Annotated in this window: 53 protein-coding genes (2 of these 53 running past the window's edge); 18 read left to right on the forward strand and 35 right to left on the reverse strand. The window is 60.5% G+C overall.

The window, feature by feature from the left end; all coding sequences use genetic code 11:
* On the forward strand, positions 1–368 hold the final stretch of the coding sequence (locus tag JS46_RS20875) for a DUF3748 domain-containing protein (protein WP_033755456.1). 886 nt of this gene lie to the left of the window's left edge; the window shows 368 of its 1,254 coding nt (coding positions 887–1,254); its start codon lies beyond the left edge, outside the window; the stop codon is at positions 366–368.
* Here the strand turns inward: JS46_RS20875 and JS46_RS20880 are convergent.
* Positions 352–717, reverse strand: coding sequence for a YceK/YidQ family lipoprotein (locus tag JS46_RS20880; RefSeq protein ID WP_033755458.1), 366 nt, complete (start codon positions 715–717; stop codon positions 352–354). The two genes, JS46_RS20875 and JS46_RS20880, sit on opposite strands and share 17 nt — an antisense overlap.
* 272 nt (positions 718–989) lie before the next feature.
* On the opposite strand from JS46_RS20880, the gene ibpA reads away from it, so the two are divergent.
* Positions 990–1,406: a small heat shock chaperone IbpA gene (gene ibpA, locus JS46_RS20885; protein ID WP_033755460.1), complete on the forward strand. Its 417-nt coding sequence runs from the start codon at positions 990–992 to the stop codon at positions 1,404–1,406.
* Between the two features lie 68 nt (positions 1,407–1,474).
* On the opposite strand, the gene JS46_RS20890 is transcribed toward ibpA, so the two are convergent.
* Genes JS46_RS20890 through JS46_RS20915 form a run of 6 tightly spaced genes read right to left on the reverse strand, consistent with a single transcriptional unit; the run spans position 1,475 to position 7,203 of the window.
* Positions 1,475–2,386 (reverse strand): EamA family transporter, encoded by a 912-nt coding sequence (locus JS46_RS20890; RefSeq protein WP_033755461.1) that lies wholly within the window; start codon positions 2,384–2,386, stop codon positions 1,475–1,477.
* Between the two features lie 16 nt (positions 2,387–2,402).
* Positions 2,403–2,903, reverse strand: coding sequence for a YbaK/EbsC family protein (locus JS46_RS20895; RefSeq protein WP_033755463.1), 501 nt, complete (start codon positions 2,901–2,903; stop codon positions 2,403–2,405).
* Between the two features lie 36 nt (positions 2,904–2,939).
* Positions 2,940–3,740 (reverse strand): hypothetical protein, encoded by an 801-nt coding sequence (locus tag JS46_RS20900; RefSeq protein WP_033755466.1) that lies wholly within the window; start codon positions 3,738–3,740, stop codon positions 2,940–2,942.
* A 5-nt stretch (positions 3,741–3,745) separates the two neighbouring features.
* Positions 3,746–4,444, reverse strand: coding sequence for a class II glutamine amidotransferase (locus tag JS46_RS20905; protein WP_033755469.1), 699 nt, complete (start codon positions 4,442–4,444; stop codon positions 3,746–3,748).
* Complete coding sequence (locus tag JS46_RS20910) at positions 4,441–5,718, reverse strand: acetyl-CoA carboxylase biotin carboxylase subunit family protein (RefSeq protein WP_033755472.1); 1,278 nt, start codon at positions 5,716–5,718, stop codon at positions 4,441–4,443. The genes JS46_RS20905 and JS46_RS20910 overlap by 4 nt, the downstream gene beginning before the upstream one ends.
* 18 nt (positions 5,719–5,736) lie before the next feature.
* On the reverse strand, positions 5,737–7,203 hold the full coding sequence (locus JS46_RS20915; RefSeq protein WP_033755474.1) for a hypothetical protein: 1,467 nt from the start codon (positions 7,201–7,203) through the stop codon (positions 5,737–5,739).
* Between the two features lie 237 nt (positions 7,204–7,440).
* Between JS46_RS20915 and JS46_RS20920 the strand changes: the two genes are divergently transcribed.
* Positions 7,441–8,895: a PLP-dependent aminotransferase family protein gene (locus JS46_RS20920; RefSeq protein ID WP_033755477.1), complete on the forward strand. Its 1,455-nt coding sequence runs from the start codon at positions 7,441–7,443 to the stop codon at positions 8,893–8,895.
* 42 nt (positions 8,896–8,937) lie between these two features.
* Here JS46_RS20920 and JS46_RS20925 read toward each other — a convergent pair whose 3' ends face one another.
* From JS46_RS20925 to JS46_RS20965, 9 genes are all read right to left on the reverse strand, one after another.
* Positions 8,938–10,185, reverse strand: a complete 1,248-nt coding sequence (locus JS46_RS20925) for a valine--pyruvate transaminase (RefSeq protein ID WP_033755478.1) — start codon at positions 10,183–10,185, stop codon at positions 8,938–8,940.
* 79 nt (positions 10,186–10,264) lie between these two features.
* Positions 10,265–11,236, reverse strand: a complete 972-nt coding sequence (gene ghrB, locus JS46_RS20930; protein WP_033755480.1) for a glyoxylate/hydroxypyruvate reductase GhrB — start codon at positions 11,234–11,236, stop codon at positions 10,265–10,267.
* Between the two features lie 72 nt (positions 11,237–11,308).
* Entirely contained in the window at positions 11,309–12,589 is a 1,281-nt protein-coding gene (locus tag JS46_RS20935; protein ID WP_033755482.1) for an MFS transporter, read from the reverse strand.
* 35 nt (positions 12,590–12,624) lie between these two features.
* Positions 12,625–13,578 (reverse strand): sugar kinase, encoded by a 954-nt coding sequence (locus tag JS46_RS20940; RefSeq protein WP_033755484.1) that lies wholly within the window; start codon positions 13,576–13,578, stop codon positions 12,625–12,627.
* Positions 13,579–13,587: 9 nt separating this feature from the next.
* A complete protein-coding gene (locus tag JS46_RS20945) occupies positions 13,588–14,337 on the reverse strand; it encodes a sugar phosphate isomerase/epimerase (RefSeq protein WP_033755487.1) in 750 nt (249 codons plus the stop codon).
* A 137-nt stretch (positions 14,338–14,474) separates the two neighbouring features.
* On the reverse strand, positions 14,475–15,500 hold the full coding sequence (locus tag JS46_RS20950; protein WP_033755491.1) for a LacI family DNA-binding transcriptional regulator: 1,026 nt from the start codon (positions 15,498–15,500) through the stop codon (positions 14,475–14,477).
* Between the two features lie 67 nt (positions 15,501–15,567).
* Positions 15,568–16,554 carry a LacI family DNA-binding transcriptional regulator gene (locus JS46_RS20955; protein ID WP_033755585.1) on the reverse strand — a complete coding sequence of 329 codons (987 nt, stop codon included), beginning with the start codon at positions 16,552–16,554 and terminating at the stop codon, positions 15,568–15,570.
* 161 nt (positions 16,555–16,715) lie between these two features.
* Positions 16,716–17,378: an OmpA family lipoprotein gene (locus JS46_RS20960; RefSeq protein WP_033755493.1), complete on the reverse strand. Its 663-nt coding sequence runs from the start codon at positions 17,376–17,378 to the stop codon at positions 16,716–16,718.
* 88 nt (positions 17,379–17,466) lie between these two features.
* Positions 17,467–18,048: a DNA-3-methyladenine glycosylase I gene (locus JS46_RS20965; RefSeq protein WP_033755495.1), complete on the reverse strand. Its 582-nt coding sequence runs from the start codon at positions 18,046–18,048 to the stop codon at positions 17,467–17,469.
* A gap of 140 nt (positions 18,049–18,188) precedes the next feature.
* Here JS46_RS20965 and JS46_RS20970 point away from each other — a divergent pair, with 140 nt between their 5' ends.
* From JS46_RS20970 to JS46_RS20990, 5 genes are all read left to right on the forward strand, one after another.
* Positions 18,189–18,878, forward strand: a complete 690-nt coding sequence (locus JS46_RS20970) for a hypothetical protein (protein ID WP_033755496.1) — start codon at positions 18,189–18,191, stop codon at positions 18,876–18,878.
* Between the two features lie 76 nt (positions 18,879–18,954).
* Positions 18,955–19,632, forward strand: coding sequence for a hypothetical protein (locus JS46_RS20975; RefSeq protein WP_033755498.1), 678 nt, complete (start codon positions 18,955–18,957; stop codon positions 19,630–19,632).
* Between the two features lie 103 nt (positions 19,633–19,735).
* Complete coding sequence (gene dnaT / locus JS46_RS20980; RefSeq protein WP_033755499.1) at positions 19,736–20,272, forward strand: primosomal protein DnaT; 537 nt, start codon at positions 19,736–19,738, stop codon at positions 20,270–20,272.
* On the forward strand, positions 20,272–21,012 hold the full coding sequence (gene dnaC / locus JS46_RS20985) for a DNA replication protein DnaC (protein WP_033755501.1): 741 nt from the start codon (positions 20,272–20,274) through the stop codon (positions 21,010–21,012). Before dnaT ends, dnaC begins: the two co-directional genes overlap by 1 nt.
* Before the next feature lie 220 nt (positions 21,013–21,232).
* Positions 21,233–22,309, forward strand: a complete 1,077-nt coding sequence (locus JS46_RS20990; protein WP_235213025.1) for an ROK family protein — start codon at positions 21,233–21,235, stop codon at positions 22,307–22,309.
* Between the two features lie 30 nt (positions 22,310–22,339).
* On the opposite strand, the gene xylR is transcribed toward JS46_RS20990, so the two are convergent.
* The 4 genes from xylR to xylF form a co-directional block, all read right to left on the reverse strand.
* Entirely contained in the window at positions 22,340–23,518 is a 1,179-nt protein-coding gene (xylR, locus tag JS46_RS20995) for a D-xylose utilization transcriptional activator XylR (protein WP_033755507.1), read from the reverse strand.
* A gap of 92 nt (positions 23,519–23,610) precedes the next feature.
* Positions 23,611–24,786 carry a xylose ABC transporter permease XylH gene (xylH, locus tag JS46_RS21000; RefSeq protein WP_033755509.1) on the reverse strand — a complete coding sequence of 392 codons (1,176 nt, stop codon included), beginning with the start codon at positions 24,784–24,786 and terminating at the stop codon, positions 23,611–23,613.
* Entirely contained in the window at positions 24,779–26,299 is a 1,521-nt protein-coding gene (locus tag JS46_RS21005; protein WP_033755512.1) for a xylose ABC transporter ATP-binding protein, read from the reverse strand. Before JS46_RS21005 ends, xylH begins: the two co-directional genes overlap by 8 nt.
* A 29-nt stretch (positions 26,300–26,328) precedes the next feature.
* On the reverse strand, positions 26,329–27,321 hold the full coding sequence (xylF, locus tag JS46_RS21010; RefSeq protein WP_033755515.1) for a D-xylose ABC transporter substrate-binding protein: 993 nt from the start codon (positions 27,319–27,321) through the stop codon (positions 26,329–26,331).
* 341 nt (positions 27,322–27,662) lie between these two features.
* On the opposite strand from xylF, the gene xylA reads away from it, so the two are divergent.
* From xylA to JS46_RS21030, 4 genes are all read left to right on the forward strand, one after another.
* Complete coding sequence (gene xylA / locus JS46_RS21015) at positions 27,663–28,985, forward strand: xylose isomerase (protein WP_033755517.1); 1,323 nt, start codon at positions 27,663–27,665, stop codon at positions 28,983–28,985.
* Positions 28,986–29,003: 18 nt separating this feature from the next.
* Entirely contained in the window at positions 29,004–30,446 is a 1,443-nt protein-coding gene (gene xylB, locus JS46_RS21020) for a xylulokinase (protein WP_033755519.1), read from the forward strand.
* A 99-nt stretch (positions 30,447–30,545) separates the two neighbouring features.
* Entirely contained in the window at positions 30,546–31,085 is a 540-nt protein-coding gene (locus tag JS46_RS21025) for an isochorismatase family protein (protein ID WP_033755522.1), read from the forward strand.
* A gap of 17 nt (positions 31,086–31,102) precedes the next feature.
* Positions 31,103–32,035 carry a GlxA family transcriptional regulator gene (locus JS46_RS21030; protein ID WP_033755524.1) on the forward strand — a complete coding sequence of 311 codons (933 nt, stop codon included), beginning with the start codon at positions 31,103–31,105 and terminating at the stop codon, positions 32,033–32,035.
* Here JS46_RS21030 and JS46_RS21035 read toward each other — a convergent pair.
* On the reverse strand, positions 32,020–33,015 hold the full coding sequence (locus tag JS46_RS21035) for an acyltransferase (protein ID WP_033755526.1): 996 nt from the start codon (positions 33,013–33,015) through the stop codon (positions 32,020–32,022). The genes JS46_RS21030 and JS46_RS21035 overlap by 16 nt on opposite strands.
* 192 nt (positions 33,016–33,207) lie before the next feature.
* Here JS46_RS21035 and glyQ point away from each other — a divergent pair, with 192 nt between their 5' ends.
* Positions 33,208–34,119 (forward strand): glycine--tRNA ligase subunit alpha, encoded by a 912-nt coding sequence (gene glyQ / locus JS46_RS21040; protein ID WP_033755527.1) that lies wholly within the window; start codon positions 33,208–33,210, stop codon positions 34,117–34,119.
* Positions 34,120–34,128: 9 nt separating this feature from the next.
* Positions 34,129–36,198 (forward strand): glycine--tRNA ligase subunit beta, encoded by a 2,070-nt coding sequence (glyS, locus tag JS46_RS21045; RefSeq protein WP_033755530.1) that lies wholly within the window; start codon positions 34,129–34,131, stop codon positions 36,196–36,198.
* A gap of 70 nt (positions 36,199–36,268) precedes the next feature.
* Here glyS and JS46_RS21050 read toward each other — a convergent pair whose 3' ends face one another.
* The 7 genes from JS46_RS21050 to fdnG form a co-directional block, all read right to left on the reverse strand.
* Positions 36,269–36,595: a DNA-binding transcriptional regulator gene (locus JS46_RS21050; RefSeq protein WP_033755533.1), complete on the reverse strand. Its 327-nt coding sequence runs from the start codon at positions 36,593–36,595 to the stop codon at positions 36,269–36,271.
* Positions 36,588–36,974: a type II toxin-antitoxin system RelE/ParE family toxin gene (locus JS46_RS21055; protein WP_033755535.1), complete on the reverse strand. Its 387-nt coding sequence runs from the start codon at positions 36,972–36,974 to the stop codon at positions 36,588–36,590. The genes JS46_RS21050 and JS46_RS21055 overlap by 8 nt, the downstream gene beginning before the upstream one ends.
* Before the next feature lie 107 nt (positions 36,975–37,081).
* On the reverse strand, positions 37,082–37,693 hold the full coding sequence (locus tag JS46_RS21060) for a glutathione S-transferase (protein WP_033755537.1): 612 nt from the start codon (positions 37,691–37,693) through the stop codon (positions 37,082–37,084).
* A gap of 28 nt (positions 37,694–37,721) precedes the next feature.
* Positions 37,722–38,648 carry a formate dehydrogenase accessory protein FdhE gene (gene fdhE, locus JS46_RS21065; RefSeq protein WP_033755540.1) on the reverse strand — a complete coding sequence of 309 codons (927 nt, stop codon included), beginning with the start codon at positions 38,646–38,648 and terminating at the stop codon, positions 37,722–37,724.
* Positions 38,648–39,289: a formate dehydrogenase cytochrome b556 subunit gene (gene fdoI, locus JS46_RS21070; protein WP_033755543.1), complete on the reverse strand. Its 642-nt coding sequence runs from the start codon at positions 39,287–39,289 to the stop codon at positions 38,648–38,650. Before fdoI ends, fdhE begins: the two co-directional genes overlap by 1 nt.
* The gene (gene fdxH, locus JS46_RS21075; RefSeq protein WP_033755545.1) at positions 39,286–40,170 is read right to left on the reverse strand and encodes a formate dehydrogenase subunit beta; all 885 of its coding nucleotides are present in this window, start codon (positions 40,168–40,170) and stop codon (positions 39,286–39,288) included. The genes fdoI and fdxH overlap by 4 nt, the downstream gene beginning before the upstream one ends.
* Positions 40,171–40,182: 12 nt before the next feature.
* The gene (gene fdnG / locus JS46_RS21080) at positions 40,183–43,233 is read right to left on the reverse strand and encodes a formate dehydrogenase-N subunit alpha (RefSeq protein ID WP_072010472.1); all 3,051 of its coding nucleotides are present in this window, start codon (positions 43,231–43,233) and stop codon (positions 40,183–40,185) included.
* A 456-nt stretch (positions 43,234–43,689) separates the two neighbouring features.
* On the opposite strand from fdnG, the gene fdhD reads away from it, so the two are divergent.
* From fdhD to JS46_RS21095, 3 genes are all read left to right on the forward strand, one after another.
* Entirely contained in the window at positions 43,690–44,454 is a 765-nt protein-coding gene (gene fdhD, locus JS46_RS21085; protein WP_051905662.1) for a formate dehydrogenase accessory sulfurtransferase FdhD, read from the forward strand.
* 184 nt (positions 44,455–44,638) lie between these two features.
* Complete coding sequence (gene sodA, locus JS46_RS21090; RefSeq protein ID WP_033755547.1) at positions 44,639–45,256, forward strand: superoxide dismutase [Mn]; 618 nt, start codon at positions 44,639–44,641, stop codon at positions 45,254–45,256.
* A gap of 183 nt (positions 45,257–45,439) precedes the next feature.
* A complete protein-coding gene (locus tag JS46_RS21095) occupies positions 45,440–46,402 on the forward strand; it encodes a VirK/YbjX family protein (protein ID WP_033755549.1) in 963 nt (320 codons plus the stop codon).
* A gap of 8 nt (positions 46,403–46,410) precedes the next feature.
* Here JS46_RS21095 and JS46_RS21100 read toward each other — a convergent pair whose 3' ends face one another.
* From JS46_RS21100 to argE, 7 genes are all read right to left on the reverse strand, one after another.
* On the reverse strand, positions 46,411–46,773 hold the full coding sequence (locus JS46_RS21100; protein ID WP_033755550.1) for a YibL family ribosome-associated protein: 363 nt from the start codon (positions 46,771–46,773) through the stop codon (positions 46,411–46,413).
* A gap of 87 nt (positions 46,774–46,860) precedes the next feature.
* Entirely contained in the window at positions 46,861–47,394 is a 534-nt protein-coding gene (locus JS46_RS21105) for an MltR family transcriptional regulator (RefSeq protein WP_033755552.1), read from the reverse strand.
* 82 nt (positions 47,395–47,476) lie between these two features.
* Positions 47,477–48,625 (reverse strand): mannitol-1-phosphate 5-dehydrogenase, encoded by a 1,149-nt coding sequence (gene mtlD / locus JS46_RS21110; protein WP_033755554.1) that lies wholly within the window; start codon positions 48,623–48,625, stop codon positions 47,477–47,479.
* 94 nt (positions 48,626–48,719) lie between these two features.
* A complete protein-coding gene (locus tag JS46_RS21115; RefSeq protein WP_033755556.1) occupies positions 48,720–50,654 on the reverse strand; it encodes a PTS mannitol transporter subunit IICBA in 1,935 nt (644 codons plus the stop codon).
* 447 nt (positions 50,655–51,101) lie between these two features.
* Positions 51,102–51,818 (reverse strand): DUF3053 domain-containing protein, encoded by a 717-nt coding sequence (locus tag JS46_RS21120; RefSeq protein ID WP_033755558.1) that lies wholly within the window; start codon positions 51,816–51,818, stop codon positions 51,102–51,104.
* 152 nt (positions 51,819–51,970) lie between these two features.
* Positions 51,971–54,622 (reverse strand): phosphoenolpyruvate carboxylase, encoded by a 2,652-nt coding sequence (gene ppc / locus JS46_RS21125; RefSeq protein ID WP_033755560.1) that lies wholly within the window; start codon positions 54,620–54,622, stop codon positions 51,971–51,973.
* A 285-nt stretch (positions 54,623–54,907) separates the two neighbouring features.
* Positions 54,908–56,056, reverse strand: coding sequence for an acetylornithine deacetylase (argE, locus tag JS46_RS21130; RefSeq protein WP_033755562.1), 1,149 nt, complete (start codon positions 56,054–56,056; stop codon positions 54,908–54,910).
* A 168-nt stretch (positions 56,057–56,224) separates the two neighbouring features.
* Between argE and argC the strand changes: the two genes are divergently transcribed.
* Positions 56,225–56,697, forward strand: the start of a protein-coding gene (gene argC / locus JS46_RS21135) for an N-acetyl-gamma-glutamyl-phosphate reductase (RefSeq protein WP_033755563.1). The gene runs 532 nt beyond the window's last position; the window shows 473 of its 1,005 coding nt (coding positions 1–473); it begins with the start codon at positions 56,225–56,227; its stop codon lies beyond the right edge, outside the window.

The following is a 56,697-nucleotide window of genomic DNA, read 5'->3' on the forward strand; positions in this document are numbered from 1 at the left end:
AGCAGCCGCGTCACTGGCTGCGCAGCGCGCCAGACGGCAGCGCCATCGCCTTTTTAATGGCGGACGAACAGGATGTGGTGCAGCTCTGGACGGTGTCGCCCAACGGCGGCGCGGTGCGTCAGGTCACGCGGCTGGCGCATTCGGTGCAGTCGGCGTTTAGCTGGCATCCGCAGGGCACGGCCGTCGCCTTTATCAGCGACAATCAGGTGATGCGCTGCGATATCGAGAGCGGCGTCTGTCAGCCGCTCACCGAACGCAGCGAACAGCCGCCGAGCGGCGACGCAGTCGTCTGGTCGCCGGACGGGCGGCTGATCGCCTTTATGCGAGAGGTCGACGGCTGGCGACAGCTCTTTACTGTGTCGGCGTAGCTAAAGGATAAGGCGCGGCCTGCGCCAGATTCTCCTGCGTGTGGTTTAGCTTTTCGCTCTGAAGAATGCGCTCACGCGGGGAGTCGATTGATTTGTCGTCGTCGCTGCGCGCGTAGTCCCACGGCAGCAGCAGCGTATCCAGTACGGCGGAAAAGGGCAGATCGATCAGCGCCAGCGGCTTAAGCGCCCAGCTGCTGTTATCGTCTACCAGGATATCGGCGCTGGCGCGCGTGCCCGGATAGTAGCCCTGATTCGGGCCGGTATGCGACATAACGCTGGAACATCCTGCAAGCGCAAAGGTGCAGCAGGCCAGTGCGCCTGCCAGAGGAAATGCCTTCAATAATTTCATCTTCATCATCCCTTCAACTGTGGCGACCGCCCCGGCTGAGTTAGCTTGTCCGCTTACGTCCTCACTCTACGGCGAGGTGCGCTATGTCAGACGAAAGGTCTCCTGAGTGTATGCCACTTCAGCTGATTGGCGAAAAAAATTGCGTTTCGCCTCTTGAAACCGGTCTGAGCATACCCATTTTTAAGCTACGGACGCGCTCGGACATCGGGGCGCCGCACAACCTGTCCATGGTGGAAGGTTGCCAAAACTTGCTGAATATCAGGAGTCATTCCATGCGTAATTTTGATCTTGCTCCACTTTATCGCTCTGCTATCGGTTTCGATCGCCTGTTTAACCTGCTGGAGTCCAACCAGAACCAGAGCAACGGCGGCTATCCTCCGTATAACGTCGAACTGGTTAGCGAAAACCACTATCGCATCACCATCGCGGTGGCGGGCTTTGCCCAGAACGAACTGGATATTACCGCTCACGATAACGTCCTGATCGTGCGTGGCGCGCATCCTGAAGAGCAGACCGAACGCAAATATCTCTACCAGGGTATTGCCGAACGCAACTTCGAGCGCAAATTCCAGCTGGCCGACCACATTGTGGTACGCGACGCGCGACTGGAAAATGGCCTGTTGAGCATCGATCTGGAACGCATCGTCCCTGAAGAGGCGAAACCGCGCCGGATTGAAATTCTGAACTAATCAGAATCAACGAGAAAAAAACGCCGCCTTCGCGGCGTTTTTTTATGTCTGAGCCGCACGCCGCACCGTTAAGGATGCGTGCGCATCGCCAGGCGCTGGCTCACCAGGCCGCCGAAGACATTCACCAGCAGGCCGAAGATAATCACCGCCGCGCCCAGCATCTGCTGCGACGAGAGGCGCTCCCCCAGCACCAGCGCGGCGCTGAGAATGCCGATCACCGGCACCAGCAGCGACAGCGGCGCGATGCGCCAGGTTTCATAGCGGCTAAGCAGGTTGCCCCAGATGGCGTAACCGACGATGGTAGCGATAAAGGCGAGATAGATCAGCGCCAGCACCGTTTGCAGCGAGATGTGCGTCAGGCTGAAAACAATCGCCTCTTCTCCTTCGAACAGCCAGGAACAGGCGAAGAAGGGCAGCACCGGCACCAGCGCGCTCCACACCACCAGCGACATCACCGGCACCTTGCGATTGCGCAGAATGATCTTGTTGGTGATATTGCCCAGCCCCCACGACAGCGCCGCCGCCAGCGTCAGCATCATGGTCGTCAGCGTAATGCCTGCGGCCGACTGGCCCTCCATGCCCGCCGTCGCCAGCATAAACATCCCTAGCGTCGCGATCAGCACGCCGGCGATATGGTTCCAGCGCAGCTTTTCCGCCAGCAGCAGCGCGCCCAGCAGCAGCGTGAAAAAGGCCTGCGCCTGCAGCACCAGCGAGGCGAGCCCGGCTGGCATGCCAAGCTTGATGGCGAGAAACAGAAAGGCGAACTGGCCAAAGCTGATGGTCATGCCGTAGACCACCAGCCAGCGCAGCGGAATAGCGGGGCGAGAGACAAAAAAGATCGCCGGAAACGCCACCAGGGAAAAGCGTAGGCCCGCCAGCAAAAAGGGCGGCATGCCCTGCAAGCCGAGCTTGATCACCACGAAATTAACGCCCCACGCCACCACGACGCAGAGCGCCAGCAACATATCTTTGACTGACATAACCTTTCCTCTGCCGTCAGGCGCTAACCGCCACGGGCGTGGCGATATCGGCATAACAGGCTTCGCCTACGATACGGCGATAGTCCTCTGCGTTAAGAGCGATCGATTTTTCCAGCGCGCCGGCGTTGAACCACAGCGTGCCGACGTCGCGCAGGCGCGCATCGACGCGCAGTGCCAACCGGTCATCAAAACTAAATGGCGGCACCGCGCCCATCACGCACTCGGTCAGCGACTGCGCCATCTCGGGCGCGGCGAAGCTCGACTTTTTGCCGCCGATAGCGCGCGCGGCGCTTTTAAAATTGATTTTGCAGTCGCCCGGCACGATCGCCAGCAGAAAGCGCGATTCGGCGCCGTCCGGCATCGCGACCTCCAGCACCATTGCCTTCGCCGCCTGGTTAAGCGCATTGCCGCGCAGCGCGCTGATGGCGTCGGTCTGGCCGATGGCCTCGTGTTCTACCACGCGATAGTCCGCGTCGTGCCGATCCAGCAGTTCGGTAATCTTTGCAAATGTCGTCATCTCTTCTCCTCGTCTTGCAAGGCTGCGCGCAGGGCGTCAGCTCCACGCAATCGCGTGTTTCATTTTTTTGTCGGTCAGGCCAAAAAAGAAGCCCATCGTGATGCGGGTATCGCCTTCGACCCGATCGATCTCGTGGTAAAAGGCGGGATTAAACAGGTAGATATCGCCGCTGCGCGGCGCGAACTCGCAGGTTTCGCTCTGCATCACCACGCCGCTCTGGTAGCCGAGCTCGCCTGGCGTTTTGAAACGCTCATCGTCGGGCGACCATTTTTTGTTGAAAATGCGCAGCCCGCCGCCCGCGTTGCACTCCTGCAGGCAGACCACGCAGCTCAGCTGATGCAGGATCTGCGTCACCGCCAGGCCGGTTCCGGCCGCGTCGCGGACGATATTGTCGTTGTGCAGCGGATTGGCGACGCCGTCGGCATGAAAACGCACGATGGAACCGGCGTAGTCGCCCAGCCCTGGTTCATGGGCGGTTTGCAAGCTCTCCAGCTTTAGCGCGTGGCGCACCCACTCATAGATCTGCAGGCGCAGCGCCGCGAGCGACGGCGGCAGCGATGACGCGATGTCGCGCCATTCGGTAAAGTAGTTTTCCGGCGCGGCGGTATGTTTCGCCAGGTAGGGACCGAGCGTGGTGAGCGCGCCGTTGGGATAGTGCGACACGCGGATCTGCTCGCGGCAGCGCTGCAAATCGGTCACCACCTCCTGGCGATCTTCATCGGTGAGGAAGTTGCGCAGCACCAGCAGCGGTACGCGCGCCGTGACGATATCGTCCAGCCAGGTGCGCTCTACATACATGTTGGGATTGATCACGCGTATCTGATTAAAAATGGCCATGATGTTTACTCCCCCAAAGGAATTTCGCGTAGTTCATGGTTAGCCATGCGTCGCCAGCTGGCGGCGTCGCCCAGGGTTGGAACAGGTTCAGACGAAATGTACGTGCAGCGCTCCTGCTGCAAAACGTGCAGCGTAAAGTAGTGCGGATAGGGCGTATCCTGCGGGTGCCACTGCCAGGCCCATGCCCGGTCGCGCGTGACAAAAATCGCGTTGCCCGCGCTGCCGCCCGGCTCGACCTGCGCCAGCTTGTCGCGCAGGTAGTCGCGCGTGAAGTCGGCTGGCGTGACGCGATCCACCAGATATTCCAGGTACTCCGCCGAGTCGAAGCGAGAGGCCGCCATGCCGAGACGGGCGTAGACCTTCGGCATAAAACCGTTGTGCATCATGTACCAGCGCGTGCCTGCGCTGTCGCGCAGCAGCGGATGGGCGAACTCCAGCCCCTGGTTTTTACTCAGCGTGGCGTGGCGTACATGCACCGCCAGAAAGCGACCTTTGATGCGTTCGACATCGATATCGGGCAGCGCGTCGGCAAAGGGACCACTGCCGCGCAGCGTGCGGATCTCGCCCGCCTCCAGCCACAAACATCCCCAGCCGTTCGGATGTTCTTTTATCGGGCCGTCATGGCAGGCGGTTTCCCCGCAGCTCATGGCGCGCGCCGCCTCCAGCACCTGCGCCGCGTCGAATTCGCCCTGCGCCAGAATCATTCTGCACACAATAAATTTCCTTCTGAGAGGCGAGATGCGGTGCGCACCACGCTGTTAAAAACGGCCAGAATGTCGTCGCGACCGCCAGCCGACAGGCGCAGCGTGCCGAGTATGCCCGCATGGCGCGTCAGATCGGCATAAAGCGACGAGCGCCGCGACACCTGTAAGCCGGCAAAGGTCAGCGGCGGCAGCAGCGCCCCCTGACGATGTTCGGCAATCCAGCTTTCCGCCTGGCGCAGCTGGGCTGGCTGGCGCAGACGCAGCTGGCCGACGGCACGCGACGGCGCGGCGAAGCGCAGCGCGGGCATTTCGCCGCCGGCTTCAAGCCGAAACGCGACGGCTACCCAGTCGATGCCGGTCGCTTCTTCGACCAGGCTGGGCACGCCCATGCCGGAAAGGCGAAAGCCCATTTCAAGAAAGTGCGGCACGCCATCTACCACGATAAAATCGATATGAAAGGCGCCGAGCCGGTAGCCGAAGGTTTCGCAGCAGAACTTCATCAGGCTGGCGAACGCGGGCGGCAGCGTCTCGGCGGCGACGGCGACGTGGCCGGATTCGTAAAAACTGACGCCGCCCTGGGCGTCGCGATGTTGTTCGATCACCTTCTGGCAGCAGGTCAGGGCGTGCGGATGACCCTCATGCACCACGCCCTGCAGCGAATATTCGTCGCCGTCCAGCCAGCTTTCGACGATAAACCCGCTAAAGCTGCGGCCGCCGTAGTTCATGGTCTCTTCCAGCATCTGCACCACGCCCGCCAGCCGTTCAGGCGCCTCCACCAGCCATATGCCCAGGCCGCCGCCGCTGTCCACCGGCTTGATCACGCAGGGATAGATCAGCGCCTGGTGGGCGTCGAGAATGCTGAGCGGCGAGGCGAAAAAACGAAACTCCGGCTGTGGAAAACGCGGCCAGGCTTTTTTCAGCGCCATCCGCTGGGCATATTTATCCAGCGGGATAAAGGTGCGCGGCGCATCGGGCCCAGCCAGTATTTCCCGCACCCGGCCGGCGCTGGCGTTGTAGGCTTCAAACCCGGCCAGCACCACGCGCGGATGCTCCAGCAGCCCGGCGTGCAGGCAGGCCTGCAGCACTTCCCAGGGATTTTCCGGCCGATCAAGGCGAACGATCAGGTCAAACGGCAGCGTCAGGCTGAGCGACTGGTAGTCGACGAAATCGCTCATCTCCGCCAGTACGGTAAAGTAGCCGTCGCGCTTCGCCACCTCGCAGTAGGGGTTCTGGCTGTCGCGCGTTGCGCCTATTTGCAGAAAAATTTTTCTCATCGCTTCGCCTTACCGGGATCAGCGCCCGGAGATCACTTCGGTCACGGTATCCTGCAGGACGCCGTGGTTTACCTGAATCACCGCCTTATGCGGATCGAAGCGCAGCACGCGCGACAGCGGATCGGCGCTTTTGCCCTCCAGCAGCGAACTCACCTGACGGCTTTGCCAGCAGTGGCGCAGCTGATCGATATCCAGCCCGGAAAGCTGACCGAGCTGCTGCGCCAGCGCCGCGTCGTCGCGCTCGCCGGCGAGCAGCTGTCGAATCGCCGCTTCATCCAGCCCGATCCGCTGCTGCGTCAGCCAGCTGTGCAGCTGGCTGCCCTGGGCGATAAAGGGCGAATAGATCATGCAAATCAGCTGGGTTTCGTCGAGGTCGAACGCCTCGACGGCGAAGCGCGCCGCGCGCTGGCGCTGCTGTTCGATAGCGGCTTCGTCCTGATAGCGCGTCGCCATCTCGGCGATCAGCTGAGGCGGAAAATCTTTTTGCTTCATCAGCCCCAGCGCAAAGCGGACATATTCGCGGATGCCTTCTACGTAGCTGCGCTGCAGCAGGGTTTCCGCGCGCAGGCCGCGAATGTGCGCCATCAGCGTCGGGTTGCCGCAGTCCGATTCGGAAAAGCTGAACATCAGCGGATCGAAGCGGAAACGCATAAAGTCGTTGAGCAGCGCCCAGTGCGCGCCGGCTTCGTAGGCGGTGTCCTGATAAATATTGAAGAACAGCGGATCGCGCGTCAGCTGATGCATGATGCGGCGTGCAGGCGTGACCGCCGCCTCGCCGTGGATAGCGGCCGTGTAGCGATGCGCCACGCCGTCGAGCGTCTGCAAAAAGCCGCGAAAGCCCCGATCTTTCTCCGCCGTCGGCGCGTCGAACAGGCGCGAAAGGTGCCGCGCCCAGGCGACATAGGCGGTCTGCTCCTGCGGCGAATCGCCGGTGATAATCATGTCCACGCCGCCGTTATAGTGCGCCGCCAGGCCGAACGAGTTAACCATGCTGAGGTTGCAGGCGTTGCAGAAGGTCGAGCGCGCGTCGGCGCGAAAGCGGTGGCCGTTCATCAGCACGTCGCTGCGGTTTTGCTGGCGCACCGACTCGGGCAGGGGAAGATGACGTTCGAAAGGGCGAATCTGCTGGCCGTCGACAATCAGGCTCTCTACGAAGGCGTCATGGTGAATAGCCAGCGCGCGGTAAACGCGGTCGATATTCTCCATCACGCTGTCGCTCATGGCGGCGTGGCGGTTGGTGCTGATGCGCAGCAGAAAGGTGTCGCCGCGCTGCCGCCAGATTAACCCCTGAATGTAACGCACATAGGCCACCATATAGCTGCTGTCTTTGCCGCCGCCGTAGGCGAGCAGAACGCGGTTGCGCGACAGCTGCTCGCTATCCGGCAGCGCGGCAAGCAGACGATGAGAGCACCGTTTAGCGGAATCGATGATTGCCGGCGTCAGATAGCCTTCGATTTCTCTCATCATGGCGGACAGATTATTCATTTTTCGCGTTTTCCTTTGGCTGATAAATTCGTTTAAATGCATGGAACCTACTGATTCCATGAAAAACAGGCCATTAAGCGGTGTAGCAATGAATGCCGGAACGAAGGCAGACGACAGGGCGCCGGACGCAAAAAGCGGAGCGGCCGCGCGTCATAAATAATTAAGAGATGCAGCCTAAAGTACTTTGAATGTACTCTCTTGAATACGCACAGATCAGTACGATATGGGGTGGAACAGATGCCCGGTGAAACGGACGAGCAGGAGAGTCAGAGCAGTCGTTACCGCCAGATAGCCGAACAGATTAAGCAGGCTATCCGCAGCGGATCGCTGCTGCCCGACAGCCGGTTGCCCTCGGTGCGCACGCTGGCGACCCAGTACAGCGTCAGCCTGACTACCGCGCTGAAAACGCTGCGTACGCTGGAGGATGAGCGCTTTGCGGTGGCGAAGCCGAAATCGGGCTTTTTCGTCGCGCCGCGTCTGGCGCATAAAGAGGCGACGCCGACGCCACTGGCGCAGCCGCGGCTGGTGGCGCCGCTGGATGAACAGACGGAGATGCACCTGGCGATCCTCGGCTCGGAGTGTCGCGTTCGTCTTGACCTGGCGAACGGCGACAGCTCGCTCTATCCGGTGAAAAAGATCGGGCTGCTGATGCGTCAGATGGGATACAGCAAACCGGCGCTGTTGGGCAACACCGTTAAAGGCACCGGCTATCTGCCGCTGAAGCATGAAATCGCGCGTCGGGCGGTGGAGTATGGCTGCACTATCAGCGCCGACGATATTCTCATCACCAACGGCTGCATTGAGGCGGTGTCGCTGTCGCTGCGCGCCACGCTCAGGCCCGGCGACGTGGTGGCGGTGGAGTCGCCCTGCTACTTCGTGCTGCTGCAGATGCTGCATAATCTCAACCTGCGCGTGATTGAGGTCGACGCCGGGCCGGAAGGCTATGTCGACGTCGAAAAGCTCACCGCGCTGTTCCGCCGCAGAGCGGTACAGGCCTTTCTCACCATCGGCAACGTCAACAATCCCCTCGGCAAATCGATCCCCAACGAACAGAAGGCCTATATTGCCCGCCAGGCCGATGAGAATGACGTGGTGATCGTCGAAGACGATATTTTCGGCGATACCGCGTTCGGCGAGCGGCGGCCTTTTCCAATGCGCGCCTTTAGCCCCAACGCCATTCTGTGCAGCGGCTTTTCTAAAACCGTTGCGCCCGGCATCCGCATCGGCTGGGTGCACAGCGTCAACTACATGCGCAAGATCGCGTCGCTGAAATACACCTCGACCATGGGCACCTCGACGCTGTCGCAGGCGGCGATCGCCGAGCTGCTGCGCAGCGGCGGCTATGACGCCCATCTGCGTAAGCTGCGGCGCGAGCTGGCCGGACAGATTCAGCAGATGCGTCAGTCGCTGCTGCGCGAGTTTCCGCCGGGCACGCGCGTCTCGGAGCCGGAAGGCGGTTATGTGCTGTGGGTCGAGATGCCGCACCGGGCGCTCAACGTGCGCGCGCTGTTTCTCAAAGCGCGCAACGCCGGCATCGGCATCGCGCCGGGCCATATTTTCGCCACCGACGATCGCTACGACCACTGTTTTCGGCTTAACGCCGGCTTCGGCTGGAATGAAGAGGTCGAGCAGGCAATCCGTCAGCTGGCGCAGTGGTGTCGGGAGTCGCTGCTGGAGGCGAAAGAGGAGTGAGCGCCGGTCAAACCGGCGCGCCTCTAAAACCGCGTGTTAAAGCTATTCCGCAAACGCCTTCTCAACCTCTTCCGCCAGAATCTGCACCGCGCGCTCAATGTTCTCGGCGTCCGGCACATAGTTCATGCGCATACACTGGTGCGTGTGCGGCCACGCCTGCTCCAGGCCGGGGAAGAAAAAGTGGCCCGGCACCATCAGAACGCCGCGCGCCTTAAGCCGCTGGTAGAGCGCCTCGGTGCTGATCGGCAAATCGCGGAACCATAGCCAGAGGAAAATCGCGCCTTCCGGCTTATGTATCAGGCAGCGCTCCTCCGACAGATAGCGGCGAAGAATGGCGATGGTTTCAGTCACTTTGGCCTGATAGAAAGGTTTAATCACCGTTTCCGACAGCCGCAGCAGATCGCCGCGCTGGATCATCTCGGCGGCGATAGCAGGGCCAATGCTGCCGGGCGCCAGGCTAATAATGCCGTTCATATTGCTGATGGCGCCGATAATCTTTTCGTCGGCGACGATAATGCCGCAGCGCGCGCCGGGCAGGCCGAGCTTCGACAGGCTCATGCAGAGAATAATATTGGGATTCCACAGCGGACGCGCGTCGCTGAAAATAATGCCGGGGAAAGGCACGCCGTAGGCGTTGTCGATCAGCAGCGGCACGTCGTGCTGCTGCGCCAGCGCGTCGAGCTGCATCAGTTCGTCGTCGGTCACCACGTTGCCGGTCGGGTTGGTAGGGCGCGACACGCAGATCAGGCCGATGTCGTCATGCATCGGCAGATGTTCAAAATCGACGTGATACTTAAACTGGCCTTCCGGCAGCAGCTCGATATTAGGCTTAGCGGAAACGAACAGCCCTTCGTCCAGTCCGGCATCGGCATAGCCCAGGTATTCTGGCGCCAGCGGAAAGAGCACGCGCTTTTTACTGCCGTCGGCGCGGCGACCGGCGAACAGGTTAAACAGATAGAAAAAAGCGCTCTGGCTGCCGTTGGTCAGGGCGATATTGTTTGCGGTCACCGGCCAGCCCAGCTCGCTGCTGAGCAGCGTCGCCAGCGCGTTCAGCAGCGTGGCCTTGCCGCGCGGACCGTCATAGTTGCAGAGCGCTTCGCTCAGCTTGCCCTCGTCATGCATCTGCTGCAGCAGCTGTTGAAAATAGTCATTCATTGCCGGGATCTGCGCCGGATTGCCGCCGCCGAGCATAATGGTGCCGGGCGTGCGCAGTCCTGCGCCCATATCTTCCATCAGACGTGAAATGCCGGTGTGCTGGGTAAATTTGTCGCCGAACTGAGAAAAAGACATATATAGACGTTAAAAACATGTGACGAATGGGGAATCAACGATAACGCCCGCCAGCGGCGGGCGCAATGGGAAGGGCGGATTACTTGAGAATGTCTGGATTAACGCAGTTCTTTTCCACCTTGCCGGTCAGCGCGGCGATCAGGTTCTCCACCGCGTCCTGCGCCATGCCGTAGCGCGTCTCGTGCGTGGCGGATCCGATATGCGGCAGCGCCACCACGTTAGGCAGCGAGAAGAGCGGCGATGCGGTCAGCGGCTCCTGCTCGAACACATCCAGGCCCGCCGCATGGATGGTGCCCTCTTTCAGCGCGGCGATCAGCGCCTCTTCGTCCACCACCGGACCGCGTCCGGCGTTGATCAGGATGGCGCTCGGCTTCATCAGCTTCAGCTGCGCCGCGCTAATCATATGGTGCGTCTGCTCGGTCAGCGGCAGGCTGATGCAGACAAAGTCGCTCTCTTTCAGCAGCGTTTCCAGATCGCAGCGCTGCGCGCTAAAGCGCGACTGCGCCTCTTCATGTTCGCGGCGCGCGTTGTAGAGCACCTTCATGCCGAAGCCGAGGTGCGCGCGCTGCGCCAGCGCCATGCCGATGCGCCCCATGCCGAGAATGCCGAGCGTCTTATGGTGCACGTCGATGCCGAATTTGTCCGGCCCGATGCTTTTGTTCCACTGGCCCGCTTTCACCCACGCGTCCAGCTCGGTTACTCGGCGCGCGCTGCTCAGCACCAGCGCCATCATGGTGTCGGCCACCGTTTCGGTCAGCACCGTCGGCGTATGCATCAGCAGCACATGGCGCTGGTTGAGCGCCTCGACGTCGAAGTTGTCGTAACCTACCGATACGGTCGAACAGGCGCGCAGCTTCGGCATTTTCGCCAGCAGTTCGCCGTCGATCTTGCCGCCGGAGCCGATCAGCCCTTCGGCCTGCGCCAGCGCGTCAGCGTGCTGCTGCTGGCTTTCCGACGACAGATCTTTGATTTCGGTTACGCTGAAGTGGGCGTCGAGCCGGGCGCGCAGATCGTCCGGCAGGCTTTTATACAGAATCACGGATGGTTTCATCGTTCGCTCCCTGTAAAACGTGTGACGGGCGACACGCAGGTCGCCCGGAGAAGAGGGTCAGCGCTTACGCTTTCAGGCGTGTTTCGCGCCGTGCAGCGGCGGCGTTTTGTTTTCGGCGGGCTTGACGATCAACGTCAGCCACACCGAGACCAGCAGCGCTGCGCCCATAAAGATATAGGAGGCCGCCGGACTACCCGTCGCTCCATTAAGATAGCCGACAATCCAGGAACCGACGAACGATCCCAGCGCGCCCATGCTGTTGATCAGCGCCATCGCACCGCCTGAAACGTTGCGCGGCAGCATTTCCGGAATGATGGCGAAGAAGGGACCATAAGGCGCATACATCGCGCCGCCCGCAATCACCAGCAGCGCGTAAGAGAGCCAGAAATTGTCGGAACCGACCAGATAAGAGCCGAGGAACGCCAGCGCGCCGATCAGCAGCAGCGGCCAGACGAAGAGCTTGCGGTTCTGCATTTTGTCCGACGCCCAGGAGACGACGATCATCGCGATGGTCGCCGCCAGATAAGGCACCGCCGACAGCCAGCCCGCTTCCACCATGCCCATCTGCGTGCCGTTGCGCAGAATCGACGGCAGCCACAGCACGAAGCCGTAGACGCCGATGCTCCAGGCGAAATATTGCATGCAGAGCAGAATAACGTTGCGGTTGCGGAACGCTTCGCTGTAGTTGCGCACCGCCTTGATATTCTCCTGCTCTTTTTTCAGCTGGGCGGCCAGCGCGGCTTTCTCTTCTTCGCTCATCCAGCGCGACTGTTCGGGCTTATCCTGCACCATAAACCACCAGGCGACGGCCCAGATCACCGCCGGAATCCCTTCGAAGATAAACATTTCGCGCCAGCCGAACGCGTCGATCAGATAGCCGGAGACGACCGACATCCAGAGCACCGTCACCGGGTTGCCGAGGATCAGAAAGGTATTGGCGCGCGAGCGCTCCGACTTGGTGAACCAGTTGCTGATATAGATCAGCATCGCGGGCATTACCGCCGCTTCCACCACGCCGAGCGCGAAGCGGATCGCCGCCAGCATCGGGATGTTGCTGACCACGCCGGTTAGCGACGCGCAGACGCCCCACAGCACCAGGCACCAGAAAATCAGTTTTTTCACGCTGCGGCGTTCAGCGTAGACCGCGCCGGGGATCTGGAAAAAGAAGTAGCCGAGAAAGAAGAGCGCGCCCAGCAGCGAGGACATGCCCTTGGTGATGCCCAGGTCGTCGTTGATGCCGGCGGCAGAGGCGAAGCTAAAGTTTGCGCGATCCAGATAGGCCAGACTGTAGGTGATAAACACGATGGGCATGATATACCACCAGCGTTTCGGCGCGATTGTCTGCGTTTTCATGCGGTTCTCCTCTGATATTGCGGTTCGGATTCAGGCTAGAAATCGCCTAACTCGCTGCGTGTTGGCAGCCCTTCGCTGTCGCCGATCACCTGAATCGCCAGCGAACCGATTCTGTTGCCGCGCTTAATCGCCTGCGGCAGCGTTTTACCTTCCAGCAGCGCGCTGATCACGCCGACGGCGAAACCGTCGCCCGCGCCGACGGTGTCCACCACGTTCTCGACGCGGATCGCCTCGACCTGGCCCTGCTCGCCCTGGGCGGTTTTATACCAGGCGCCGTCGCAGCCGGTTTTAATCACCACCGCTTTCACCCCTTTATCGAGGTAGAAATCGGCGATTGCTTCCGGCTGGCGGTAGCCGGTCAGGATATAGCCCTCTTTTTCGCCCGGCAGCACCCAGTCGGCGTACTCCGCCAGGTGGTTGAGCTGCTGGCGCATCTCCTCTTCGCTGCGCCACAGCACCGGCCGCAAATTAGGATCGAAAGAGATGGTTTTGCCGCGCGCGCGCATCTCTTTCGCGCTGTGCTTCAGCAGCGCCAGCGAGCTGGCGGAGAGCGCGGCCGCGACGCCGCTCAGATGCAGATGGCGCGCGGCGCCGAAGTAATCGCTGTTGAAATCCTCAACGGAGAGATGGCTGGCGGCGGAGCCTTTCCGGAAATATTCCACTAGCGGATCGGAGCCGTCGTCGACTTTGGATTTCAGCTGAAAACCGGTGGGGTAGCGCGCATCTTTCGTCACCTGGCGGCGATCGACGCCTTCGCTCTCCAGCACCTGGCAGATAAAGCGGCCGAAGCTATCGTCGCCGACGCGGCTGACCCAGCCGACCTTCAGACCGAGACGCGCCAGGCCGATGGCGACGTTAAGCTCCGCGCCCGCCGCGCGCTTGATAAAAGTTTCAGCGGCGGCGAGATCGCCGCTTTCACGCGCCACGAACATCGCCATCGCTTCGCCGATGGTGACGACGTCCAGCGCGCCGTTATGCAGAGTAGTCATCTTCTCTCCTTACAGAGTGCGCAGCAGCGACACGTAGCGGCGGGTTACCGCCAGCAGATCCTCGCCTTCCAGCGGGAATTCGATGCCGCGCGGCGCATTATCCGGCAGCTGGCGCAGCAGGTCGCGCCAGTCCGCTTTCGCCTCGTCCAGCGCCACCGCGCGATAGCTGTCGCCGTGCGGTTCAGCCGCCTTGACGTGAATATAACGCACGAAGCGCCCAAGCTGCGTCGCCGCCGCCTGCGCGTTCTCCTGCGTCCAGAGCCAGTTGCCCATATCGAATGTCATCGTCACCGGCAGGTTCGCCTGCTCCGCCGCCTGGAAAAAACGCAGCGAAGGCGCGAGCTTGCCGTTATCGGTTTGATCGTTTTCCACCGCCAGCTCTACCGGATAGCGCTCGGCAAGCGCGCGCAAAGCCGCGCCGTGCAGCTCGCCGTTAAATCCGCCCAGCGCCAGCTTGAGGCGCTGCGCGTTCAGCTGCTGGGCTTCTTTAAGGTAGTTCTCCAGCTGGGGATTTAACGCGCCGTCGTCACAAAACAGCGTGTCGGGTACCGAGTAGCTGGCGCGCAGCTGATGTTGCTGAATGGTCTGGGCCAGCGCGGGCAGACTGGCGAGCGTCGCATTGTCGAAGAGTTCGCGGCGGATTTCGACGCCGTCGGCGCCGGCCTGCTGGATCAGCGGCAGCAGTGCCTGCTGACCGCCCAGCGCGGCGACCTGTTGCTGTCCGTAGGCGGCGGTCACCACAATAATTTCAGCGTTCATCGTTACCCCTGGAATGCGCGTTAAGCGAAAGTTATAGGAAAAACGTTAATTGGAACCGGTTCCAAAGCAAAGAGGCAGAGGCTGAAACTATGATCGTGCTCACGAAGCGAGCACGAGAGAGGGAAAACAAGCGGGGATCAGGCGAGGGGCCGACTGGAGCCGCGCACCACCAGCTCGCCGGAGAAAACCTGTTCGGCGGCGGGCCCGGCGCTGCCGTCGATGCGGGCGATCAGCCGCTCCAGCGCCGCATAGCCGATTTGCCAGGTGGGCTGTCGCAGCGTGGTGATGCCGACGCCGGCCAGCGCGGCCCACTCCAGCTCGTCGAAGCCGAGCAGGCCGATATTTTCGCCCCAGCGCAGGCCGACGCGCTGCATCGCGCGCGCAACCTGCAGCGTCATGGCGCCGTTCGCCACCATCACCGCCGCGCGTTTTCCGCGCTGACGCCGCGTATAGTCCAGCAGCAGCGCATCCAGCGCCGCAGGCTGATGCAGCGGCACCTCGGCATTCTCATGTGCAATCTGCGGCCAGGCGGCGAGCCGCTGACGGAACGCCTGCAGGCGTTCGCGACGCGTGTTAACGCTGCCCAGCGGCTCGCTCAAAAACAGCAGCGCCTCATAGCCGTTATCAAGCAGATGCTGCGTGGCGATCTCCGTGGCTTCGGCGTTGTTCAGGCCGACGACATCGCAGGCGAAATCGGGAATTTTTCGGTCGATCAGCACCATCGGCAGCAGCGACTGCTGCAGGCGGCTCAGCGCCTCTTCGCGCATGCCAACGGCATTCACCACGACCCCTTCTACCTGATAGCTGCTCAGCAGCTGCAGATAGTGCTGCTCCAGATCCACTTCATTGTTGGTGTTGCACATCAGCAGCGTAAAGCCGCGCTCGCGGCAGGCGGCTTCGATGCCGCACATCACGTCGACGGAATAGGGATTGGTGATGTCTGCGATAATCAGTCCGATCAGCCGCGTGCGGCCGCGCTTCAGCCCGCGCGCCATCTGGCTGGGGCGATAGTCGAGCTCGGCGATCGCCTGTTCGATGCGGGCTTTTAGATCGGCGGAAAGAAGATGCTGCTCGCCGTTGAGATAGCGAGACACGCTGGTTTTACCGGTTCGCGCGCTGCGAGCAACATCGCTAATGGTGGCGCGAGGCGGTCTGTTCTTCATGTCGGTACCTGCAAAAAGAGAAACAGGCAGAGACTAGCACAGGCGCGGTCTGTCGCAAAAAGCGCGATCAGCGCGGCGCGCCCTCCAGCCAGGGCTGGCGCAACAGCTGAAGCGCTTCCAGCGGCGCGCCGTCAAGCATCTGCACCACCAGATCGGCAAGCTGATCGCCGGTTTCGCTATCCGAGGCCTGACGGATAGCGATCGCCGGCGCCTCGACGATCGCTTCGCGCGGCAAGCCTTCCCAGGCATAGAGGCGAATCGCCTTGCTGCCGTGCAGCCGGTTCGCCTGCTGCATCGCCAGCGCCGCGCCCTCCGCCAGCGCGCTGCTGTCGGCGATAATCGCCTGCAGTGACGCATCCTGCGCCAGCCAGGCGGCGGTTTGCTGATAGCCGACGCGACGCGACGGCGGCACGGCGACGATATCGACCGGCGTGACGGCGCCCATCGCGTCGAGGAAACCCTGACGGCGGTCGCGTACAAAAGTGGTGCCTTCGTCGCTGCCCAACCAGGCGATGCGCGTCACTCCCTGCTGCAGACAGGCTTCTACCGCCAGGCGCGAGCCATGGTGGTGATCGACGTCGAGCCAGGCGTAGGGCTGCGGCAGATCGCTGCGGCCGAGCGTGATAAAGCGAAAGTTTTTTTGCTGCAGGCTCAGCAGGCGTTCATCCTGCGGCAGGGTATGGGTGACGATGAGCGCATCCAGCACCCGGCTGCGCAGCAGACGCGTCAGGGGACGCGGCCCGTCATGGGGCTTATCCACCAGCAGCATCAGGTCGATCTCTCTCTGCGCCAGGCGCTGATCGAGCGTCAGCAGCATCTCGCTGAAGCGGCAGTCGCTGATGGGCGAGGTGCTGACAGGGAAAACTAAACCTACCGCATTGGCGCGGCCGGTTTTCAGACGGCGCGCGGCGGCGTTGGGGCGATAGCCGCGACGCTGCGCTTCTGCTTCCACGCGTTTACGGGTCTCCTCCGCCACATCCTCATAGCCGTTTAACGCCCGGCTAACCGTGGTAACGGACAACCCTAATTCGCTGGCAATGGCTTTTAGTGACATGCTGGACGACTCGCTGAACACGTTTTTTTCACGCTAACATAAAGTCTGTTTTGGCACTACAGGTTGCATGTCATCCACCCTGTTTTGTCGAAAAAAGCGCGTAAAAATGCCAAAAAAATCGCATTTTGGCGAAAAACGCCCCGTTTCGGGGCGTTTTCGCATCAGCCGATCGGGCTAAGCGTAATTTCTACGCGGCGGTTTTGCGCCTTGCCTGCTTCGGTGCTGTTGGTGGCAACCGGATTGTCCGGGCCCAGACCCTGGGTGCGCAGACGATCCGCCGCGACGCCCTGGGTAATCAGCGCGCCGGCGACGCTCTCGGCGCGCTGCTGCGACAGACGCATATTCAGCGCGCGCGAGCCGGTGCTGTCGGTGTAGCCCACGACGTTTACCGCGGTTTTCGGATACTCTTTCAGCACCATAGCCACGCCGGTCAGCGTATTGGCGCCCGCCGCTTTCAGGCTACTGCTGCTGGAGTCGAAGGTGACGTTATTCGGCATATTCAGCACGATGTTGTCGCCCTGACGCGTCACGCTGACGCCGGTGCCGCGCATTTTTTCGCGCAGCTTGGCTTCCTGCACATCCATGTAGTAGCCGATGCCGCCGCCAAGCGCCGCGCCGGATGCCGCGCCAATCAGCGCGCCTTTGCCGCGATCTTTCTTCGATGAGGAGAGAACGCCGACCCCGGCGCCCATCAGTGCGCCAAGGCCTGCGCCGATGCCGGATTTGCCGGCCTGGGATTCATTGGTGTATGGATTAACGGTACAACCCGACAGTACCAGACTGCCGCTCAGTAACAGGCAAAGCGAAAACGATTTTTTATACATGCTCATTCCCTAAATCAAACAAAGACATTACGTCTTTAAAGCGGCGAGATTATGCCGCTTAAAAAGAGAGAAGGGGTGAGGGAAACTCTTATTTTGTCTGGTTTGCGCGTAAAAGGTTGTCAGGATGGCAAAAACAGTCTGTCTGATGGTCGCTAATCAGCCCGCAGGCCTGCATAAAGGAGTGGCAAATTGTCGGGCCAACGAATTTAAAACCACGCTGTTTTAAGGCCTTCGACAGCGCGATAGCCTGCTGTGAGGTGGTCGGCGCCTCTTTATAGTGGGCAAAGCCATGCACAACCGGCTGGTTATCGACAAAATTCCATACGAAGCGCGCGAAATCTTCGCCTTTCGCCTCCATTGCCAGATAAGCGCGCGCGTTGCCGATAATGGCGGCGAGTTTGCCGCGATGGCGTATCAGTCCGCTGTCTTGCAGCAGGCGCGTCAGATCTTCTTCATCCATTAAGCTCACCGCCTGAGGGTCGAAGCCGTGAAAGGCATGGCGATAATGCTCTCGCTTCTTCAGTACGGTGATCCAGGAGAGCCCCGCCTGCTGACCTTCCAGACAGAGCATCTCAAACAGCGCCTGCTTTTCGTTTTGCGCAATGCCCCACTCACGATCGTGGTAGGCCAGGTAAAGCGGGTCCTGAGTGACCCAGCCGCATCGTTGCATGTTCTTTATCCTGATAAAGAGAAAATTTTGTGACGGCGCTTGATCTTACGTTTAGTCGGTTAATAGTTAAACAGCAGGCGTGATAAAACAGTTTCTTAAATAGCGCCGATCGTTCTCTTCAGCGTCGTCTGGAGTTTTTCATGTTGCAGAAAAGTCAGTGTGCCAGCCAGCGCCTTACGGCGCTGGGGCTGAGTAGTGCGTTGCTTTTTTGTTCTGCGACGCCCCTGTTTGCCTGGAGCGGCGAGACCCTGTCATCGCCGGACGATCGCCTGCGCGATCGGCCCGATTACGACACTATCCTTGCGGAAAAGATTTCCCGAAATCATCTGATCGTCGGCAGCGACGCGCAGATGAACTTTCTGGACGCGGCGCTCAATTCGTCCCCGTCCCCCTTCACGCTGCGCGCCGAGCCGGTGCCGACCGGCACGCGCTACAGCGCCGGCTGGGAGCTGCCGCTGGGCGCATCGCTGACGACCGGGCCGGTGGCGCAGTATGCGCCCGCGACCGCGCCGCTCAGCTGTCCGCAATGCGATTTCAGCCGCGACGGCGTCGCGAGCTTAGGCTGGCGGGTCGATACCCGGCTGGGCGGGATCGCGCCTTACGCGCAGCTTAGCTATAGCTATCAGCCCGGCGATAGCCTGACCGGTGAGTCGCGCGATCGTTCACCGGACGATCCGGCCGCGCGCGAAGCTGGCTGGGTCGACGTCAGCGTCGGTGCGCATATTCCCCTGAATCACAACGTTGCGGCATTCGCGGCATTTTCGCAAAACGATGCGCTAAACAGCGGCGAGCAGTTTATTTACAGCCTCGGCGTTAGCGCCAGTTTTTAACATGGGGCATAAAATGAGAAAGGGCGGGTGAGTAACGCCATATAATAAGCGCGCTAATCATAATAGTGGTAATAATATGCGCGAACAAATTTCAATCCTCGGCCGTGAATGCGCGGCTTTTTTATTTGCAACACTGTTTCTTGTGCTGATGATGTCGAGCATCTATATCGACGTAAACTGGATGAACGACGCCATGCATGAAACGTCGATTACGGAGACGCTGCAGGAAGTGATGCTCGCCTCCGTCGCGGCGATGTTCTTCTGGTCGGCGCATCGGCGTCCCGATCAGCGCGGCGCGCTGATCCTGATCGGCGGCTTCTACAGCTGCATGCTGATCCGCGAGCTGGACTTCGTATTCGACGTCGTCGAGCACGGCAGCTGGGTGTGGTTCGCGCTGGCGACCGCTGCGGCCAGTCTGGCGATGGCGCTGCGGTCGCCGCGCAGCACGCTGGACGGGCTGGTCGCCTTCGTGACGGATCGCTGCTGGCTGATGACCGTCAGCGGCATGCTGATCGTGCTGGTGTTCTCCCGCCTGTTCGGCATGCATCAGCTGTGGCAGCACCTGATGCTGGACGGCTACAACCGTGTAGTGAAAAACATCGCCGAGGAGGGCACCGAGCTGCTGGGCTACAGCATCTGCTGGCTCGCCTCGACGCGCTACCTGTGGCAAACCCGCCCGGTGCGCGTCAGGGCAGAAGCCGCTGAACCGGTTCAGACCGCTCTTTCCGCAGAGTCCGCTTCATGGTCCTCCTGACCGACGCCTTTTTTGGCGATCCAGGACGCTAAAAAAGGTACAATAAAGACTTGTGCGCCGGCGCTCTGCCGGCGCAGCGTGCAGGTCAACGTCAGGTTTCATCATGTCAGTCAAAATTCTTACTTCTACGCTTATTGGTCTGGACGCCTTCCGCCAGGATCCGCATCAGGCGCTGCAGCAGGCGGAAAACGGCACGCTGGCGGTGCTGGATAATTACGCGCCGGCGTTTTACGCCGTGACGCCCGAGCGGCTGGCGCATCTGCTGGCGCTGGAGGCAGCGGCGGCGCATCCCAGCGACGTAACGCTGGACGACAGCTTATATGATGACCTGCCAGCTTCGCTGCCGACGCCGGCGGGCAAGTTCGCAATGTATGCCGGCTGGCAGCCCGACGCCGATTTTCAGCGTCAGGCCGCTATCTGGGGCGTGGCCCTGAGCGAGCCGGTAACGCCTGCCGAGCTGGCCGCTTTCGTCGCCTACTGGCAGGCGGAAGGCCGTCTGTTCCACCATGTGCAGTGGCAGCAAAAGCTGGCGCGCAGCGTACAGATGAATCGCGCCGCCAGCGGCGGCCAGCCCAAACGCGATATTACGCAAATCAGCAATACTGATTACAACATTCCCGATGGGTTTCGAGGTGAGTAATGAAAACGCCGACCGATCTGTTCAGCCGTCTGAAAAAAATGATGCCCGCCAACGTCCAGCCGAAGTTCACCAGCGGTGAAGAGCTGCTGGCCTGGAACCAGGAGCAGGGCCGCCTGCGTTCGGAGTCCATCGTGCGTGAAAACCGCGCCATGAAAATGCAGCGCGTAATGGGCCGCTCCGGCATTCGCGAGCTGCATATGAACTGCTCGTTCGATAACTATCGCGTCGAGAATGAAGGTCAGCGCAGAGCGCTGGCGATGGCACGCCAGTATGCGGACGATTTTGAGGGCAGCATCGCCAGCTTCGTCTTTTCCGGCCGTCCCGGCACCGGCAAAAACCATCTGGCGGCGGCTATCGGCAACGATCTGATCCTGCGCGGCAAAAGCGTGCTGATCGTCACCGTTGCGGATCTGATGTCGAGTATGAAAGGCACCTTTAGCGGCGGTAGCGACATCACTGAAGAGCGACTGCTGCAGGATCTCAGCAGCGTCGATCTGCTGGTGATTGACGAGATCGGTATGCAGAGCGAGTCGCGCTACGAAAAGGTGATTATCAACCAGATCGTCGATCGTCGCTCCTCTTCGAAGCGTCCGACCGGGATGCTCTCTAACCTCGATCCCGCCGGTATGAATACCCTGCTGGGCGAGCGCGTGATGGACCGCATGCGTCTCGGTAACAGCATGTGGGTGCGCTTCGACTGGGAAAGCTACCGCAGCCGCGTGCGCGGCGACGAATATTAATTTTCTCTTCCCTGCAAGAAACCGGGCGCGACCCGGTTTTTTTACGTCTTTCCTTTGCGCCGCCCTCTGCTGTGACTTGTGTGAAACAGCGCGCAAAAGTGCCAGATAAGAGGCGTCCCGGCGCTGTTACACTGAAAGATATGTTGCCCGTCAGATGAGCGCTGTAATGAATATGGGTAAAGGCCCTGCACTACTCAGACTTAACAACCAGAAGCGCGTGATGACGCAGCTTCGTCGGTTGCGCGTAACGTCGCGTCAGGATTTAGCCCACATCTTGTCGCTCAGCAAAAATACGGTGTCGCTGATCGTCGACGAACTGCTGGAAAGGTCGCTGCTTCAGGAGCTGGGGACGATTAGCGCAGGCGCCGCCGGACGCCCGAAGATTGAGATCGCCCTGCGCCCGGAACAGTTGAAAAGCGCGGGCGTGATGGTGGAGCGCAACGCTATTTACTGGCGCGTCTGCGACTACTTTTCGCAGGTGATGGTGGAGCAAACGCGTCGCGTCGATACCGCTAACCCGAAAAAGCTGCTGGATGAGGTAGCAACCCTGTGCGGCGAACTGGCGGAGAAGCATCCGCAGCTGCTGGGCATCGGGCTGGGGTTTCCCGGCATCGTCGATCCCGAACGCGGCTGGATGCACCTTTCAACCCATCTGGGCTGGCAGGATGTCGATCTGCTGACGCCGATCAAACAAAAGGTGGATGTACCGCTGCGCGTGATGAATAACGTCAAGGCCTCGGCGCTGCTGGCGGTACAGCAGCTTGGGCTGAGAGCGGCGGGCAGCCACTTCTACCTGCGGATTGCCGAAGGCATGGGCGGCGCGCTGGTGCAGCAGGGCGAAGTGGTGACCGGCAACAGCTGGACCGCGGGCGAAGCAGGGCATCTCAGCGTGCAGCCGGATGGCCCGCGCTGTCGCTGCGGACGCCAGGGATGCGCCGAAGCGCTGCTCAGCAAACCGGCGATAGAGCAGCAGCTGGCCCAGCGCCGTCCCGGCTTAAGCTGGCAGACGCGCGACGAGGCGCCGAAGGTGGTGGATGAGGTGATGCAGCAGGCGGGCGGTTTTCTCGCTAAGGCGATGAGCCAGATTATCCTGCTGCTCAATCCGACCACGATTATTATCGACGCGCCCTGGAATGTGCACCCGATGTTTTGCGACACGGTGCGCAAACGGATCGCGTCCAGTACGCCAGCTTTTACCTTCCAGAACACCACGCTGCATTTTTTACAGACGCGTCTCGATCCGGCGGTAGGGCTGTCGCTGGCGGTGATTGAGCAGTATGAACAACGTCAGGGATGAAGAGAGCGGCTTTATCACGCCGCCGCCATTTTACATCAGGCTTTCGCCGTGATGCTGTCGGTACTCTTTTGGCGTGCTGGCATAGCTTTTCTTAAATACCGAATAAAAATATTGCAGCGAAGGGTAGCCGCACATCTGGGAAATCTCATTAATGTTCAGCGAGGAAGAGGCCAGCAGCTCGCGCGCTTTTTCCAGTTTCTCGCGGTGGATCATGGCGTGAATGGTATCGCCGGTTTCATCGCGAAAGCGCTTCTCCAGATTGGAGCGCGACAGGCCGATCGCATCCAGCACCTGTTCTACTTTGATGCCTTTACAGGCGTTGAAGCGAATGTAGTGCATGGCCTGAATCACTGCCGGATCGCGCAGCGAGCGGAAATCGGTGGAGCGGCGGGCGATCACTTTCATCGGCGGCACCAGAATGCGCTGCAGCGGCAGCAGCTGTTTGTCCAGCAGGCGATGCAGCAGTTTGGCGGCCTGATAGCCCATCTGCCGCGTGCCCTGCGCCACCGACGAGAGCGCGACGCGTGACAGATAGCGCGTCAGCTCTTCGTTGTCGATGCCGATCACGCTCAGCTTTTCCGGCACCGGAATTTTGAGATATTCGCAGGCCTGCAGCAGATGACGCGCGCGGGCGTCGGTGACCGCGATAATGCCGGTCTGCTGCGGCAGGGTTTGCAGCCAGTCGGCCAGCCGGTTCTGCGCATGCTGCCAGTTTTCCGGCGCGGTATTCATGCCCTGATAGACCACGCCCTGATAGCGTTCGCGCTGCACCAGCTGACGAAAGGCGTGTTCGCGCTCCTGCGCCCAGCGCTTGCCGCTGGAGGCGGGCAGCCCATAAAAGGCGAAGCGGTTGATACCTTTCTCTTTGAGATGAAGAAAGGCGCTCTCCACCAGCGCCGCGTTGTCGGTGGCGATATAGTGCACCGGCGGATAATCCTGCTGGCGATGGTAAGAGCCGCCGACGCCGACAATCGGTACTTCGACGTTCGCCAGCAGCTGCTCGATCGAGCTATCGTCATAGTCGGCGATTACGCCATCGCCCAGCCATTCGCGGATATAGTCGATGCGGCAGCGGAAATCCTCCTCGATAAAAATATCCCAGTCGGTCTGCGACGCCTGTAAATACTCGCCGACACCCTCTACCACCTGACGGTCGTAGACCTTATTGGCATTGAACAGCAACGTAATGCGATAGCGTTTTTCATGCATAGTGGCGCGCTCTCCTGAATCCCAGCGCAATGCATAGCACGGCCGGATGAACAGCAGAAATTGTTTGCGCCAGGTTGTGATCCCCGACGCGATTAGACCCGGCGACGCGTGGCGGTATCCATCCACACCGCCAGCAGCAGAATCGCCCCTTTGACGATGTACTGCCAGAAGGTGGGCACGTCCATCATGCTCATGCCGTTATCCAGCGAGGCCATAATAAAAGCGCCCATGACCGCGCCCGCGACCGACCCCACGCCGCCCGCCAGGCTGGTGCCGCCGATGACGCAGGCGGCGATGGCGTCCAGCTCAGCGATATTGCCCGCCGACGGCGAGCCGGCGCCGAGGCGCGAGCTGAGGATCAGCCCGGCGATCGCCACCATCACGCCGTTGATGGCGAATACCGCCAGCCTGGTGCGCGCCACGTTAATGCCCGACAGCCGCGCGGCGTCCAGATTGCCGCCGATGGCGTAGATGCGGCGGCCAAAGGCGGTGCGCGTCGCCATAAACATGCCGCCCAGCAGCAGCAACGCCAGCAGCAGCACCGGCGTCGGCACGCCGCGGTAGTCATTCAATAGCCAGATCGCGCCCAGCACCAGCACTGCGGTAAGCGCCTGACGCGCCACGGTGCCGCCGGCGGCGGACTGCGTCAGTCCGAGCTGCTGACGGCGCAGCCGCAGCCGCCACTGCCACAGCATAAACAGCGCCAGACCGGCGATGCCGAAACCGAAGCCGACGCCGTCCGAAAGATAGCTCTGCCCGATCTGCGACATGGCCGGCGTGGTCGGCGCGACCGTGGTGCCGTTGGTGATCCCCACCAGAATGCCGCGGAACGCCAGCATGCCAGCCAGCGTAACGATAAACGACGGCACTTTGCGGTAGGCGACCCACCAGCCGTTCCAGGTGCCCAGCAGCAGCCCCATCAACAGCGTCACTGCTATCGTCAGCGGCAGCGGCCAGCCGAGCCAGACGTCGAAAATCGCCGCCGCGCCGCCCAGCAGGCCCATCATCGAGCCTACCGACAGGTCGATCTCCGCCGAAATAATGACGAACACCATGCCGACCGCCAGAATGCCGGTGATCGCGGTTTGCCGCAGCAGGTTAGAGACGTTGCGCGCACTGAGCCAGGCGCCGTCGGTGGTCCAGGTGAAGAACAGGGCGATCGCCAGAATGGCGCCCAGCATCACCAGCACCTGCAGGTTGGGCAGGGAGAATTTGCCTGGCGACGGCGCGCCCGGCAGCGCGCCCTGACGACTTTCGGTTTTAAGCATAATGTTCACTCCGCAGGGCCGCTTCCATCACTTGCTCCTGAGTCAGGTTATTGTTTATCAGATCGGCTTTGATCCGTCCTTCGTGCATCACCAGCACGCGATCGCTCAGGCCCAGCACTTCAGGGAGTTCAGACGAGATAACGATCACGGCGATCCCCTGCTGCACCAGGCTGTTGATCAGCTGATAGATCTCCTGACGCGCGCCGACGTCGATGCCACGCGTCGGCTCGTCGAGGATCAGGATCTGCGGGTTCAGCAGTAAACATTTGGCGATAATTGCCTTCTGCTGGTTGCCGCCGCTCAGTCGGCCGATGGGCAGCTCCGGCGACGAGGTTTTGACCCGCAGCCGCGTGATAGCGTCATTAATGACGTGCTGCTCGCGCGTCTCGTCCAGCGGCGCGAAGCGGCGGCTGAACTGATCCAGCGCTGCGAGGGTAATATTTTTGCCGACGCCCATCAGCGGCACGATGCCATCTTTTTTGCGGTCCTCCGGCACCATGGCGATGCCCTGGGCTATCGCCTGCTGACAGTCATGAATCTGCACTTTCTTATCGTTAATCCAGATATCGCCCTGCCAGCGTCCCGGCCAGACGCCGAACAGGCACTGGACCGTTTCGGTCCGGCCGGCGCCGACCAGCCCGGCGATGCCGAGGATCTCGCCGCGCTTCAGGGTGAAGGAAACGTCGTTGACGCGGCGCACCTGCCGGTTAACCGGATGCCAGGCGGTAAGGTGCTCGACGCGCAGCACCGTGTCGCCGATGGCGTGCCGCTGATGCGGATAGAGCGCGGTCAGCTCGCGGCCCACCATCATGGTAATGATGTCATCCTCGCTGAGTCCGGCGGCTGGACGGGTGGCGATGGGCTTGCCGTCGCGAATGACGCAGATGGTGTCGGAGATCGCTTTCACCTCGTTGAGCTTGTGGGAAATGTAGATGCAGGCGATGCCGTGGTCGCGCAGGTTATTGATAATGCTCAGCAGCACTTCGGTTTCACGTTCGGTCAGCGACGAGGTCGGCTCATCAAGGATCAGCAGCCGCACCTGCTTATTCAGCGCGCGGGCGATCTCGACCAGCTGCTGCTGCCCCAGGCCCAGATCGCCGACCCGGGTGTCGGGGGAGACGTCGAGCCTGACCCGCGCCAGCAGCTGCTGGCAGCGTAGCGTCATGGTTTCGTCGTCGACAATGCCGAAGCGGCCCAGCTCCGCGCCGAGAAAGATGTTCTCCATGACCGTCAGCTGCCGCACCAGCGCCAGCTCCTGATGGATAATCACAATGCCTCTGCGTTCGGTATCGCGGATGGTCTGCGCCTGAATTTTGTCTCCGGCGAAATAAATCTCACCGTCGAATTCGCCGTGCGGATAGAGCCCGCACAGAATCTTCATCAGCGTGGATTTGCCCGAGCCGTTTTCGCCGCACAGCGACATCACTTCGCCGCTGTCCAGCCGCAGGCTGACGTTATCCAGCGCCTTCACCGCGCCGAAACGCTTGGTGATATTGTTCATTTCCAGCAGCATCGATCTCTCCTCTTCGCGGCCGCGCGCGCTCAGAGCTCGCTCTTTTTATGGAAACCGTCTTTCACCACGGTGCTGTCGATGTTTTCTTTATTGACCGGGATCGGCGTCAGCAGGCGCGAAGGCACCTCTTTCAGACCGTTATTCAGCTTGCCGTTGCTGGCGGGCGTTTTGTCGTTGCCGAGTTCGATGGCGATGTTGGCGGCTTCGGTGGCGAGCTGGGTAATGGGCTTATACACCGTCATGGTTTGCGTGCCGTTGATGATGCGTTTGATGGCGGCGAGATCGGCGTCCTGGCCGGAGATGGCGACTTTGCCCGCCAGCCCCTGCGCGCTGAGCGCCTGGATCGCACCGCCTGCGGTGGCGTCGTTGGAGGCGACGACGGCGTCGATGTGATTGCTGTTGGCGGTCAGGGCGTTTTCCATGATCTTCAGCGCGTTTTCCGGCAGCCAGGCGTCGACCCACTGGTCGCCGACGACTTTAATGCTGCCGTTGTCGATATAGGGTTTTAACACCTTCATCTGGCCGGCGCGAAACAGATGCGCGTTATTATCCACCGGCGATCCGCCCATCAGAAAATAGTTTCCTTTCGGCACCTGCTTAACAATACTTTCCGCCTGAAGTTCGCCGACTTTTTCATTATCAAACGAAATATAAAAATCGATATCCGCGTTATTTATCATACGGTCATAGGCCAGCACTTTAATGCCTTCGCGTTTCGCTTCGGCGACAACGTTGCTTAATACCTGGCCGTTATAGGGAATGATCACCAGCACGTCGACGCCGCGGTTGATCATATTTTCTATTTGCGACATTTGCGTCTCTTCATTGCCGTTGGCCGACTGCACGAACACTTTCGCGCCCTGCGATTCCGCCTGCTTAACGAAGATGTCGCGATCTTTTTGCCAGCGCTCAAGGCGCAGATCGTCAATCGCCATGCCGATCTTCACTTCTTTCGCTGCGCCAGCGTGGCTGAAGAGCGCCAGCGCGGCGCAGGCGGCTAACAGCGTAAGTTTCATTTTCATGATGTTCATCCTGTCTGTAGGTTGAGGCTGTTGTCGTTATCGCATGAGTCCAGGCGGTTGAATTGTTGACCTGGCTTTCCGGCAACATCAATTACTGATTTTTATCCGGCGATTACGTTTTTTGGTTTATTTCTGTTTTTATGAGCGGGATCGAGATTTAACGCTTTTAAGAGCAGCGGAGGGCGAATGCGCGCGGCTTGATTATTAATTTGCGAACGAGCGCACAAATATTAATTATCTCAAGTGTGGTGTGAAATATCGTAATTGAGCCGGCGGAAAAGGCGCAAGCAATATAAAGGCTCACGGCCGACTGTCCGGGTTTTCACGCTGAGGAGCGAAACATGCACGCCTATTTCGACCAGATCGAACGCGTTCGTTTTGAAGGGGTAAAGAGCACTAATCCACTGGCTTTCCGCCATTACAATCCTGACGAGGTCATCCTCGGTAAAACCATGGCTGAACATCTGCGTTTCGCCGCCTGCTACTGGCATACCTTCTGCTGGAACGGCGCGGATATGTTCGGCGTCGGCGCCTTCGACCGCCCGTGGCAAAAGAGCGGCGATGCGCTGCAGCTGGCGAAGCTGAAAGCGGACGTGGCGTTTGAGTTTTTTCACAAGCTGAACGTGCCTTACTACTGCTTTCACGACGTCGACGTCGCACCGGAAGGGGACTCGCTGCGCAGCTATCAGGAAAATTTTGCGGTGATGACCGACAAGCTGCTGGAAAAACAGCAGGAGAGCGGCGTGAAGCTGCTGTGGGGCACTGCCAACTGCTTTACCCATCCGCGCTACGGCGCCGGCGCGGCGACCAGCCCCGATCCGGAAATCTTCGCCTGGGCGGCGAGCCAGGTGTGCAGCGCCATGCAGGCGACGCAGACGCTGGGCGGCGAAAATTACGTGCTGTGGGGCGGCCGCGAAGGCTATGAAACCCTGCTGAATACCGATCTGCGTCAGGAGCGCGAGCAGATTGGCCGCTTTATGCAGATGGTGGTGGAGCATAAGCATAAAATCGGCTTTCAGGGCATGCTGCTGATCGAGCCGAAGCCTCAGGAGCCGACCAAACATCAGTATGATTATGACGTGGCGACGGTGTACGGCTTCCTGAAGCAGTTCGGGCTGGAGAAAGAGATCAAGGTTAACGTCGAGGCGAACCACGCCACGCTGGCGGGTCACTCGTTTCATCATGAGATCGCCACCGCTATTGCGCTGGGCATTTTCGGTTCGGTGGACGCCAACCGCGGCGACGTCCAGTGCGGCTGGGATACCGACCAGTTCCCGATCAGCGTCGAAGAGAACGCGCTGGTGCTCTACGAGATTATTAAAGCGGGCGGCTTCACCACCGGCGGCCTGAACTTTGACGCTAAAGTGCGTCGCCAGAGCACTGACAAATATGACCTCTTTTACGGCCATATCGGCGCGATGGATACCATGGCGCTGGCGCTGAAAGCGGCGGCGCGCATGGTGGAAGCGGGTGAACTCGATAAGCGCGTGGCGCAGCGCTACAGCGGCTGGAATGGCGAGTTCGGCCAGCAAATCCTGAAAGGGGAGTTTTCCCTTGCCTCGCTGGCGGCGCATGCTCAGCAGCAGCAGTTCAATCCGCAGCATCACAGCGGCCGCCAGGAACAGCTGGAAAACCTGGTGAACCACTATCTTTATGATTTCTGAAACAACCGGGAGTAAGGCATGTATATCGGGATCGATTTAGGCACGTCCGGTGTCAAGGTGGCGCTGCTGAATGCGCAGGGCGAGGTGGTGGCGGTCAGCAGCGCGCCGCTGCAGGTGTCGCGTCCGCACGCGCTCTGGAGCGAGCAGGATCCCGAAAGCTGGTGGCTGGCGACCGACCAGGCGATGCAGGCGCTGGCGCAGCAGCATGCGCTCGGCGAGGTGAAGGCCATCGGCCTGAGCGGTCAGATGCACGGCGCGACGCTGCTGGACAGCGAGCATCGCGTGCTGCGTCCGGCCATTTTATGGAACGACGGGCGCAGCGGCGAACAGTGCCGCGAGCTGGAGCAGCGCGTGCCCGCGTCGCGCCAGATCACCGGCAACCTGATGATGCCCGGCTTTACCGCGCCCAAACTGCTGTGGGTGCGGCAGCATGAGCCCGATATTTTTCAGCGGGTGGCGAAGGTGCTGCTGCCGAAAGACTACCTGCGCTGGCGGCTGAGCGGCGACTTCGCCAGCGATATGTCCGATGCGGCAGGCACGATGTGGCTCGACGTGGCGCGCCGCGACTGGAGCGACCTGATGCTCGACGCCTGCGGCCTGACGCGCGACCAGATGCCGCGGCTGTTCGAAGGCAATGGCGTTACCGGTTCGCTGAGCGGCGAGATCGCGGCGCGCTGGGGCATGCCGCCGGTGCCGCTGGTGGCGGGCGGCGGCGACAACGCCGCGGGCGCAGTGGGCGTCGGCATGACCGAGCCGGGGCAGGGCATGCTGTCGCTCGGCACCTCCGGCGTCTATTTCGTGGTCAGCGACGGCTACCTCAGCAATCCGCAGCGCGCGGTGCACAGCTTCTGCCATGCGCTGCCGCAGCGCTGGCATCTGATGTCGGTTATTCTCAGCGCCGCCGCCTGTCTCGACTGGGCGGCGGCGCTGACCGGCTGCGCCGACGTGCCGCAGCTGCTGGCGGAAGCGGAACGCGCCGATGAAAACGCGGCGCCGCTGTGGTTTCTGCCCTATCTCTCCGGCGAACGCACGCCGCACAACAACCCGCAGGCGACAGGCGTCTTTTTCGGCCTGACGCACCAGCACGGTCGGCCGGAGCTGGCGCGCGCGGTGCTGGAGGGCGTCGGCTACGCGCTGGCGCAGGGCATGGACGCGGTGCACGAGTGCGGCGTCGCGCCCTCCAGCATTATGCTGATCGGCGGCGGCGCGCGCAGCGCGCTGTGGCGGCAGATGCTGGCGGATATCAGCGGCCAGACGCTTGATTACTGTCAGGGCGGCGAGGTCGGTCCGGCGCTGGGCGCGGCGCGTCTGGCGCAGCTGGCGCTCGACCCGCAGACCACGCTGCCCGCGCTGACGCGGGTGCAGCGCCATCAGCCCGATGCGGCGCGCCATCAGCGCTATCAGCCGCTGCGCGACACCTTTGCCCGCCTCTACGCGCAGCTGGCGCCGCTGATGCGGTAGGCTTGTCCCGCACTGTCGCCATCTTGTCCCGATTTGGCCTTCTTCCTGCGCGTCAGGCCCGTCATGATGGGCCTGAATTCATTTCTCAGGAGGCCGAAAATGGCACAGGCAGCGCTGTTGGTAATAGACGTTCAGCACTCTTTTTTGCACCGCGACTTCTGGCAGGAAGCCGATGTTCCGGCGTTTCAGCGCAATATCAGCGCGCTGATCGAAGGCTGTCAGGCGAAAGGGATGCCGGTGGTGGACGTATTTCACGTCGCGCCGCAGGGCCCCTTCTCGCTGGCGTCCGGCTGGGTAAAGCGAATGGACTTTTTGCAGCACGAGGCGACGTTCAGCGTGCAGAAACACGTGCATAACGCGCTGACCGAATCGGGGCTGCTGCCCTGGCTGCAGGAACGCTCAATCGATACCCTGATTATTAGCGGCATCCGCACCGAGCAGTGCTGCGAAACCACCGCGCGCGTGGCGTCCGATCTCGGTTTTAAGGTACTGTTTGTCTCTGAGGCGACGCTGACCTTCCCGATGACGCACAACGGCGTCACCCTCAGCAGCGCCGAACTGATTCACCGTACCGAAACCGTACTGGTTAACCGCTTTGCCGAGGTGGTGAGCGTGGAAGCGTGCCTGGCGCGCGTTTGATCACAAGGAGTGGCGCGATGCCGCAAACCGTCCTGTTTCTTACCTTGCCTGGCGTGATGGCGCTCGACCTGACCGGACCGGCGGAAACGCTGCGGCTGGCGGGAGATCGCTTCGCGCTGCGCTATATCGGCCCGCAGGAATCGGTTGTAAGCTCCACGCAGATGACCATCGCCAACATTGAGCCGCTGCCGGAAAGTCTGCCGCCCGACTGCCTGCTGGTGGTGCCGGGCGTCTGCGACTCCGCCATCTGGTTCGCCACGGCGCAGGCGGAAGCGGCGCGACGCTGGCTGCAGCGTCAGCAGCCGCTGCTGCGCGCGCGGCAGCTCTCCTTGATCTGCGTCTGTTCCGGCGCGCTGCTGGCGGCGCAGGCCGGGTTGCTCGACGGCGTGCAGTGCACGACCCATCACGAGGTGCTCTCAAGGCTGAAAGCCGCCGCGCCCGCCGCGCTGGTAAAGGAAAACCGCGTCTTCGTCGACGACGACAATATCTGGACCAGCGCAGGCATTACCGCCGGAATCGATCTCTCGCTGCACCTGATTAACCGGCTGTGCGGCGCGCAGACGGCGCTGGAAGTGGCGCGCGAAATGGTGGTGTGGTTCCGCCGCTCCGGCGACGATCCGCAGCTGTCGCCCTGGCTGCGCTACCGCAATCATCTGCATCCGGCGATACACCGCGCGCAGGACGCGATGATCGCCCATCCCGAGCACAGCTGGTCGCTGGAGGATCTCGCCGCGCGCGTCCACGTCAGCGGCCGCCATCTGGCGCGGCTGTTTCGTCAGCATCTGGGCATCAGCGTGCGCGACTACCACGAGCAGCTGCGGCTGGGCATCGCGCGCCAGCGCCAGCAGCAGGGCGAAGGCGCGGAAAAAGCGGCGCTGGCGGCGGGGTTTTCTTCGGCGCGCCAGCTGCGGCGCGCCCGCGATCGCTGGCGCGATCAGCTTACCCAGTGACGCCTGTCGAGACGCTGCAGGCCCATCGCCAGCAGCAGGCTGCCCGCCAGCGTGACGCCGAACACCCAGGGCAGATCGAGCAGCGGCCGCGACATATCGTCATAGTGGCGGGTACGCAGAAAGTGAATAAAGAGCGCGTGAAAGCCGTAGATCGGCAGCGAGTAGCGTGAAAGCGTGCCGAGCACCGGCAGCGTGCGGGCGTTCAGGGCGTTCTTGAACAGCACCAGCAGGCTGATGGCGGCGATAAACACCAGCGGGCCGCAGTAAAGATACCAGCGGTCGTTAAAGGCGCCGTTAGCAATCAGCGCCTGTTTCGTGCCGAAGGTAATGCCGATAACGCAGGCGGCGAACAGCCCCGCCGCCAGCGGCGTCACGCCGCGCTTTGCCGTCTCCATGGTGCCGATGGCGCGCCCCAGCAGGGCATAGAGCAGATAATAGATACTGTCGCCGCTGACGTAGAGATTCACCGGCAGCCAGTGAAACGGCCCCACCGCCTGATCCACCGTGTTCGGGTTCGCCAGCACCGCCAGCACAATGACCAGCAGCGCCACATAGCGCGCCTGCACCGCTTTCACCTGAATCAGCGGCGACAGCAGATAGATGCCGATCAACGCGAAGAAAAACCACAGATGATAAAACACCGGCTTTTGCAGCATCTTCAGCAGCGATCGCCCTTCGCTGATGGGCGTCAGCCAGGTGATATAGGCCAGCGCCACCGCGCTGTAAAACAGCAGACAGAGCACCAGCCGCAGCAGATGGCGCGGCTGCGCGCTGCGTTCGCCGAAGAACAGGTAGCCGGAGATCATAAAAAAGAGCGGCACGCAGACGCGCGACGCGGAATTAAGCAGGTTGGCGATATCCCACCAGTGGCCGGTCACCGCCATCGGGCCGGTAATGTACCAGGTGGTGGTATGGATCACGATCACCATCAAACAGGCGACCGCGCGTAAATTGTCGATCCAGCAAATCTTGTGCGACATCGGGTCCTCTTGCGCATCACGATAGTGCGAAGAAGGGTAGACAGTCGCGATGCGCGCGACAACTTTTCGCGGCAGGATTCGGAGCCGTCTGGCACGCCCGCGCCCGGCAGGATTTCCGGCTGCACATCGCGCGGTCAAAGGGTATACTGGCGCACTCTTTTTTCATCTACCCGAATCGCGTGCGAAATCATCATGCAAAAGTTTGATACCAAAACCTTTCAGGGCCTGATCCTGACATTGCAGGATTACTGGGCGCGTCAGGGCTGCACCATCGTTCAGCCGCTGGACATGGAAGTGGGCGCCGGCACTTCACACCCTATGACCTGCCTGCGCGCACTCGGACCAGAGCCGATTGCCGCAGCCTACGTGCAACCGTCGCGCCGTCCGACCGACGGGCGCTACGGCGAAAACCCGAACCGCCTACAGCACTACTACCAGTTCCAGGTGATCATCAAGCCGTCGCCGGACAACATTCAGGAGCTGTATCTCGGATCGCTGAAAGAGTTGGGCATCGATCCCACCGTGCATGATATCCGCTTCGTGGAAGATAACTGGGAAAACCCGACGCTTGGCGCGTGGGGCCTCGGCTGGGAAGTGTGGCTCAACGGCATGGAAGTGACGCAGTTCACCTATTTCCAGCAGGTGGGCGGCCTGGAGTGTAAGCCGGTGACCGGCGAGATCACCTACGGCCTTGAGCGCCTGGCGATGTATATCCAGAGCGTCGACAGCGTTTACGATCTGGTCTGGAGCGACGGTCCGCTGGGTAAAACCACCTATGGCGACGTGTTCCATCAGAACGAAGTCGAGCAGTCTACCTACAACTTCGAATACGCCGACGTCGACTTCCTCTTTACCTGCTTCGAGCAGTACGAGAAAGAGGCGCAGCAGCTGCTGGCGCTGGAAAAACCGCTGCCGCTGCCGGCCTATGAGCGCATCCTGAAAGCCGCGCACAGCTTTAACCTGCTGGACGCGCGCAAGGCGATCTCCGTGACCGAGCGCCAGCGCTATATTCTGCGCATCCGCACCCTGACCAAAGCCGTGGCTGAAGCCTACTACGCCTCCCGCGAGGCGCTGGGCTTCCCGATGTGCAATAACAACAAGTAAGAGGCAGCCATGACTGAAAAAACGTTTCTGGTGGAAATCGGCACCGAAGAGCTGCCGCCGAAAGCATTGCGCAGCCTGGCCGAAGCCTTTGCTGCGCAGGTTACCGCCGAGCTGGATAGCGCCGGCCTGGCGCACGGCGAAGTGCGCTGGTACGCCGCGCCGCGCCGTCTGGCGCTGAAAGTAGCGAGCCTGAGCGCCGCGCAGCCCGATCGCGAAGTTGAAAAACGCGGCCCGGCGGTCTCCGCCGCCTTTGACGCCGACGGCAAACCGACCAAAGCGGCGGAAGGCTGGGCGCGCGGCAACGGCATCACCGTCGATCAGGCCGAGCGCCTGAGCACCGACAAAGGCGAATGGCTGGTTTACCGCGCGCAGGTGAAAGGCGAATCTTCCCAGTCGCTGCTGCCCGGCATGATCGCCACCGCGCTCGGCAAGCTGCCGATCCCGAAACTGATGCGCTGGGGCGCGAGCGACGTGCAGTTTGTCCGTCCGGTGCATACCGTGACGCTGCTGCTGGGCGACGAGCTGCTCCCGGCGACCATCCTCGGCATTGAGTCAGGTCGCACGATTCGCGGTCACCGCTTTATGGGCGAGCCTGAATTCACCATCGACCATGCCGACCAGTATCCAGAGATTCTGGAAACGCGCGGTAAAGTTATCGCCGACTACGCCGTGCGCAAGGCGCAGATTAAAGCCGATGCCGAAGCGGCGGCGCGCCAGCTGGGCGGCAACGCCGACCTGAGCGACAGCCTGCTGGAAGAGGTCACCTCGCTGGTGGAGTGGCCGGTGGTGCTGACGGCGACCTTCGAAGAGAAATTCCTCAAGGTGCCAGCGGAAGCGCTGGTCTACACCATGAAGGGCGATCAGAAATATTTCCCGGTCTATGACGACGCGGGCAAGCTGCTGCCGAACTTTATCTTCGTCACCAATATCGCCTCGAGCGATCCGCAGCAGATTATCGCCGGTAACGAAAAGGTGGTGCGTCCGCGTCTGGCGGATGCTGAATTCTTCTTTAATACCGACCGCAAAAAACGGCTGGAAGATCACCTGCCGCGCCTTGAAACCGTGCTGTTCCAGAAAGAGCTCGGCACGCTGCGCGACAAAACCGATCGCATTCAGGCGCTGGCGGGCTGGATCGCCGCGCAGATTGGCGCAGACGTGAATCACGCGACGCGCGCTGGCCTGCTCTCCAAGTGCGACCTGATGACCAATATGGTGTTTGAGTTTACCGACACCCAGGGCGTGATGGGCATGCACTACGCGCGTCACGATGGCGAAGCCGAAGATGTGGCGGTCGCGCTTAACGAGCAGTATCAGCCGCGCTACGCCGGCGACGATCTGCCTTCTAACCCGGTGGCCTGCGCGCTGGCGATCGCCGACAAGATGGATACCCTTGCGGGCATCTTCGGCATCGGTCAGCATCCGAAGGGCGACAAAGATCCGTTTGCGCTGCGCCGTGCCGCGCTGGGCGTGCTGCGCATCATCGTTGAGAAGAACCTGCCGCTCGATCTGCAGACCCTGACGGAAGAAGCGGTGCGCCTGTATGGCAGCAAGCTGAGCAACGGCAAAGTGGTCGATGACGTTATCGACTTTATGCTGGGTCGCTTCCGCAGCTGGTATCAGGAAGAGGGCCACAGCGTCGATACGCTGCAGGCGGTGCTGGCGCGTCGTCCGACCCGTCCGGCTGATTTCGACGCGCGTATGAAGGCGGTATCGCACTTCCGCACGCTCGACGAAGCGGCGGCGCTGGCAGCGGCGAACAAGCGCGTCTCCAACATTCTGGCGAAATCGACCGAAACGCTGAACGACAGCGTGCAGGCGTCGCTGCTGAAAGAGAACGAAGAGATCCAGCTGGCGACCTTCGTGACCGCGCTCGGCGATAAACTGCAGCCCTACTTCGCAGAGGGCCGCTATCAGGATGCGCTGATCGAACTGGCGCAGCTGCGCGAGGCGGTCGATAACTTCTTCGACAAGGTGATGGTCAACGCCGACGACGCTGAAGTGCGCGTCAACCGCCTGACGCTGCTGGCGAAGCTGCGCGAGCTGTTCCTGCAGGTTGCGGATATTTCGCTGCTGCAGTAATGGACAAAGATTAAAAAGGCAAAGGGCGACGTGATGTCGCCCTTTTTACAGACAGGCTGTGCAAAGGCGATCAAATTAAAATATCAGGCCCTTTACGGTTAATCGCATTTAATAAAAGCAGCGCTGCGCCGTTAGGCTTTTTCTCGTCGCGCTCCCATTTTGAGATCGTAACCACAGACATATTGATGTATGCGGCCAGCATGGCCTGGCTGAGATTAAATCTGGCTCGCAGGGTTTTAATCGCTTGTCCGTTCATCTCTTCAACCGCAGGCAATTTGTTGCGCAGCTCGCGTAATCTGAGACGTGCATCCAGCTGTTCTACCGTTTCATCGGAAACAACGCCTATCTGGTTAAAGTCGTGGGCAATTTCCTGCAGGTCTTTCAAATGATCAATCATTGCACTTTAACTCCCGCATAATACCAGCGGCTAATGCCTTATCTACCTCTGCTCTGGACATGGCGAGTAGCTGTTTTGCTAAAATTCGGTACGCTGCAAGCTCGTCTGCTGAGATCTCTTTACCGCCATGTTTTTTAATATCGCTTTTACTCCAGCCATTAACAAAATAGAGGTTCCCGCCATATTTAAAGATGATAACGCTGCGAGCGCCGCCGCTCTTACCTGCGCCCAGCGCTATTCGTTTTTTGAATACGCCTCCGCCCAGGTCTGCTTCATACTGACCGGCCATTATCTCTCGCGCTGCGTTAAACAGCTTATCTTCAGGGATGCTGTATCGCTTAAGATTTCGGTCAAAGGGCTTCAAAACAAAGATCGACATAACCAACTCCCTCTGGTTGTTCGCCTCTCCTGATGTTGCTTAAAATTCACGCATAACTATAGTCCTCGGTATGGCAGATGGCAAGAGCGCTAGCCCTGTCTTGCACATCAGCCAGCCGGCGGCGCGGTGCGCGCAAAGCTCTCGCGCTGAAACAGCTGCTCCGCCAGCTTCACCAGCGCCGGGCGATCCACGCACCAGTTCGGCACCACATGACGAAAGTTGATATAGCCGATAGTGCAGCCCACGGCGATATCGGCAAGATTCAGCGTGCCGTTATTCAGCAAACGACCTTCCGCCGCAATCGCTTCCAGCTTATCCAGGCTGCGCAGGATCTTTTCCCGGTTACGCGTCAGCACTTCGGCGGATTGCTGCTCCGGCGCGCGCAGCTTCTCGCGCACGATGATACTGGCGCAGTCGCTGACGCCGTCCGCCAGCCGCTCGGTCTGCCGAATATGCAGCGCCAGCCAGGCGTCCTCCGGCAGCAGCGCGGGCGCGTCGCCGCGCAGTTCCAGGTACTGCGCGATAATCGAGGAGTCGAACCAGGCCTGCTGGCTATCGTCAATCAGCGTCGGCACTTTGCCCAGCGGATTGTGGAGCGCGACGTGGCTGTCAGGACTGTAGGGCGCATCGTTAACAAATTCGAACACGATGCCTTTTTCCAGCAGGATGACAGATATTTTCCGTACAAAAGGGCTGGTATAGCTGCCGATCAGTTTCATCGCACTCCTCCGCTGTTAAAGGATTGAGTCAGCTCTCATCCGGGAAAAGAAAAGGGTTCAGGCTGCTGCGTGAGAAGCCTTCCTGCTCCATGCGCGCGTCCAGCACCAGCGAGGCGAGATCGTCCGCCACAGGCTCTAGCGCCGGATCCTTTTCCTGATAGAGCATCTTCAGATAGGTGCCGCAGTCGCCGCAGCTCTCCGCTTTGACCGCCGCCTGCTCGCTGTCCAGCGACCAGTAGTGGAGATCGCGTGTCTGCTCGCAGTTGCTGCACTTGCTGCGCGCCACATACCATTCGCTTTCGCACAGGTTGCAGTGCAGATAGCGCAGGCCCTGCTGCGTGCCGAGATGCACCACGCTCGCTACCGGCATGCTGGCGCACACCGGGCAGAACTGGCGCTGCTCGCCATATTCGGCGCGCGCTTTGCCGGGGATCAGCGCCGCCATCTGCGCCCAGTAAACCGACAGCGCCGCCCAGATAAAGGGCGCTTTGTCGCTGCTGACCAGCGCGAACTCGCCTGCCAGCAGCGCGCTGGCCAGAGTTTCCAGTTCGCCCGCGGCGGTTTTTTCCAGGTTTTCCAGCACCGCCAGCGCCTGGCCGGTCATTTCCGGTTTCAGCTCGGCGATCAGCGAGTGCAGCAGACGCTGCCAGTGTGCGTCGCGCGGCAGGCTGTGAATATCAAGCGGCGGTTTGCCCTCGGCGGCGCTCTGCACCAGACGATCGTAAAGATCGCGGTGCAGCGGATGGTCGTACAGAACGATCTCTTGCGCCTGGGCGATCTTGGCGGCGAAACGCAGATAGTCGCCCAGCGGATTTTTAGCCGCCAGCTCGCGCAGCCGCGCGGCGCGGCGGCTATAGAGGTTCTTCAGCCGTGGAAAAAGTAACGGCGGAATGGTATCCGCCGTGTGTTTTTCGCTCTTCTCCAGCTGGTCTTGCGGGATGATGCGAATACTCATCAGGGGCGTTTTTCCTGTTGTGTTGAGCGGTTACGCTGCTCGCGATACCAGCGAGGATGGTGTTTTTCCGCCCATGCGGGGCTGACCCAACCTTCGACCATCGCCGTAATGGTGCCTTTGACCCATAGCGCCGCATAAATGTGCACCATAATCACCACGATCAGGCCCACGGCGGAGAGAGAATGCACCAGCAGCGCCGCGCGGATCAGCGGAATGCTGAAGGCGTCGGCGAACCAGGGACGCCAGATCACCACGCCGCTGAGCAGAAGCAGCACTAAGCTGATGATAGCAGCCCAGAACACACACTTCTGGCCAAAATTATAGCGGCCCGTATCGCCGACCTCTTCATTAAGGGCAATTTTGTGGATATTGCGCGCCCACAGCAGGTCCTCTTTATTCACCAGATTATGATGCCAGTAGCGGAAAAACATCAGCAGAAAGGCAGCGAACATGGTGACGCCGATAAAGGGATGCAGGATGCGCGCCAGCTGCGGCGTGCCCAACACATTCATCAGCCAGTTGAACGAGGGGAACAGAAAGCCCAGCCCGCTCAGCGCCAGCAGCACAAAACAGATGGCGACAATCCAGTGATTGATACGCTCCGCCGCGCGGTAGCGTATGATGCGCTCGCTTTTTTTCATTCCTCCTCCTCCTTATGCTGCTCCTCGTCGACCCGGTTCGGGCCCACGCCGACATAGTGGAACACCGATGCGGCGAAGGTGGCGGCGAAGCCTATCGCCGCCAGCGGTTTCCAGACGCCTTTCCAGAACGTCACGGTCGGGCTGATGCCGGGGTTTTCCGGCAGCCCGTGGTAGAGCTGCGGCTTGTTGGCGTGATGCAGCACATACATCACATGGGTGCCGCCAACGCCTGCCGGATCGTACAGGCCGGCGTTTTCGAAGCCGCGCGATTTAAGATCGGCGACGCGCTCCGCCGCCAGCTGCTGCATCTCCTCTTTGCTGCCGAAGTGAATCGCGCCGGTCGGACAGGTTTTGACGCAGGCAGGTTCTTGCCCGACGTTGATCCGATCGACGCAGAGCGTGCACTTATAGGCGCGATTGTCCTCCTGGCTGATGCGCGGCACGTTGAACGGGCATCCCGCGATGCAGTAGCCGCAGCCGATGCAGTGGTCAGACTGAAAGTCGACAATACCGTTGGCGTACTGCACGATGGCGCCCGCAGACGGGCAGGCTTTCAAACAGCCGGGATCGGCGCAGTGCATACAGCCATCCTTTCGGATTAGCCATTCCAGTCTGCCATTCTCCTCAACCTCCGAGAAGCGCATCACCGTCCAGGCTTTGGCGTCGAGATCGGTCGGATTGTCGTAAACGCCGATATTGTGTCCAACCTCGGCGCGAATATCGTTCCACTCCGAGCAGGCGACCTGACAGCCTTTACAGCCGATACAGGTGGTAACGTCGATCAGCTTGGCGACCTGCTGCCGGTGATCGCGCGCCTGCGGCGCGGGCGTGAGCGAGCTGGTCGCGGAGCGACGAATAATGTCCTGTGTGGGGTAAGCCATGTTCGTTCTCCGTTACGCCTTTTCCACTTTCACTAAAAATCCTTTGTACTCCGGCGTTTGCGAATTAGCGTCGCCCACTGACGGCGTCAGCGTGTTGGCGAGGAAGCCTTTGCGCGTCGCGCCTTCGAAGCCCCAGTGGCAAGGAATGCCGACGGTATCGACCGGCTTGCCGTCAATGTGCAGGCGCTGCAGGCGCCGCGTCACCACCGCTTTGGCTTTGATATAGCCGCGGCGGGAAGAGACTTTAACGCTGTCGCCCGCCTTGATGCCTTTCTCCGCCGCCAGCTCCGCGCCGATCTCCACAAACTGCTCCGGCTGCGCGATGGCGTTCAGCAGAGCGTGTTTCGTCCAGTGACGGAACAGCTCGGTAATGGAGTAGGTGGTGGCGACGCAGGGATACTCGGCCGCTTCGCCCAGCAGGGCGGCGTCGCGCGCAAAGAGGCGCGCCACCGGGCTGTGGCTCTGCTGCGGATGCAGCGGATTGGCCGCCAGCGGGCTCTCCATCGGCTCGTAGTGCTCGGGGAACGGACCATCGGCCATTTTGTCGAGCGCGAAGAGATGGCCCAGACCGTCCGGCTGCATGATAAAAGGGCCGGCCTGCTGCTGCGGCGCCAGCGTCAGCGGATAGTCCGGCACGTCGATGCCCTGCCAGCGCTGGCCGTCCCACTCGATCAGGCGACGGTTCGGGTCCCAGGCTTTGCCCTGTTCGTCGGCGGAGGCGCGGTTATAGAGAATGCGGCGGTTGGCCGGCCACGCCCAGGCCCAGCCGGAAACTGCGCCCAGCCCGGAGGGATCGGCGTTGTCGCGGCGCGCCATCTGGTTGCCCTGCGGCGTCCAGCTGCCCGTATAGATCCAGCAGCCGCTGGCGGTGCTGCCGTCGTTGCGCAGTTCGGCGAAGGAGTTAAGCTGCTGGCCTTTTTTCAGCAGCAGCTTGCCGCTGGCGTCGTAAACGTCCTGCAGCGCGCGGCCGTTGCTCTCCTGCGCCACCTCTTCCGGCGACGGATCGGCGGGATTGCTGTAGTCCCAGCGCATCGCCACCAGCGGCTCCGGCGCGACGCCGCCTTCCTGACGGTAGAGTTCGCGCAGACGCAAAAAGAGATTGCCGAGGATTTTTCCGTCGTGCAGCGCCTCGCCCGGCGGCTCGGCCGCCGCCCAGTGCCACTGCAGCCAGCGCGACGAGTTGGCGACCGAGCCGTCCTCTTCGGCGAAGCAGGAAGAGGGCAGACGGAATACCTCCGTCGCGATCTGCGCGGGATCGACGTCGTTGAATTCGCCGTGAGGCTGCCAGAAGCTGGCGGTTTCGGTGCTGAGCGGATCGATCACCACCATATACTTCAGGCGTGAAAGCGCGCGACAGGCTTTGTTTTTGTCGGGGAAGGCGGCAAGCAGGTTAAAGCCCTGAATAAGCGCGCCGTTTATTTCGCCCTGCTCCATCATCTCCGCCTGCGCCATGCAGTCGTAGCTTTTATCCCACTTGGGCAGCCAGTCGTAGCCCCACTGGTTGTCCGCCGTGGCAGCGTCGCCGTAAAAACTCTTCATCAGGCTGATAAAGAACTTATCGGTGTTTTGCCAGTAGTTGACCTGGCCCGGCAGCGACGCGGCAGGCGTCGCTTTTTGCAGGTAGTCCGCCAGCGTCGCCATCTTTTCCGACGGCAGCGGCAGATAGCCCGGCAAACTTTGCGACAGCAGGCCAAGATCGGTATAGCCCTGCACGTTGGAGTGGCCGCGCAGCGCGTTGATACCGCCGCCCGGCATGCCGATATTGCCCAGCAGCAGCTGGATCATCGCCGCGGTGCGGATAATCTGCGAGCCGTTGGTGTGGTGCGTCCAGCCCAGCGCGTAGAGGATGGTGGCGGTACGGTTGGGCGCGCTGGTGGTCGCCAGCTGGCGGCAGATAGCAAGAAAGGTCTCATGGGGCGTGCCGCACAGGCGCGTCACCATCTCCGGGGTGTAGCGGCTGGCATGCGCCTTGAGCAGATTCAGCACGCAGCGCGGATGGCTAAAGCTGTCGTCGCGGCGCGCATGGCCGTTTTCATCCAGCTCATAGCGCCAGCTGGCGCGGTCGTACTGGCGCGTCTCCGCGTCGTAGCCGCTGAACACTCCCTCTTCGAAGCCATAGCCCTCGCTGACGATCAGCGCGGCGTTGGTGAAAGCGCGCACGTACGGCTGCTGAATCTGATTGTGCTGCAGCAGATAGTTGATGACGCCCATCAGAAACACCACGTCGCTGCCCGCGCGCACCGGCGCATAGAGATCCGCCACCGACGCCGAGCGGTTGAAGCGCGGATCCACGACGATGACCTGCGCGTTGTTGCGCGTCTTCGCCTCGATCACCCACTTAAAGCCGACCGGATGCGCTTCCGCCGGATTGCCGCCCATGATCAGCACCACGTTGGCGTTTTTGATGTCGTTCCAGTTGTTGGTCATCGCGCCGCGGCCGAAGCTGGGCGCCAGCGCGGCGACCGTCGGGCCGTGGCACAGCCGTGCCTGGTTCTCCAGCGCGACGATGCCGAGCGCGCGCGCGAATTTATGGTCGAGCAGGCCGGTTTCATTGCTGGCGGCCGACGAACAGAACATGGCGGTGGTAGGCCAGCGGTTGACCGTGACGCCAGCGGCGTTGGTTTGCTGGAAGTGGGCATCGCGATCCTGCTTCATCAGTCGGGCGATGCGCTCAAAGGCCTCCTGCCAGCTGATGCGCTGCCACTTGTCGCTGCCCGGCGCGCGATACTCCGGATATTTCAGCCGCTGGTCGCTGTGAATATAGTCGAGCACGCCCGCGCCTTTCGGGCAGAGCGAGCCGCGGCTGACGGGATGATCGGGATCGCCTTCGATATGGTAGATAGCGGCGCTGGCGTTTTTGGCGCCGTCGCCGAGGCTGTAGATCAGCATGCCGCAGCCGACGGAACAGTAGGTGCAGTTATTGCGCGTCTCTCTGGCGCGTACGAGCTTATATTCCCTGACGCCAGCTAACGCGGATTCCGGGGCGAAGCCCAGCAGCGCCGCGCTGGTTCCCGCCATTCCGCCAGCGCAGATTTTGAAAAAACTCCGTCTGGTAATTTGCATTTATCTTTCTTCTTTATTGGCTCCATTGCGAAGCTATGCAAAATAACAAGCCTGTCTGCGTCTTATTTGATGAAGGTCAATAAGTTAGTCTTTAGTAATGCTTTTTTTAAATTCTGTTTAAATTTGTTTAGAGTGCGGGCAGCGGAGCGCGCCTTTTTTCAGGGGCCGGTAAAAATAGCATTCCTTTATTAAAATCGATGTTAAAGCGCAGTGGAAAATCATTCTCATTTTACCTCGCAGAGGCGCACCACAGCGCTATTGGCTATCTTTTCACCGCATAATTTGTATAGCGGTTTTTTTGCGCTGCAGGTGACAACAGGGCAAACTTAAGCGCACTGCTGGCCGCCTGCGCGGCCGCAGAAAATTTAATTTCTTGTTAATAACAGGTCGTACTCCTTGAACGTTATCCCGCAAACTCCCGGCGAAAATTTAACAACTCAAACCGGCGCCAGCGAAATGCCGGTATGGCAGCGTGCCGATTTGACCGTGGCGCAGCCCGACTGGCTGGCGGATGAAGTGCCGGTCGCCCTCGTCTATAACGGCATCTCCCACGTGGTGATGATGACCACGCCGAAAGATCTGGAGGCGTTCGCCATCGGCTTTTCCCTGTCGGAAGGCATTATCGACGCGCCGGGCGATATTTTTGGTCTGGACGTGGTGCCGGGTTGTAACGGCATTGAGGTGCAGATCGAACTTTCCAGCCGACGTTTTATGGCGCTGAAAGAACAGCGTCGCGCGCTGGCGGGACGCACCGGCTGCGGCGTATGCGGCGTCGAGCAGCTGGATCAGATCGGCAAGCCGGTGCAGCCGCTGCCTTTTACGCAGACCTTCGATCTGGCGCAGCTGGATCGCGGCCTGAGCCAGCTGAAGAGCGTTCAGCCGGTCGGCCAGCAAACCGGCTGCACCCATGCGGCGGCCTGGCTGCGTCCAGACGGCGAGCTGGCAGGCGGCTGCGAGGATGTGGGGCGCCACGTCGCGCTGGATAAGCTGCTCGGCTACCGCAGCGGCGCGGCGTGGGGCGACGGCGCGGTGCTGGTCTCCAGCCGCGCCAGCTATGAGATGGTGCAGAAATCCGCCATGTGCGGCGTCGAGATCCTGTTCGCCGTCTCGGCGGCGACGCGGCTGGCGGTTGAGGTTGCCGACCGCTGCAACCTGACGCTGGTGGGCTTTAGCAAGCCGGGCCGCGCCACGGTTTATACTCACCCGCAGCGCCTGCGTTAAAGGGCATTCAGCGGCGGCAGGCTGTAAAAACAACAGTTTGTTTATATCAGATTTGTAAATTCCTTATGTTTAATGGGGCATTGATTACCCTTTTCCGGATCATGAATTTAACTATAATGGTTCGACTGCTTACGCGGCACGCCATCAGGCGGCGCCGCTCAAATATGAAATGGAGAGGAAGAACATGAGTTATTCACTGCCATCCCTGCCTTACGCCTACGACGCACTGGAACCGCACTTCGACAAGCAGACGATGGAAATCCATCACACCAAACACCACCAGACCTACGTTAACAACGCTAACGCAGCGCTGGAAGGAACCGAATTCGCTGACCTGCCGGTTGACGAGCTGATCACCAAACTGGATCAGGTTCCGGCAGACAAAAAAACCGTGCTGCGCAACAACGCTGGCGGCCACGCTAACCACAGCCTGTTCTGGAAAGGCCTGAAAACCGGCACCACGCTGCAGGGCGACCTGAAAGCGGCTATCGAAAAAGATTTCGGCAGCGTTGAAAAATTCCAGGAAGAGTTTGAGAAAGCCGCCGCTACCCGCTTTGGTTCAGGCTGGGCGTGGCTGGTGAAAAAAGGCGACAAACTGGCCGTGGTCTCTACCGCTAACCAGGACAACCCGCTGATGGGCGAAGCGATCTCCGGCGCATCAGGCTACCCGATTCTGGGCCTGGACGTCTGGGAGCACGCTTACTACCTGAAGTATCAGAACAAACGTCCTGACTACATCAAGGCGTTCTGGAACGTGGTGAACTGGGACGAAGCAGCAGCGCGTTTCGCCTCTGCAAAATAAGTTCACCCGTTAAAAAAGCCAAAACCGGCGAAGCGATTCGCCGGTTTTTTTCTGGCTGAAACAGCGCTAAGTAAACCGCAGCTAAACATGCGCACAGTAGGCTTTTAACCTTTCAGGACATTAACCTTCCGTTGAATTTCACGCGGGTAGGCTAAATAACATTCCACCAGAGAATGTTACATCATGTCCATTATAACTACGCCTGCGCCGACCGCCGAGTCGTCGGCTTCGCTGTTTTTTCAGTTAATCAGCGGAAAATATATCCCGAATAAACTGTGGTTGAGTAAACAATTCCGCCTGAAGTTCGCGCTGCGAACGGTGGCGTTTCCCGTGACGACGCTGCGTTATTTACACCAGCTGTCGCACCTGCCCGATTTGCATCAGGTGATGAGCGTGCAGGGGCTGTTACCCGCGAAGCCGCATCGCCCCTATTTGCGCGCGGGGTTCAGCGTGGCGGCGCGCGCTCAGGCGATCCTTGATCACTATCAGCTGGTCGCCGCATTGCAAAACGGCCGGCTGCGCCAGCTGCTGCAAAGCCCCGGCGATAATTTACTGGCGACGCTGAGCGGGAAAAACGGCGAGACGTTCGAGCTCTTCTCCTGCCCAGGGCGTTTCGATCGCGAAGGGGAAATTACGCTGGTGCTGCGCTATCAGAATGAGGCTATCGCTTCGCTCTCGTTTTCGCTGATCAAGGAAGCGGGGCTGCGCACTCTGCTGATCGGCGGCCTGCAGGGGCCGCGTAAACATGTCTCCAACGACGTGATCCGCGAGGCGACGAAAGCGGCGCACGGGTTGTTTCCCAAACGCCTTGTTATGGAGGTGGTCTGTATGCTGGCGCAGCGCTGCGCGGCGGAGAAGATTATCGCCGTCGGCGATACCACGCATGTGTTCCGCAGCCTGCGCTATCGCCACAGCAAAAGTGATTACTTTTTCGCCAGCTACAGCGAGTTCTGGACATCGCTGGGCGGCGAAGCACGCAAAGACGGACTCTATCAGCTGCCGCTCAGCCTGCCGCGTAAGGCGCTGGAGGAGATCGCCAGTAAGAAGCGCGCCGAGTATCGGCGACGTTATGAACTGCTGGATGCGCTGGCGCAGCAGGTGTCAGCTGCCATCGGCCAGCGCGGAGAGGATCAGGCGGCCGCCTGATCCCGAACTCAGAACAGCTTCTTCGCGAAGCCGGTCATGACCTTCAGGCCCATTTCGCGGCCCAGCGCGGTCATCGGATGCACGACCACCAGACCGCGCACGCTTTTCTTCAGCGTGCCCATATCGGCCTGCTCTTTTTTGGTGATCTCGCGGCTGAACGGCAGATCCATCAGCTTTTGCGCTTCTTTGCTCAGCTTGTCGTCACGCTTGTCGCGCAGACGTTCAATCTCGGTAACCAGCTTCTCTTTTTCTTTCAGCAGCGCGCCCAGCTTCTCGGCGTCGCCCGCTTCCAGCAGCTGCGGCTCTTTACGATTCAGGGCGTCCAGCTGATCGCTCAGACGTTTAATCTCGGCTTTTTCTTGCTCTTTCATGGCGAAAACTCGTTGTGGAAAACAGGCAAAGGATACACGAAAAGCGGCGCAAATTCGCGCGTGGCGAGAGACCAGGGCGCCTGAATCTCAGGCGCCGGGACGTTTGAACGCCTGTTTCAGGCTGATACGCGAGATCAGTTCGGTCAGAGAGAGCACCATGGTCGAGCGCACCATTTGCAGATAGCGCTGTTGCTGCATGGCGCGCAGCTCGGCGTCGTCGGGATGAAAGTCCGGTTTCGGCGGCCAGGCGGCCACGCAGTGCAGCTCGCCGAACGGGCCGAGGATCTCATCGTCGGTAAAACGGTAATCGTTTCGATCGTGGTTCAGCTCTTCGCGCAGCGCCAGCAGCAGCTCGCAATCTTCATACTCATGGCGGCTGATGACCCCCAGACCGTAGATCAGCTTAAGGCGCACCGGCAGCTCGCCGAGCGGGCCGTCGCCCAGCAGCAGCGGCTCGACCGCATACTTCACCGCGTAGTCATCCTTGCGAAACACCTGCAGCACCAGCAAATTGACCGCTTCGGCCAACAGCTCGACGGCGGCGATCAGGAAGCTTCTCACCGAGCGTCCGGCGTTCAGGCGCTCAAGCACCCGGTTTTCAAAAGCTTGCTTCTCTTCCATTGTCGCCTGCAGAATTCTGATACCGTCAACGGGCGCCGCGTCGCCGCGCCCGTACCGCTTGTGCGTGACTGACACGCGCCTGTCAGACCATCGCGTTGTACGCGCTGACCGCCGCCGCCACCACTTCGCTGTCGGCATCCAGACCGGATACCTGCGCCAGCGTCGCCTGCGGACCTTTCTCGTTAATCAGCGCTTCCAGCTCCTGCGCCTGCGGATCCTGCGCGCTGCGATAGTGCATCGCGGCCGCGATACCCTGCACCAGATGCACGTTCGGCAGCTGATACTCCAGCGTGCCCAGCGTCGGTTTGATCAGGCGATCGCCTGCGCTCAGCTTACGCAGCGGCTGACGGCCTACGCGCTCTACATCATCTTTCAGGTAGGGATTCTCGAAGCGGCCGAGGATTTTTTCGATATAGGCGGCGTGCTTGTGGGCGTCGAAACCGTAGCGCTTGATCAATACTGCGCCGCTCTCTTCCATCGCCCCTTTGACCACCGCTCGGATTTTCTCATCCAAGATGGCATCGCGTATGGTCTGATGCCCGGCGAGCTGGCCGAGATAGGCGGTGATGGCGTGGCCGGTGTTAAGGGTAAACAGTTTGCGCTCGACGAACGCCATCAGATTGTCGGTAAGCTCCATGCCCGCAATGGTGGGCAGCTCGCCTTTGAACTGGGTTTTATCGACAATCCACTCGCTAAAGGTTTCCACGGTGACCTCCAGCGGATCGTTGCTGCCCGCTTCGGACGGCGGCACGATGCGGTCTACGGCGGAGTCGACGAAGCCGACGTGCTGCTCAACCCAGGCGTGATGCTGCTCCGGCAGCGCTTTCAGCACGTGCTGTTTCAGCTGGCTGGTGCCGCGCACCATGTTTTCGCAGGCGATAATATTCAGCGGACGATCGTTGCCCTGGTCATGGCGTTGCGCCAGGCCCTTCGCCACGCTGCCCGCGATGCGCTCCAGAATTTGCGGGCCGACGGCGGTGGTCACCAGATCGACCTCCGCAACCAGCGCGATAATGTCGTCGCTGGTGCTGTTGACGGCGCTGACGCCCTTCACGATTTCCACTTTCGCCTGCTCGCCAACCACATGTACTGGATATTCATGACGCGCGTTCAGTGCATCCAGCACCACCTGGTTAACATCGGCGAACACCAGTTCAATGCCTGCATCCGCCAGCAGCTTGCCAATAAAGCCGCGACCGATATTACCTGCTCCAAAATGTAACGCTTTCATAATATTGACCCATATCAAATGACGATGGGGCGGGCACGCCCGCCCCGGAAATCGGGACGGGCTTACCCGCCCCAGGGAAATTCACGCAGGACGTTTAGGCGGTCGCCGGGCTGCCCGACAGCAGATCCAGCACTTCCTGCACGCTGGTGGTGTGCGCCAGCTTCTCAATCACGCTTTCGTCGTCCAGCGCATTGGTCAGGCTGGTGATCACCTGGATGTGCTCGTTATTGCGCGCCGCGATGCCGATAACCAGGCGGGCCACGTCATCCGCATCGTCGCCGAACAGCACGCCCTGCGGATACTGACAGAACACCACGCCGGTTTTCAATACGCGATCTTTCGCTTCCACCGTGCCGTGCGGCACGGCAATCGACTCGCCGAGATAGGTCGGGGTGAGTTTTTCTCGCGCCAGCATCGCTTCAACATATTCCGGCTGAACGTAGCCGCCTTTCACCAGCTGCTCGCCGGCGAAGCGGATCGCCTGCTCTTTGTTGCTGGCGCTCAGGCCGAGGAAGACGTTGTCCGCGCCCAGCTTAAACAGATGCGGATTGCTGGTGTCGTAGCTGTCCGCCAGCGCGGTCTGTACCACTTCGCGGTGCGCTTCGCTGCGGTTTGCCGCCACCAGGCGATCGGTCAGATTGCTGTAGAGCGCGCTGTCGAGGAAGTTGTTCAGCGAGATATGCTGCGCCTGCGGTGCCTGACGCATCGCGCGCTCGGTGAGGTCGCGGTGGGTAATCACCAGATCGACGTCGCCCGGCAGCGAGTTAATCGCGCTGTTAGTGACGGACACGTTCGTGAGTCCCGCATCCTGCACTTTCTTACGCAGCACGCCTGCGCCCATCGCGCTGGAACCCATGCCGGCGTCACAGGCGACGATGATTTTACGCACGTGGCTGACGTCAACGCTGCTGGCGTCGGCGACGACCGGCGCGCCCGCTACGGCCTGGCCTTTTGACTGGGCTTTCATGTCATGCATGCGTTTGGTCGCCGCTTCGATATCGTCTTCCTCTTTGACTTTGCTGGTTTTCAGCAGGATAGAGGAGACCACAAAGGAGACCGCAAAGGCCGCGATAATCGCCGCGATATTGGCGAAGTAGGCGCCTTTCGGCGTCATCGCCAGCACTGCAAGGATAGAGCCTGGAGAGGCCGGAGAGACCAGACCGCCATTGAGCAGCGTCAGGGTGAAGACGCCGGTCATGCCGCCCAGAATCACCGCCAGCAGCAGACGCGGCGCCATCAGCACATACGGGAAGTAGATTTCGTGAATGCCGCCGAGGAAGTGAATGATCGCTGCGCCGCCCGCAGACTGCTTAGCGCTGCCGCGGCCAAAGATCATATAGGCTACCAGCACGCCCATGCCCGGACCCGGGTTCGCTTCGATCAGGAAGAAGATCGACTTGCCCGCTTCGCTTGCCTGCTGGATGCCCAGCGGCGAGAAGATGCCATGGTTAATGGCATTGTTAAGGAACAGGATTTTCGCTGGCTCAACGAAAATCGAGGTCAGCGGCAGCAGGTTGTTCTGCACCATCAGGTTGACGCCTGCGGCGAGAATATGCGACAGACCTTCCACCAGCGGACCGATAGCCAGAAACGCCAGTAGCGCCAGCAACATGCCGATAATACCGGCGGAGAAGTTGTTGACCAGCATTTCGAAGCCGCTTTTGATTTTACCGTCAACGGCGCGGTCGAAAGATTTGATCGCCCAGCCGCCCAGCGGACCGGCAATCATCGAGCCAAGGAACATCGGCATATCGGCGCCGACGATGACGCCCATGGTGGTGATCGCGCCGACCACGCCGCCGCGATCGCCGCCAACCAGACGTCCGCCGGTGAAACCGATCAGCAGCGGCAGCAGGTAGGTGATCATCGGGCCGACCAGTTTCGCCAGCGTCTCGTTAGGAATCCATCCGGTCGGGATGAACAGCGCGGTGATGATACCCCAGGCGATAAACGCACCGATGTTAGGCATCACCATATTACTCAGAAAGCGACCAAAGCTTTGAACCTTGACCTTGACTGATGAGGACATAAAGCCACCCCTTATCGAGACGCGCTGCAATAAGAGAGCGCGTTTGTTTTTGTTAAGCCAGCACGGCGTCGAACCGTCGCTATTACTGTATGCAGGCGGACTCTAGCACGCCAATATGACGCTGCGTAGCGGGCGGCTTAAGTGTGATCCAGATCACTCAATTAAGGTGGGGACAGGGGCTGTTTTAGTGAGTTAGATCACATAATAACGGTGTAAAAAAAGCACAGAGGCTATTTTTTCGCCGCTAAAAAGGGTTAAATGTGACTGATATCACATTTAGATCTGTTCTGTTTGTTTCATATATGTGACTACGATCACAAAGTATTTTTGGTCGAAAATGCGCCAGATCACACTCCCGACGGCGCGTTTCTCTGACTGGCGATAATCTGAAAGAGAGTAACAGCAGAAAGGCCGAGACAAGCGCGGGGGCTTGTCTCGGAAGAGAGATTACTGCAAGCCGTTTTGAACGGCTGTTTGCGCCTGGGTTAACGCCTGCGCGTTAGCGGAGATAGTGCTCATCAGCGCATTATATTGCGTGACCTGATCGGGAGTCGGGAACTGAACGGCGTTATTGTTAAAGCTCACGCGCGGTCCCTGCTGCTGCAGGAAATCGCCCGCCTGCGCCGCGCCCTGGCTCAGCGCCTGTAGCTTCGGCAGCAGCGGCACCAGCTGAGTGGCTGGCTGCGTGACGACTTTGTCGTAAGCGGCGTCGTAGACCTTTTTCAGATCCTCCTCCTGCTTAAGCGAGGCTTTGCTGCTGTCCGCCTGCATTTTAGCGCTCTCCAGCTGCTGCGTGACAATCACCAGCGCGCCGTTGGCCTGGCGCAGCGCGTCGCGGCGCGTCAGATAGTCCTGCGGCACGCGGATCGCCGACAGCTCATCGACCACCGGACGCATGCCCTGATCGATCGCCTTATTCACCTGCTGGGAAAAGCCGTAAAGGATGGCGTAGTCGCCCGCATATTTACCAAAATTCTGCTTCTGGCTTTCGCTCAGGCTCGGCAGATGTTCGCCGCTGCGCATGACGGTGTTTTGCAGAAAATCGATAAAGGCTTTGCGCTGATCGCCCTCTTTGTCGCCGCACGCGGTGAGGTTAAGCACCAGTAACGCGGCGCCGAGCAACATGCCGGTACGCATCCAGATGCGAGAAATTCCTGATGCCATAAGGGCAACTCCTGTAAATGAGAATGTAGATAACCGAGGAATGGTCCTAAAGAATAGAGCAAAGTAGCGCTCAGGCACAACGCCGGCAAGCGCGAAACGCGCAGCGGCAGAGAGGTATCCGGGCAGTCGCCTGCCCGGAAGGGTCGAAAGGATTAACCGGTATTACGCATGCCTGCTGCGACGCCCGCGATGGTCACCATCAGCGCCTGCTCGACGCGCGGATCGGCCTCTTCACCGCGCGCTTCCTGCGCGCGCGAACGCTGCAGCAGCTCCGCCTGCAGTACGTTGAGCGGATCGGTGTAGACGTTACGCAGCGCGATCGATTCGGCTATCCACGGCTGATCCGCCATCAGATGCGCGTCGTTGGCGATGGTCAGCACCGCTTTGATGTCGGCGTCAAGCTGGTCGCGCAGCTGTTTGCCCAGCGGCCACAGCGCGGTGTCCACCAGACGCTGATCGTAATACTCCGCCAGCCACAGGTCGGCTTTGGCGAATACCATCTCCAGCATGCCGAGCCGCGTCGAGAAGAACGGCCAGTCGCGGCACATCGCTTCGAGCTGATCCTGATGGCCCTCGTCCATCGCCTTTTGCAGCGCCGCGCCCGCGCCGAGCCAGGCTGGCAGCATCAGACGGTTCTGCGTCCAGGCGAAGATCCAGGGAATGGCGCGTAGCGACTCGACGCCGCCGGTCGGGCGACGTTTCGCCGGACGCGAGCCGAGCGGCAGCTTGCCCAGCTCCTGTTCCGGCGTGGCGGAGCGGAAGTAGGGTACGAAGTCCGGATTTTCGCGCACGTAGCCGCGATACATGGCGCAGGAGTGCTGTGAGAGCTGATCCATAATGCTGTGCCACTCTTTTTTCGGTTCCGGCGGCGGCAGCAGGTTCGCTTCCAGGATCGCGCCGGTGTAGAGCGACAGGCTGGCGATGGTGACTTCCGGCAGGCCATATTTAAAGCGGATCATCTCGCCCTGTTCAGTCACGCGCAGGCCGCCTTTCAGGCTGCCCGGCGGCTGAGAGAGCAGCGCCGCGTGTGCGGGCGCGCCGCCGCGACCGATGCTGCCGCCGCGTCCGTGGAACAGCGTCAGAGCGATGCCGGCTTTCTCACAGGTTTTGATCAGCGCGTCCTGCGCCTGATACTGCGCCCAGCTGGCGGCCATCACGCCGGCGTCTTTCGCCGAGTCGGAGTAGCCGATCATCACCATCTGCTTGCCCTGAATAAAGCCGCGATACCAGTCGATATTCAGCAGCTGACTCATGACGTCGTTAGCGTTGTTGAGGTCGTCGAGGGTTTCAAACAGCGGCGCCACCGGCATCGCGAAGGTGATGCCCGCCTCTTTCAGCAGCAGATGCACAGCCAGCACGTCGGACGGCGTCTTCGCCATCGAGATTACGTAGGCGGCGATGGAGCCCTGCGGTGCTTCGGCGGCGACGCGGCAGGTTTCCAGCACTTCGCGCGTTTCGTCGCTCGGCTCCCAGTGGCGCGGCAGCAGCGGACGTTTGGAGTTCAGCTCGCGCACCAGGAAGGCCTGTTTATCCGCTTCTGACCAGCTTTCATAGTCGCCGAGGCCGAGATAGCGGGTTACTTCGGCGATCGCTTCGGTATGGCGCGTGCTCTCCTGACGCAGATCGATGCGCACCAGCGGCACGCCGAAGCACTTCACGCGGCGCAGCGTATCCAGCAGCTGACCGTTGGCGATAATGCCCATATCGCACTGCTGCAGCGACTGATAGATAGCGTAAAGCGGCGTCCAGAGCTGATCGTTGGAGACCAGCAGATCGGCGGGACGCGGCAGACGTTCGCCCTTCAGGCGGCGCTCGAGATAAGCCTGAGTATTCAGCAGCTGGCTGCGCATGCGCTTCAGGATGACGCGATAAGGCTCAATGGCTTCAGGATCGCCGCACAGCTCGCGCACCTCTTCGCTGCATTCGGACATCGAGAGCTCGGAGATCAGCACGCCGATATCGCGCAGAAAAAGGTCGGCGGCTTTCCAGCGGCTAAGCTGCATGGCGTGACGCGTCACCGTGGCGGTCACGTTCGGGTTGCCGTCGCGGTCGCCGCCCATCCAGGAGGTAAATTTCACCGGCACGAAGTCGACCGGCAGCTTCACGCCGAACGCCTCTTCAACCTGTTCGTTCAGCTCGCGCAGAAAGGCGGGCACGCCTTCCCACAGGCTGTTCTCCACCACGGCGAAGCCCCATTTTGCCTCGTCGATCGGCGTCGGACGATATTTGCGGATCTCGTCGGTGTGCCACGCCTGCGCCACCAGCTGACGCAGGCGACGCATAATCTGGTTGCGCTCGTAGTCGGAGATATCGCTGTGATCGAGCTGCTTCAGGCAGCTATTCACCTCGACCAGCTTGTGGATCAGCGTGCGGCGGGTGATCTCGGTCGGGTGCGCCGTCAGCACCAGCTCCAGCGACAGCGACTCGATGGCGGCGCGAATGGCGCTTTCGCTGACGTCGGGCTGCTGTTTAAGGCGATCGAAGGTGGTTTTCAGCAGTTCGGGGTGATTTGCGCCGTCGCCGCTGCGTGAAATGGTCTGATACTGTTCGGCGACGTTGGTCAGGTTAAGAAACTGGCTAAAAGCGCGCGCTACCGGCAGCAGCTCGTCGTTCGACAAATTTTGCAGCGTGTTGAGCAGTTCCTTGCGATGAGTGTCATTTCCTGCGCGGGATGACTTTGAGAGTTTGCGGATGGTCTCCACCCGGTCGAGGATGTTCTCTCCTAGTGCATCCTTGATCGTATCCCCGAGCAGTTTGCCGAGCATACTGACATTACTTCGCATTGCGGAATATTGTTCGTTCATGTGACCCTGACACCCTTATCGTCTTTGTAAACTTCTACACCCACAGCTCGCGGCAAAGCCGAAACTGCATGAGTAATCACCCACCGGGCATAACATCGTCTTTTATCTAGCCACGTAAACCCTGCGGCGTCAATGCGCATAAGCGCCCGGTAACATGCGGCTAACTGCTGGAAATTCAAAGATTTTAACTGGAGAGGAGCGGGATAAGTTATTCTTATCAACAAATCCCGCGCAGAGATCAGGAAATTTACTTTCTTAACAGTGAATTGCCCTGTTTATTGCGAATCAGTGGCAAAAGTGCTGCACAACCTGCGCGATCAAGGCGCGAGTCGGCTTAATAAATGCGGTATCGATAAATTCATCCGGCTGATGCGCCTGGTTGATCGATCCTGGCCCCAACACCAGCGTCGGGCACAGCTCCTGAATAAACGGCGCTTCGGTGCAGTAGTTCACCACTTCGGTCGGCGTGCCGAGCAGTTTTTCCACCACGGCGACCAGTTCGTGGTTAGCCGGGCATTCGTAGCCCGGAATCGGCGGATGCAGCTCGCCGACCGTAAGACGACCCGGCCAGCGTGCGCTGACCGGCGCCAGCGACTCGTTCAGCAGCCCTTCCAGATCGCTCAGCGTCAGGCCCGGCAGCGGGCGAATATCCATGTGCAGCTCGCAGCAGGCGCAGATGCGGTTCGCCGCGTCGCCGCCGTGAATATGGCCGAAGTTCATGGTCGGATAGGGAATGGCGAAGCCGTCGTGGTGATAGCGCTCTTTCAGAGTGTTGCGCAGCTGCATCAGGTGACCGATCGCGTCGTGCATCAGTTCGATGGCGTTGACGCCGCGCGCCGGATCGCTGGAGTGGCCCGACTGGCCCTGCACGCGAATCACATGGGAGAGATGGCCTTTGTGCGCGCGCACCGGCTTCAGCGAGGTCGGCTCGCCAATAATGGCGCAGTCTGGACGAATGCTCGCTGTTTCAGAGAAGTACTTAGCGCCCGCCATGGTGGTTTCTTCATCGGCGGTGGCGAGAATGTAGAGCGGCTTGCTCAGTTTGCTGACGTCGACGTCGCGCAGCGTGTCGAGAATAAAGGCGAAGAAGCCTTTCATGTCGGCGGTGCCCAGGCCGTAGAGCTTGTTGTCATGCTCCGTCAGGGTAAAGGGATCGCGCGTCCAGCGCCCGTCGTCGAACGGCACCGTGTCGGTGTGACCCGCCAGCAGCAGGCCGCCGGCGCCCTCGCCGGTGCGCGCCAGCATATTGAATTTATGGCGCGTGCCGGGCACGGGCTGCACTTCGACGCTGAAGCCCAGATCGCGAAACCAGCCTGCCAGCAAATTGATTAAAGTTTCATTGCTCTGATCGAGCGCCGCATCGGTCGCGCTGATGGTCGGAGTCGCAATCAGCTGGCGGTAGAGTTCGATAAAAGGCGGTAATTTTGTCTTCACTGTTGACGGTCCTTGAGTTAGGATGTATCAATATTCATGCATTAATAGTGAATAAAAATACATTAACGCCGCTTGGCTGGGAAGCAGAAATCCTTCGCAAACGGCATCGTGGGCAACGGGGCAAAGCCGCGACCCGGAACGTGTGACTGTAAAAAGGGTTACAGCCTGATGTTGAATACGCTGATCGTTGGTGCCAGTGGTTACGCTGGCGTAGAGCTCGCCACCTTCATTCATCGCCATCCACATATGAACATAACCGCTTTGGCGGTTTCAGCGCAAAGCCCGGATGCCGGAAAGCCTCTGTCGGATCTGCATCCGCAGCTGAAAGGCGTGGTGGATCTGCCGCTGCAGCCGCTGAGCAGCGCGGCCGAGTGGGCGGATAAGGTGGACGTGGTGTTTCTGGCGACGGCGCACGAAGTCAGTCACGATCTGGCGCCGGAATTCCTGAAGGCCGGCTGCGTGGTGTTCGATCTCTCCGGCGCGTTCCGCGTTAACGACGGCGAATTTTATCAGCGCTATTACGGCTTTACCCATCAGCACGGCGACTGGCTCGATAAAGCGGTCTACGGCCTGGCGGAGTGGAATCACGCGCAGGTCAAAGAGGCGCAGCTGGTGGCGGTGCCGGGTTGCTATCCCACCGC

This window comes from Pantoea sp. NGS-ED-1003, from assembly GCF_000738765.1.
In the GTDB taxonomy this organism is placed as follows: Bacteria; Pseudomonadota; Gammaproteobacteria; order Enterobacterales; family Enterobacteriaceae; genus Pantoea; species Pantoea septica.

Bases quoted from the DNA above. Each gene is read 5' to 3' on its own strand.
- JS46_RS20950 (WP_033755491.1), bottom strand. From the start codon at position 15,500: ATGAAGAACAGACCGCCTCGCGCCACCATTAGCGATGTTGCTCGCAGC.
- ppc (WP_033755560.1), bottom strand. From the start codon at position 54,622: ATGAACGAACAATATTCCGCAATGCGAAGTAATGTCAGTATGCTCGGC.
- dnaT (WP_033755499.1), top strand. From the start codon at position 19,736: ATGTCAGTCAAAATTCTTACTTCTACGCTTATTGGTCTGGACGCCTTC.
- JS46_RS20920 (WP_033755477.1), top strand. From the start codon at position 7,441: ATGCCCGGTGAAACGGACGAGCAGGAGAGTCAGAGCAGTCGTTACCGC.
- JS46_RS20910 (WP_033755472.1), bottom strand. From the start codon at position 5,718: ATGAGAAAAATTTTTCTGCAAATAGGCGCAACGCGCGACAGCCAGAAC.
- JS46_RS20900 (WP_033755466.1), bottom strand. From the start codon at position 3,740: ATGGCCATTTTTAATCAGATACGCGTGATCAATCCCAACATGTATGTA.
- xylB (WP_033755519.1), top strand. From the start codon at position 29,004: ATGTATATCGGGATCGATTTAGGCACGTCCGGTGTCAAGGTGGCGCTG.
- JS46_RS21005 (WP_033755512.1), bottom strand. From the start codon at position 26,299: ATGCTGCTGGAAATGAACAATATCACCAAGCGTTTCGGCGCGGTGAAG.
- xylA (WP_033755517.1), top strand. From the start codon at position 27,663: ATGCACGCCTATTTCGACCAGATCGAACGCGTTCGTTTTGAAGGGGTA.
- JS46_RS21120 (WP_033755558.1), bottom strand. From the start codon at position 51,818: ATGGCATCAGGAATTTCTCGCATCTGGATGCGTACCGGCATGTTGCTC.
- JS46_RS20990 (WP_235213025.1), top strand. From the start codon at position 21,233: ATGACGCAGCTTCGTCGGTTGCGCGTAACGTCGCGTCAGGATTTAGCC.
- fdnG (WP_072010472.1), bottom strand. From the start codon at position 43,233: ATGCAAATTACCAGACGGAGTTTTTTCAAAATCTGCGCTGGCGGAATG.
- JS46_RS20895 (WP_033755463.1), bottom strand. From the start codon at position 2,903: ATGACGACATTTGCAAAGATTACCGAACTGCTGGATCGGCACGACGCG.
- JS46_RS21095 (WP_033755549.1), top strand. From the start codon at position 45,440: ATGTCCATTATAACTACGCCTGCGCCGACCGCCGAGTCGTCGGCTTCG.
- JS46_RS20890 (WP_033755461.1), bottom strand. From the start codon at position 2,386: ATGTCAGTCAAAGATATGTTGCTGGCGCTCTGCGTCGTGGTGGCGTGG.
- JS46_RS21055 (WP_033755535.1), bottom strand. From the start codon at position 36,974: ATGTCGATCTTTGTTTTGAAGCCCTTTGACCGAAATCTTAAGCGATAC.
- JS46_RS21025 (WP_033755522.1), top strand. From the start codon at position 30,546: ATGGCACAGGCAGCGCTGTTGGTAATAGACGTTCAGCACTCTTTTTTG.
- sodA (WP_033755547.1), top strand. From the start codon at position 44,639: ATGAGTTATTCACTGCCATCCCTGCCTTACGCCTACGACGCACTGGAA.
- JS46_RS20970 (WP_033755496.1), top strand. From the start codon at position 18,189: ATGTTGCAGAAAAGTCAGTGTGCCAGCCAGCGCCTTACGGCGCTGGGG.
- JS46_RS21060 (WP_033755537.1), bottom strand. From the start codon at position 37,693: ATGAAACTGATCGGCAGCTATACCAGCCCTTTTGTACGGAAAATATCT.
- xylH (WP_033755509.1), bottom strand. From the start codon at position 24,786: ATGCTTAAAACCGAAAGTCGTCAGGGCGCGCTGCCGGGCGCGCCGTCG.
- ghrB (WP_033755480.1), bottom strand. From the start codon at position 11,236: ATGAAACCATCCGTGATTCTGTATAAAAGCCTGCCGGACGATCTGCGC.
- JS46_RS21115 (WP_033755556.1), bottom strand. From the start codon at position 50,654: ATGTCCTCATCAGTCAAGGTCAAGGTTCAAAGCTTTGGTCGCTTTCTG.
- JS46_RS20945 (WP_033755487.1), bottom strand. From the start codon at position 14,337: ATGAACGCTGAAATTATTGTGGTGACCGCCGCCTACGGACAGCAACAG.
- JS46_RS20935 (WP_033755482.1), bottom strand. From the start codon at position 12,589: ATGAAAACGCAGACAATCGCGCCGAAACGCTGGTGGTATATCATGCCC.
- dnaC (WP_033755501.1), top strand. From the start codon at position 20,272: ATGAAAACGCCGACCGATCTGTTCAGCCGTCTGAAAAAAATGATGCCC.
- JS46_RS20975 (WP_033755498.1), top strand. From the start codon at position 18,955: ATGCGCGAACAAATTTCAATCCTCGGCCGTGAATGCGCGGCTTTTTTA.
- fdhD (WP_051905662.1), top strand. From the start codon at position 43,690: ATGCCGGTATGGCAGCGTGCCGATTTGACCGTGGCGCAGCCCGACTGG.
- JS46_RS20925 (WP_033755478.1), bottom strand. From the start codon at position 10,185: ATGTCTTTTTCTCAGTTCGGCGACAAATTTACCCAGCACACCGGCATT.
- JS46_RS20960 (WP_033755493.1), bottom strand. From the start codon at position 17,378: ATGTATAAAAAATCGTTTTCGCTTTGCCTGTTACTGAGCGGCAGTCTG.
- fdhE (WP_033755540.1), bottom strand. From the start codon at position 38,648: ATGAGTATTCGCATCATCCCGCAAGACCAGCTGGAGAAGAGCGAAAAA.
- JS46_RS20965 (WP_033755495.1), bottom strand. From the start codon at position 18,048: ATGCAACGATGCGGCTGGGTCACTCAGGACCCGCTTTACCTGGCCTAC.
- JS46_RS20955 (WP_033755585.1), bottom strand. From the start codon at position 16,554: ATGTCACTAAAAGCCATTGCCAGCGAATTAGGGTTGTCCGTTACCACG.
- xylF (WP_033755515.1), bottom strand. From the start codon at position 27,321: ATGAAAATGAAACTTACGCTGTTAGCCGCCTGCGCCGCGCTGGCGCTC.
- JS46_RS21105 (WP_033755552.1), bottom strand. From the start codon at position 47,394: ATGGAAGAGAAGCAAGCTTTTGAAAACCGGGTGCTTGAGCGCCTGAAC.
- glyS (WP_033755530.1), top strand. From the start codon at position 34,129: ATGACTGAAAAAACGTTTCTGGTGGAAATCGGCACCGAAGAGCTGCCG.
- mtlD (WP_033755554.1), bottom strand. From the start codon at position 48,625: ATGAAAGCGTTACATTTTGGAGCAGGTAATATCGGTCGCGGCTTTATT.
- JS46_RS21035 (WP_033755526.1), bottom strand. From the start codon at position 33,015: ATGTCGCACAAGATTTGCTGGATCGACAATTTACGCGCGGTCGCCTGT.
- glyQ (WP_033755527.1), top strand. From the start codon at position 33,208: ATGCAAAAGTTTGATACCAAAACCTTTCAGGGCCTGATCCTGACATTG.
- xylR (WP_033755507.1), bottom strand. From the start codon at position 23,518: ATGCATGAAAAACGCTATCGCATTACGTTGCTGTTCAATGCCAATAAG.
- JS46_RS20915 (WP_033755474.1), bottom strand. From the start codon at position 7,203: ATGAATAATCTGTCCGCCATGATGAGAGAAATCGAAGGCTATCTGACG.
- ibpA (WP_033755460.1), top strand. From the start codon at position 990: ATGCGTAATTTTGATCTTGCTCCACTTTATCGCTCTGCTATCGGTTTC.
- fdoI (WP_033755543.1), bottom strand. From the start codon at position 39,289: ATGAAAAAAAGCGAGCGCATCATACGCTACCGCGCGGCGGAGCGTATC.
- JS46_RS21050 (WP_033755533.1), bottom strand. From the start codon at position 36,595: ATGATTGATCATTTGAAAGACCTGCAGGAAATTGCCCACGACTTTAAC.
- JS46_RS21030 (WP_033755524.1), top strand. From the start codon at position 31,103: ATGCCGCAAACCGTCCTGTTTCTTACCTTGCCTGGCGTGATGGCGCTC.
- JS46_RS20940 (WP_033755484.1), bottom strand. From the start codon at position 13,578: ATGACTACTCTGCATAACGGCGCGCTGGACGTCGTCACCATCGGCGAA.
- JS46_RS20905 (WP_033755469.1), bottom strand. From the start codon at position 4,444: ATGATTCTGGCGCAGGGCGAATTCGACGCGGCGCAGGTGCTGGAGGCG.
- fdxH (WP_033755545.1), bottom strand. From the start codon at position 40,170: ATGGCTTACCCCACACAGGACATTATTCGTCGCTCCGCGACCAGCTCG.
- JS46_RS21100 (WP_033755550.1), bottom strand. From the start codon at position 46,773: ATGAAAGAGCAAGAAAAAGCCGAGATTAAACGTCTGAGCGATCAGCTG.
- JS46_RS20880 (WP_033755458.1), bottom strand. From the start codon at position 717: ATGAAATTATTGAAGGCATTTCCTCTGGCAGGCGCACTGGCCTGCTGC.